General features: G+C 63.8%; 50 protein-coding genes, 2 pseudogenes and 1 riboswitch (2 of these 53 running past the window's edge). Of the genes and pseudogenes, 44 read left to right on the forward strand and 8 right to left on the reverse strand.

The genetic code is table 11. The features are described from left to right. From HAP41_RS23635 to HAP41_RS23655, 5 genes are all read left to right on the forward strand, one after another. Positions 1-236, forward strand: partial view of a pyruvate dehydrogenase complex dihydrolipoamide acetyltransferase gene (locus tag HAP41_RS23635; RefSeq protein WP_135213767.1) — the 3' end only. The gene continues 1108 nt to the left of window position 1, outside the view; the window shows 236 of its 1344 coding nt (coding positions 1109-1344); its start codon lies beyond the left edge, outside the window; its stop codon occupies positions 234-236. Positions 237-244: 8 nt separating this feature from the next. After that, on the forward strand, positions 245-478 hold the full coding sequence (locus HAP41_RS23640; RefSeq protein WP_014495017.1) for a hypothetical protein: 234 nt from the start codon (positions 245-247) through the stop codon (positions 476-478). A gap of 17 nt (positions 479-495) precedes the next feature. Next, positions 496-1917, forward strand: coding sequence for a dihydrolipoyl dehydrogenase (lpdA, locus tag HAP41_RS23645; protein ID WP_166096840.1), 1422 nt, complete (start codon positions 496-498; stop codon positions 1915-1917). A gap of 142 nt (positions 1918-2059) precedes the next feature. Beyond that, a complete protein-coding gene (locus HAP41_RS23650; RefSeq protein ID WP_166096836.1) occupies positions 2060-3301 on the forward strand; it encodes a threonine synthase in 1242 nt (413 codons plus the stop codon). A gap of 127 nt (positions 3302-3428) precedes the next feature. After that, on the forward strand, positions 3429-4400 hold the full coding sequence (locus HAP41_RS23655) for a tripartite tricarboxylate transporter substrate binding protein BugD (protein WP_166096834.1): 972 nt from the start codon (positions 3429-3431) through the stop codon (positions 4398-4400). Between the two features lie 79 nt (positions 4401-4479). Here the strand turns inward: HAP41_RS23655 and HAP41_RS23660 are convergent, their stop codons facing one another. The 3 genes and pseudogenes from HAP41_RS23660 to HAP41_RS23670 all read right to left on the reverse strand — a co-directional run bounded on the left by HAP41_RS23660 (position 4480) and on the right by HAP41_RS23670 (position 8059). Further along, entirely contained in the window at positions 4480-4866 is a 387-nt protein-coding gene (locus HAP41_RS23660) for a response regulator transcription factor (RefSeq protein ID WP_071913559.1), read from the reverse strand. An 87-nt stretch (positions 4867-4953) separates the two neighbouring features. Then, positions 4954-5636, reverse strand: a pseudogene (locus HAP41_RS23665) (response regulator transcription factor). Further along, complete coding sequence (locus HAP41_RS23670; protein ID WP_085404625.1) at positions 5633-8059, reverse strand: PAS domain S-box protein; 2427 nt, start codon at positions 8057-8059, stop codon at positions 5633-5635. The pseudogene HAP41_RS23665 and the gene HAP41_RS23670 overlap by 4 nt, the downstream one beginning before the upstream one ends. A 701-nt stretch (positions 8060-8760) precedes the next feature. On the opposite strand from HAP41_RS23670, the gene HAP41_RS23675 reads away from it, so the two are divergent. Both HAP41_RS23675 and HAP41_RS23680 read left to right on the forward strand, forming a co-directional pair. Next, positions 8761-9159: a hypothetical protein gene (locus tag HAP41_RS23675; protein ID WP_224580763.1), complete on the forward strand. Its 399-nt coding sequence runs from the start codon at positions 8761-8763 to the stop codon at positions 9157-9159. A 253-nt stretch (positions 9160-9412) separates the two neighbouring features. Continuing rightward, positions 9413-9715 carry a hypothetical protein gene (locus HAP41_RS23680; protein ID WP_175618423.1) on the forward strand — a complete coding sequence of 101 codons (303 nt, stop codon included), beginning with the start codon at positions 9413-9415 and terminating at the stop codon, positions 9713-9715. Positions 9716-9805: 90 nt separating this feature from the next. Here the strand turns inward: HAP41_RS23680 and HAP41_RS23685 are convergent, their stop codons facing one another. Further along, complete coding sequence (locus HAP41_RS23685) at positions 9806-11992, reverse strand: lytic transglycosylase domain-containing protein (protein WP_166096829.1); 2187 nt, start codon at positions 11990-11992, stop codon at positions 9806-9808. A gap of 326 nt (positions 11993-12318) precedes the next feature. Between HAP41_RS23685 and HAP41_RS23690 the strand changes: the two genes are divergently transcribed. From HAP41_RS23690 to HAP41_RS23740, 11 genes are all read left to right on the forward strand, one after another. Then, positions 12319-14055, forward strand: coding sequence for an adenylate/guanylate cyclase domain-containing protein (locus HAP41_RS23690; RefSeq protein WP_166096820.1), 1737 nt, complete (start codon positions 12319-12321; stop codon positions 14053-14055). A gap of 66 nt (positions 14056-14121) precedes the next feature. Continuing rightward, the gene (locus tag HAP41_RS23695) at positions 14122-14358 is read left to right on the forward strand and encodes a hypothetical protein (protein WP_166050005.1); all 237 of its coding nucleotides are present in this window, start codon (positions 14122-14124) and stop codon (positions 14356-14358) included. 152 nt (positions 14359-14510) lie between these two features. Next, positions 14511-14723: a hypothetical protein gene (locus tag HAP41_RS23700; protein ID WP_063983092.1), complete on the forward strand. Its 213-nt coding sequence runs from the start codon at positions 14511-14513 to the stop codon at positions 14721-14723. A gap of 161 nt (positions 14724-14884) precedes the next feature. Further along, the gene (locus tag HAP41_RS23705; protein ID WP_224580762.1) at positions 14885-15082 is read left to right on the forward strand and encodes a hypothetical protein; all 198 of its coding nucleotides are present in this window, start codon (positions 14885-14887) and stop codon (positions 15080-15082) included. Between the two features lie 128 nt (positions 15083-15210). Beyond that, positions 15211-15432, forward strand: coding sequence for a hypothetical protein (locus HAP41_RS23710; RefSeq protein ID WP_166096817.1), 222 nt, complete (start codon positions 15211-15213; stop codon positions 15430-15432). A gap of 75 nt (positions 15433-15507) precedes the next feature. Further along, positions 15508-15721, forward strand: a riboswitch (cobalamin riboswitch). A 114-nt stretch (positions 15722-15835) separates the two neighbouring features. Continuing rightward, positions 15836-17953 (forward strand): TonB-dependent receptor plug domain-containing protein, encoded by a 2118-nt coding sequence (locus tag HAP41_RS23715; RefSeq protein ID WP_166096813.1) that lies wholly within the window; start codon positions 15836-15838, stop codon positions 17951-17953. A gap of 17 nt (positions 17954-17970) precedes the next feature. After that, positions 17971-18981 (forward strand): DUF6925 family protein, encoded by a 1011-nt coding sequence (locus HAP41_RS23720; protein ID WP_166096810.1) that lies wholly within the window; start codon positions 17971-17973, stop codon positions 18979-18981. Between the two features lie 61 nt (positions 18982-19042). Next, positions 19043-19621: a hypothetical protein gene (locus HAP41_RS23725; protein WP_166096808.1), complete on the forward strand. Its 579-nt coding sequence runs from the start codon at positions 19043-19045 to the stop codon at positions 19619-19621. A 231-nt stretch (positions 19622-19852) separates the two neighbouring features. Then, positions 19853-20002, forward strand: a complete 150-nt coding sequence (locus HAP41_RS23730; protein WP_224580761.1) for a hypothetical protein — start codon at positions 19853-19855, stop codon at positions 20000-20002. Positions 20003-20414: 412 nt separating this feature from the next. Continuing rightward, the gene (ilvD, locus tag HAP41_RS23735; RefSeq protein WP_038976266.1) at positions 20415-22139 is read left to right on the forward strand and encodes a dihydroxy-acid dehydratase; all 1725 of its coding nucleotides are present in this window, start codon (positions 20415-20417) and stop codon (positions 22137-22139) included. Next, positions 22126-22956, forward strand: a complete 831-nt coding sequence (locus HAP41_RS23740) for a tetratricopeptide repeat protein (RefSeq protein ID WP_166096804.1) — start codon at positions 22126-22128, stop codon at positions 22954-22956. Before ilvD ends, HAP41_RS23740 begins: the two co-directional genes overlap by 14 nt. Positions 22957-23038: 82 nt before the next feature. On the opposite strand, the gene xth is transcribed toward HAP41_RS23740, so the two are convergent. Next, positions 23039-23836 carry an exodeoxyribonuclease III gene (gene xth / locus HAP41_RS23745; protein WP_014495040.1) on the reverse strand — a complete coding sequence of 266 codons (798 nt, stop codon included), beginning with the start codon at positions 23834-23836 and terminating at the stop codon, positions 23039-23041. Positions 23837-23969: 133 nt separating this feature from the next. Between xth and HAP41_RS23750 the strand changes: the two are divergent. After that, a pseudogene (locus HAP41_RS23750) lies at positions 23970-26293 on the forward strand (hybrid sensor histidine kinase/response regulator). A 77-nt stretch (positions 26294-26370) separates the two neighbouring features. Here HAP41_RS23750 and HAP41_RS23755 read toward each other — a convergent pair. After that, positions 26371-27273, reverse strand: coding sequence for a hypothetical protein (locus HAP41_RS23755; RefSeq protein WP_166096801.1), 903 nt, complete (start codon positions 27271-27273; stop codon positions 26371-26373). A 237-nt stretch (positions 27274-27510) separates the two neighbouring features. Between HAP41_RS23755 and HAP41_RS23760 the strand changes: the two genes are divergently transcribed. The 4 genes from HAP41_RS23760 (at position 27511) to HAP41_RS23775 (ending at position 31888) form a co-directional block, all read left to right on the forward strand. After that, positions 27511-27801: a hypothetical protein gene (locus HAP41_RS23760; protein ID WP_166096799.1), complete on the forward strand. Its 291-nt coding sequence runs from the start codon at positions 27511-27513 to the stop codon at positions 27799-27801. Between the two features lie 225 nt (positions 27802-28026). Beyond that, positions 28027-28887 carry a tyrosine-type recombinase/integrase gene (locus HAP41_RS23765; RefSeq protein WP_166079017.1) on the forward strand — a complete coding sequence of 287 codons (861 nt, stop codon included), beginning with the start codon at positions 28027-28029 and terminating at the stop codon, positions 28885-28887. 20 nt (positions 28888-28907) lie between these two features. Continuing rightward, on the forward strand, positions 28908-30134 hold the full coding sequence (locus HAP41_RS23770) for an IS91 family transposase (protein WP_166061603.1): 1227 nt from the start codon (positions 28908-28910) through the stop codon (positions 30132-30134). A 407-nt stretch (positions 30135-30541) separates the two neighbouring features. Further along, positions 30542-31888, forward strand: coding sequence for an IS5 family transposase (locus tag HAP41_RS23775; protein ID WP_166053956.1), 1347 nt, complete (start codon positions 30542-30544; stop codon positions 31886-31888). A gap of 47 nt (positions 31889-31935) precedes the next feature. Here the strand turns inward: HAP41_RS23775 and erpA are convergent, their stop codons facing one another. Further along, positions 31936-32265 (reverse strand): iron-sulfur cluster insertion protein ErpA, encoded by a 330-nt coding sequence (erpA, locus tag HAP41_RS23780; protein WP_014495044.1) that lies wholly within the window; start codon positions 32263-32265, stop codon positions 31936-31938. A gap of 324 nt (positions 32266-32589) precedes the next feature. Between erpA and HAP41_RS23785 the strand changes: the two genes are divergently transcribed. The 12 genes from HAP41_RS23785 to surE all read left to right on the forward strand — a co-directional run bounded on the left by HAP41_RS23785 (position 32590) and on the right by surE (position 44841). Next, positions 32590-33798 (forward strand): deoxyguanosinetriphosphate triphosphohydrolase, encoded by a 1209-nt coding sequence (locus HAP41_RS23785; protein WP_176400463.1) that lies wholly within the window; start codon positions 32590-32592, stop codon positions 33796-33798. Between the two features lie 9 nt (positions 33799-33807). After that, on the forward strand, positions 33808-35598 hold the full coding sequence (gene argS, locus HAP41_RS23790; protein ID WP_166096789.1) for an arginine--tRNA ligase: 1791 nt from the start codon (positions 33808-33810) through the stop codon (positions 35596-35598). Between the two features lie 141 nt (positions 35599-35739). Continuing rightward, the gene (locus HAP41_RS23795) at positions 35740-37356 is read left to right on the forward strand and encodes an SPOR domain-containing protein (protein ID WP_166105826.1); all 1617 of its coding nucleotides are present in this window, start codon (positions 35740-35742) and stop codon (positions 37354-37356) included. A 46-nt stretch (positions 37357-37402) separates the two neighbouring features. Then, complete coding sequence (gene nagZ, locus HAP41_RS23800) at positions 37403-38431, forward strand: beta-N-acetylhexosaminidase (protein ID WP_166096785.1); 1029 nt, start codon at positions 37403-37405, stop codon at positions 38429-38431. Continuing rightward, positions 38428-39267, forward strand: coding sequence for a segregation and condensation protein A (locus HAP41_RS23805; RefSeq protein WP_166096783.1), 840 nt, complete (start codon positions 38428-38430; stop codon positions 39265-39267). Before nagZ ends, HAP41_RS23805 begins: the two co-directional genes overlap by 4 nt. A gap of 21 nt (positions 39268-39288) precedes the next feature. Then, entirely contained in the window at positions 39289-40038 is a 750-nt protein-coding gene (gene scpB, locus HAP41_RS23810; protein ID WP_166096781.1) for an SMC-Scp complex subunit ScpB, read from the forward strand. A gap of 167 nt (positions 40039-40205) precedes the next feature. Then, the gene (locus HAP41_RS23815) at positions 40206-40442 is read left to right on the forward strand and encodes a twin-arginine translocase TatA/TatE family subunit (protein ID WP_028156107.1); all 237 of its coding nucleotides are present in this window, start codon (positions 40206-40208) and stop codon (positions 40440-40442) included. A gap of 87 nt (positions 40443-40529) precedes the next feature. Next, positions 40530-41075: a Sec-independent protein translocase protein TatB gene (gene tatB / locus HAP41_RS23820; RefSeq protein WP_166096779.1), complete on the forward strand. Its 546-nt coding sequence runs from the start codon at positions 40530-40532 to the stop codon at positions 41073-41075. Further along, positions 41072-41884: a twin-arginine translocase subunit TatC gene (gene tatC, locus HAP41_RS23825; protein ID WP_166096776.1), complete on the forward strand. Its 813-nt coding sequence runs from the start codon at positions 41072-41074 to the stop codon at positions 41882-41884. Before tatB ends, tatC begins: the two co-directional genes overlap by 4 nt. Positions 41885-42077: 193 nt before the next feature. Then, positions 42078-43409, forward strand: coding sequence for a serine--tRNA ligase (serS, locus tag HAP41_RS23830; RefSeq protein WP_166096774.1), 1332 nt, complete (start codon positions 42078-42080; stop codon positions 43407-43409). Between the two features lie 197 nt (positions 43410-43606). Further along, the gene (locus HAP41_RS23835) at positions 43607-43969 is read left to right on the forward strand and encodes a hypothetical protein (RefSeq protein ID WP_028152467.1); all 363 of its coding nucleotides are present in this window, start codon (positions 43607-43609) and stop codon (positions 43967-43969) included. 104 nt (positions 43970-44073) lie between these two features. After that, entirely contained in the window at positions 44074-44841 is a 768-nt protein-coding gene (gene surE, locus HAP41_RS23840; protein WP_063983116.1) for a 5'/3'-nucleotidase SurE, read from the forward strand. Between the two features lie 3 nt (positions 44842-44844). On the opposite strand, the gene HAP41_RS23845 is transcribed toward surE, so the two are convergent. After that, a complete protein-coding gene (locus HAP41_RS23845; protein ID WP_028152469.1) occupies positions 44845-45216 on the reverse strand; it encodes a response regulator in 372 nt (123 codons plus the stop codon). A 237-nt stretch (positions 45217-45453) separates the two neighbouring features. Here HAP41_RS23845 and HAP41_RS23850 point away from each other — a divergent pair, with 237 nt between their 5' ends. The 9 genes from HAP41_RS23850 to HAP41_RS23890 all read left to right on the forward strand — a co-directional run. Continuing rightward, positions 45454-46104 (forward strand): protein-L-isoaspartate(D-aspartate) O-methyltransferase, encoded by a 651-nt coding sequence (locus HAP41_RS23850; protein WP_028152470.1) that lies wholly within the window; start codon positions 45454-45456, stop codon positions 46102-46104. Between the two features lie 109 nt (positions 46105-46213). After that, positions 46214-47599, forward strand: a complete 1386-nt coding sequence (locus tag HAP41_RS23855) for a LysM peptidoglycan-binding domain-containing M23 family metallopeptidase (RefSeq protein WP_166096769.1) — start codon at positions 46214-46216, stop codon at positions 47597-47599. A gap of 396 nt (positions 47600-47995) precedes the next feature. Further along, positions 47996-48991: a formylglycine-generating enzyme family protein gene (locus HAP41_RS23860; RefSeq protein WP_166096766.1), complete on the forward strand. Its 996-nt coding sequence runs from the start codon at positions 47996-47998 to the stop codon at positions 48989-48991. A 126-nt stretch (positions 48992-49117) separates the two neighbouring features. Next, on the forward strand, positions 49118-50788 hold the full coding sequence (locus HAP41_RS23865; protein WP_166105823.1) for an arylsulfatase: 1671 nt from the start codon (positions 49118-49120) through the stop codon (positions 50786-50788). A 240-nt stretch (positions 50789-51028) separates the two neighbouring features. Further along, positions 51029-52675: an arylsulfatase gene (locus tag HAP41_RS23870; protein ID WP_166096764.1), complete on the forward strand. Its 1647-nt coding sequence runs from the start codon at positions 51029-51031 to the stop codon at positions 52673-52675. Positions 52676-52905: 230 nt separating this feature from the next. Further along, a complete protein-coding gene (locus HAP41_RS23875; protein ID WP_166105821.1) occupies positions 52906-54531 on the forward strand; it encodes an arylsulfatase in 1626 nt (541 codons plus the stop codon). Between the two features lie 130 nt (positions 54532-54661). Next, positions 54662-55642, forward strand: coding sequence for an HAD family hydrolase (locus HAP41_RS23880; RefSeq protein ID WP_414643295.1), 981 nt, complete (start codon positions 54662-54664; stop codon positions 55640-55642). Positions 55643-56267: 625 nt separating this feature from the next. Then, positions 56268-56888 (forward strand): ParB-like protein, encoded by a 621-nt coding sequence (locus HAP41_RS23885; protein WP_071913628.1) that lies wholly within the window; start codon positions 56268-56270, stop codon positions 56886-56888. A 115-nt stretch (positions 56889-57003) separates the two neighbouring features. After that, on the forward strand, positions 57004-57671 hold the 5' portion of the coding sequence (locus HAP41_RS23890; RefSeq protein WP_071917433.1) for an MIP/aquaporin family protein. 142 nt of this gene lie beyond the right edge of the window; only the first 668 of its 810 coding nucleotides appear in the window; it begins with the start codon at positions 57004-57006; its stop codon lies off the right edge, out of view.

The following is a 57671-nucleotide window of genomic DNA, read 5'->3' on the forward strand; positions in this document are numbered from 1 at the left end:
TCGGCATGTTCGGCATCAGCCACTTCACCGCCGTGATCAACCCGCCGCATGCAACCATTCTCGCGGTCGGCACCAGCGAGGAGCGGCCGGTCGTCCGCGGCGGCAAGATCGAGATCGCGCACATGATGAGCGTGACCTTGTCCTGTGATCACCGCGCCATCGACGGCGCGCTTGGCGCCGAGCTGATCGGCGCGTTCAAGCAGCTGATCGAAAATCCCGTCATGATGATGGTCTGAGATGGCGCATGACGACGCGCTGGCCCTGGATCTCGATGCTGGTCTCGCTGATCCTCACGCTCAGCCCGCTCGGCCGCGACATCGTTGACTCCGCCTTCTTCGCCGGCGAGGCGCTGTCGCGCAACATCTGGGCGCCGATCGCGCTCACCATCTTCGCCGTCATGGCGGCCGCCATTCTCTCGGAATGGCTGATCAGAACCTACATCCGCAATCGCCGCGCCCGCGGCGCAACGACCGCTTGAGTTGAACGGGAGCCGCCATGGCCGATACATCCTTCGACGTCATCATCATCGGCTCCGGCCCCGGCGGCTATGTCACCGCGATCCGCGCCGCCCAGCTCGGCCTCAAGGTCGCGATCGTCGAGAAGTCCTATCTCGGCGGCATCTGCCTGAACTGGGGCTGCATCCCGACCAAGGCGCTCTTACGCTCCGCCGAGATCTACCACTACATGCAGCACGCCAAGGATTACGGCCTGTCGGCGGAGAAGGTCTCGTTCGACCCGAAGGCGGTGGTGCAGCGTTCGCGCGGCGTCTCGAAGCGGCTGAACGACGGCGTCGGCTTCCTGATGAAGAAGAACAAGGTCAGCGTGATCTGGGGCGCGGCCTCCATCGACGCGCCCGGCAAGGTCACGGTGAAGAAGTCCGACGTCGAGGGCCCCAAGGGAGCGCTGGGCGAGGGGGCTTACCTGGCCAAGCACATCATTATTGCAACCGGTGCGCGGCCGCGCGTGCTGCCGGGGCTCGAGCCCGACAAGAAGCTGATCTGGACCTATTTCGAAGCGATGGTCCCGGAGAAGATGCCGAAGTCGCTGCTGGTCGTCGGCTCCGGCGCGATCGGCATCGAGTTCGCCTCGTTCTTCCACACCATGGGCTCCGAGGTCACCGTGGTCGAGGTGCTGCCGCAGATCCTGCCCGTCGAGGACGCCGAGATCGCAGGCCTTGCCCGCAAGCGTCTGGAAAAGCAGGGCATCAAGATCATGTCCTCGACCAAGGTCACGAAGCTGGAGAAGAAGGCCGACAGCGTCGTCGCCACCATCGACGACGGCAAGGGCAAGCCCGTCACCACCGAGTTCGAGCGGGTGATCTCGGCGGTCGGCGTCGTCGGCAATATCGAGAATCTCGGCCTGGAAAAGCTCGGTGTGAAGACCGACCGCGGCTGTATCGTCATCGACGGCTACGGCAAGACCAACGTTCCCGGCATCTACGCCATCGGCGACGTCGCCGGTCCCCCGATGCTGGCGCACAAGGCCGAGCATGAAGGCGTGATCTGCGTCGAGGCCATCAAGGGCTTGCATCCGCATCCCATGGACAAGAACCTGATCCCGGGCTGCACCTATTGCCAGCCGCAGGTCGCCTCCGTCGGCCTCACCGAAGCCAAGGCCAAGGAAAGCGGCCGAGAGATCCGCGTCGGCCGTTTCCCGTTCGTCGGCAACGGCAAGGCGATTGCGCTGGGCGAGGATCAGGGCCTGGTCAAGGTGATCTTCGACAAGAAGACCGGTCAGCTCCTCGGCGCCCATATGGTCGGTGCTGAAGTCACCGAGCTGATCCAGGGCTACGTCGTCGCGATGAACCTGGAGACGACCGAAGAAGAGCTGATGCACACGGTGTTCCCGCATCCGACCCTGTCGGAAATGATGAAGGAAGCCGTGCTGGATGCGTATGGAAGAGTGTTGAATATTTGATGGGCGCCATCGCCGCCCGCCGCCGTCATTGCGAGCGCGGCGAAGCAATCCAGACGGCCTCTGCGGAAAGAGTCTGGATTGCTTCGCTGCGCTCGCAATGACGAGCAGAGAGCCGTTTGCAAAATAAGAAGGAAACCAACCCATGCACGATAACGACAACCTGACCATCGAACGCCCGACCTTCGTCACCCATCTCGAATGCGCGATGGAGGGCGACCACTATGCCGCCGACCAGGTCCACAATCTCTCCAAGGCCGGCAAGCCGCTTTTGGTGCGCTACGACCTCGCGGGCGTGAAGAAGGCGCTGACCAAGGACGCGCTTGCCCAGCGTCCCGGCGACATGTGGCGCTACCGCGAGCTCTTGCCTGTGCGCAGATGCAAGGACATCGTCTCGCTCGGCGAGGTCACGACGCCGCTGATCCGGCTACCGAAGCTCGGCGCCAAGCTTGGCGGCGGCGAGATCATCGTCAAGGACGAGGGACGCCTGCCGACCGGCTCGTTCAAGGCGCGCGGCCTCGTGATGGCGGTGTCGATGGGCAAGGCGCTCGGCATCAAGCACATGGCGATGCCGACCAACGGCAATGCCGGCGCGGCGCTCGCGGCCTACGCGACCTCGTGCGGCATCAAGACCACGATCTTCTGCCCGGCCGACACGCCCGAGGTCAACGTGAGCGAGATCGAGCTTCAGGGCGCGACCGTCTATCGCGTCAACGGTTATATCGACGATTGCGGCAAGATCGTCGGCGAAGGCAAGGCAAAAGTCGGCTGGTTCGACACGTCTACGCTCAAAGAGCCGTACCGCATCGAGGGCAAGAAGACGATGGGCCTGGAGCTCGCCGAGCAGCTCGGCTGGGACGTGCCCGACGTGATCTTCTACCCGACCGGCGGCGGCACCGGCCTGATCGGCATGTGGAAGGCTTTCGACGAGCTGGAGAAGATCGGGTTCATCGGCTCCAAGCGCCCGCGCATGGTCGCGGTGCAGGCGTCGGGCTGCGCGCCGATGGTGCGGGCCTATGATGCCGGCACCGAGCATGCGACGCGCTGGGAGGACGCCCACACGATCGCGTCCGGCATTCGCGTGCCGCAGGCGATCGGCGACTTCCTGATCCTGCGCGCGGTGCGCGAGAGCAAGGGTTTTGCCATCGCGGTCGACGACGACAAGATCTCGGCGGCGCTGAACGAGGTCGCGCGCGAGGAGGGGCTCTTGCTGTGCCCCGAGGGGGCTGCGACCTACGCGGCCTACAAGGACAGCCTCGCCGATGGCCGCGTCAGCAAGACCGACCGCGTGATGCTGTTCAACTGCGCGACCGGCCTGAAGTACCCGCTGCCGCCGGTGACCCGCACGCTCGATCGCCACAAGCCGATCGACTACACGCAGTTCTAGGCACGACCAGACCGCCGGAGCGCGATGATCGCGCTCTGGCGCGTCATTTCGTCTCTTCACGATCGATCCCTCTTCCCGTACGCGGGAGGGCACAAAAAACAACAAAGACATCGCTGGGGAGAAGACAATGAAGAAGGCCATCTGGGCCGGGCTGCTCGGTATTCTCGCTGTGACCGGCACCGCGCGCGCCGACGACTATCCTTCGCATCCCATCACCGTCATCGTTCCCTTCGCCGCCGGTGGCCCGTCGGATGCGATGGCGCGCGTGCTCGCCGAGCGCATGCGGGTGACGCTCGGCCAGCCGCTGGTGATCGAGAATGTCACCGGCGCGGGCGGCTCGATCGGGGTCGGTCGCGCCGTGCAATCGGCGCCGGACGGCTACACTATCTCCTTCGGCCATCTCGGCACCCATGTTGCCAACGGCGCCGTCTACAAGCTCAAATACGACCTCGTCGCCGATCTCGAGCCGGTTGTGCTGCTGCCGAGCAATCCGATGATCGTGGTGAGCAAGAACGCGGTGCCTGCGACCTCGTTGAAGGAGCTCATCGAGTGGCTGAAGTCGCGGCCGTCGCCGCCGACCGCCGGCACCGCCGGCGCGGGCTCCGGCAGCCATATCGCCGGTGTCTATTTCGAGAGCGTCAGCGGCATCAAGCTGCAATATGTGCCGTATCGCGGCACGGCGCCCGCGCTGAACGATCTCATCGCCGGCCAGATCGACGTCATCATCGATCAGACCTCCAACTCCATCAACCAGGTCCGCGCCGGCACGATCCGCGCCTATGCCATTACCGACGACAAGCGGCTCTCGTCGGCGCCGGACATTCCGACGGCAGCCGAGGCGGGGCTGAAAGGCTTCAACATGACGTTGTGGTCGGGCCTTTGGGTGCCGAAGGGGACGCCGAAGGAGATCGTCACCAAGCTCAATGCGGCCGCTGTGGAAGCGCTGAACGATCCCGCCGTGAAGAAGCAGCTCGAAAGCCAGGGCCTCGAGATGACGCCCAAGGACCAGCTCACGCCCGAAGCGCTCGGCGCGCGCCAGAAGGCGGAAATCGCAAAATGGTGGCCGATTATCAAGGCCGCCGACATCAAGGTGGATTGAGGCGGATTGCCTCTTCGGATGCGGCCACAACGTCAAGTGGCCGCACCCTGTGGAGCAATCAGGTTCACGCGGCGCCGCGTTACGTCTTGGCCTCGCTGTGCTTCGACAGGGCCGCCTCCAGACAATTGATCAGAGCCGGCGTGGAAAACGGCTTCGCGAGAAAGCAGATGGCGCCAGCTTTCAGCGCGCGGTCACGCACGGCATCGTCGGGAAAGGCGGTCATGAAGATAAACGGCGTGCGGTGACCGAGGCCGCGCATATGCATCAGGAGATCAACGCCGCTCATGACCGACATCTGCACATCCGCGATCACGCAGGACGTCGTCCTCAGTTCGGCCGACTGGAGAAATTCGAGAGCGGAGCCAAAGATGTAGACGGTGTATCCCCGCGACGTCAGCAGATTGTTGGTCGCAAGGCGGACGGATGGATCATCGTCAATGACGGAAATGACCGAAGGGACTGACAAGATGATCGCTCCTGATCGGGGAGCGGCCGCGCGCGGCGCAGCCGCCCATCGGAAAATGGGCCCCCGGAGCGACCTTGGAAAGCATACTTAGGTTTGCACCTTTCCCCCCGGGCGTGGAATTCCGAGCACCTCGGTCATTCTGACGAGATCGGCCAATGACTTCGCACCCATTTTCCGCATGATCTGCCCGCGATAGATCTTGACGGTAATCTCAGCCAATCCAAGCTCGGCAGCGACTTGCTTGTTCATCAGGCCGGACGCAACCAGGGCGAGAATGTCGCGTTGACGCGGCGTCAGGCCTTCGAAGCGAGTCCGCACGCTCGACACCGACTTCTCGGCATCGCGCCGCTTGCGATCGCGTTCGATCGCAGCCTGGACCGCGTCCAGCATGTCCTGGTCGCGCACCGGCTTGGTCAGAAAATCGATGGCGCCACTCTTCATGGCCCGGACGGTCATGGGGATATCGCCATGACCGGTGATGAAGATGATAGGCGTGCGAATGTCGGCCTTCACGAGGTCCGCCTGGAGGTCGAAGCCGCTCGAGCCGGGCAGGCGGATGTCGAGCACGAGGCAACTGGGGACCACCGGCGGCTTGGCTTCCATGACCTCCGCCGCCGAGCCGAAGGCCTCCACCCTGAGGCCGACCGATTGGAAGAGATTGGTGAGCGCACGCCGCATTGCATCGACGGATCGTCATCGACGATCAGGACGATCGGATCATCGGCCCCCGCCTGTGCCTGCGCCTGCGTTGGCTTGGCGTGGTCGGTCACGACGCGGCCTCGTGTGGGAAGGGCAGGGCAATCTGGAATGTTGCACCGCTCCCCTCATTTGGGAATGCCGAAAGCCGGCCCGCGTGAGCCTCGATGATCGATCGGCAGATCGATAGTCCCATCCCCAGGCCGCTCGACTTTGTGGTGAAGAACGGCATGAACATGCGGTCTGTCACGTCGCTGTCAAGGCCGAGACCGCGATCCGTCACGGTAAGAAGCAGGTGCTCGTCGCCGTCTCGACTGGAGCGAATTGCCAGCTCGCGCGGGAGCTCGACATTGGCTTGCATGGCTTCGATCCCGTTCATGACGAGGTTGATCAGCACCTGCTGGAGCTGGATCCGATCGCCGCAAATGTTGGGCAGGCCCGACGACAACTCCATCCGCACCGACACGGCATGGGTAGCGAGCTCGCGCCGAACGAGGGCCATCACCTCCCTCACGACCTGATTGATGTCGACTGGGACCATCTCGATTTCGGTCTTTTTCGCGAGCGCCCGGATCCGGCGGATCACCTCGCTGGCCCGATTGGCGTCCTCGACGATCCATTCGACGGAACGGCGCGCAGCGTCGAGATCGGCCGGGTCGCGGCCGAGCCAACCGATACAGGCGTCGGCATTGGAAATGACGGCGGCGAGAGGCTGGTTGATTTCGTGGGCAATCGAGGCGGTGAGCTCGCCGAGCGTCGTGATGCGCGTGACATGAGCGAGCTCGGCTTGCGCTTTGCGCAGGGCATCTTCGGCCTGCTCGGTGCGGATCGCCGCCGTCACATCGCTGCTGACGCCACGATAGCCGAGGAAGTTACCATTCTCGTCATGGAAGGGCTTGCCGCTGGTACGCACGTAAATCTGAGATCCGTTGCGATCCCTGCTGCGGTAAACCAGGTCGCGGAACGGAAGGTGGGCATCGAGCGCCGCGCGATGCTGCTCCCATTTCTCGGGCTCGAACTCGGCATCGGGCGGAATGTCCCAACGGGTCAGCCCGATCAAGCCGGTCGGCACCGGACTGGCTGTATCGGCGTGTTCCGATATCCGGGTGATGCGGTGATCCGGCCCGGTCTCCCAAAACCAGTCCGATGCGGTTTCGGCATAGTCGCGGAAGCGCTGCTCGGATTGCTTGAGCTCGTCAAAGGCCTTTTGCAGTGCTTCTTTTGCGGCGAACTGCTCGGTGACGTCCACGTGCGTGCCGATGATTTCCATCACATCGCCATCGCCGCCTTTCACGGGATGTCCCTCCGTATGGACACGTCGTATCGAGCCGTCCGGACGCGCAATCCGAAAGTCGATTTCGAAGGGCTCCCCCTGGTGGATTGCGCGACGTTCCACGTCGGCAATTCGTCGAAAGTCATCGGCGAGGATCCGTTGCTGGAAAGCCCGCGCCGGGACATCGATCTGGTCCGGCTCAAATCCGAACAGGCGGTAGAGCTCAGCCGATCGGTAGGCAAACTCCTGACGACGCACGTCCCAGGCCCAGCTGCTCGTATGGCTGAGGCGCTGGGCTTCGGCCAGATAGGCCTCACTGCGGCGCAGCCTCTTCTCTGTTTCCTTTGCAATCGTGACATCGGTGACAGCGCCGGCGAACTCGATGCGCCCGGATGCACGTCTCACCGCGCGTGCCACGGAATGGAGATATTTGATGGATCCATCCGGCATCAACAGGCGATATTCATGGTCGAAATCCTCCGCCTCGCGGAAAGCTCGATCAAGGGTCTTGCGGACCGCATCGCGGTCCTCCGGATGGATGCGCTGAAACACGAAGCCCAGGTTCGGCTGCATGGCCGGGTCACATTGGAAAATGCGAAACGTTTCCCTCGACCAGAAGATCTCGTCGGTCGTGGGGCTCAAGCCGAAGCTGCCGGTGCGGCTCAGTTCCTGAGCCTGGGCGAGGTAGGCCTCGCTCTGCCGCAGCGCATCCTCCGCCTCCTTGCGCTGGGTGATGTTTTCGCAGGCGACCAGCACGACCGGCGTGCCGTCGCCGCGCAGCATCGCCTTGGCGTTTTCACGGACCCAGAGAACTGAGCCGTCCTTGCGGATCTTGCGAATCTCCCAGGTGTGCGACTGGTCCACGGTTTCCAGGCACAACCCTACGCATTGACGGACGAAGTCGCGGTCTTCCTCGAAAAAGACGTTCAGCACGGATTGGCCGGTCAACTCGGTCGCCGTGTAACCCAATTGTGCGGCGCCAAACGTGTTCACGTTGAGCACCGTCCCGGCCGGATCGACCATGAAATACATGACCGGATTATGCTCGAACACCTCGCGCCACTGCTTCACGGCGTCGCGTAGATCGACGATGTCCTGTCGCGAGTCATCACCGACCGCGGAACTGTCCTTCTCGCCGGTGCCGAAAGATCGAAGCGCCGCGAGGCCGCCGAGCAGCAATTGTGCGGCCGAATTACCAAATTTCGCGATTTGGCCAGGCATCATCGCGGGCGTCCCGGCTCGCAGGGGTCGAAGCAAGTAGAGCACTTTGCAATCAGGGGAGCAATTCCCTCCGACCAAAGTAGACTCCGCGCCGAAACTCGCGGCAGCCGTGCAGCCTGCCGGCCTTGCGCCGTCTCGTTGCGAAGGTGCGGCGAAGGCCCGGAAAACTACGGGACAAACCTACGTATAGCTCGCGCATCCCAAGTCATAGCGCACATTTACCTCCGTACAATTGAGTCGTCCGTTGCATGCGGACTAGTCTCACAACCATCGAAGGGACGCGATGTGCAAGGCCACAAGCCGGCGATTGGCTCGATGTGCTGCTGATGGCTCCGCGTCCATTGCCCGACCTGCCGCACGCTTGGCTGGTCGCGATTGAGAGGCCGCATTTCAGTAACGAGCGTGGATGGTCGGGCGTCAGCGTACGCGCGAAGCCACGACCATGAGAGCCGGGAGGAGAGCATGATGTGCGATACGCCTGAACACTCCGAGCGTGGCCCTGCCGTAAAAGCTTGCGCAGTCTGTAGCGGCAAGTTTGGCCTGATCCGATATTATTCGTGGCGAGCGCCGCTGTGCTCCAGAAAATGTCTCGATCGCTTCAGGGCGCGCCGCGAACGCGACCGCCGATGGTTGTTTCGATTTCAAGCGGCATGAGGACTAGCCCTTCGATCGGCTCCATTCGGCAATTCTGAACCGGAGGCTGCGTGCTGAACCGTGCTTGCAAGCTCCTCTTGATGATCGCGCTGCCGCTTCCGTTGGTAACGGGAGTGAAGGCCGACGAGCTCGGACAGGATGGTGCACATCGTCATCATCCGCTCCAGGATCAGCTCCTGCACGAGAGGTTCTATTCCAGCTGGCACATGCCCGATAATCCCGTGCTCAGCTGCTGCAACAGCGCGGATGGCTACCCGACCGAGGTGCGATACGTCGACGGCCGGATCTACGCGCGGCGCCGGGAAGACGGGAAGTACATCCTCATTCCATCCCAGAAGGTCGAGCGAAACAGGGACAATCCCGACGGCCGCAACCATCTTTGCGCGCCGCCGCCGTCCGCCTCTCTGGTCGACACGGTCTACTGCTTCGCGTTGGGAGGTGCCACGTGAGATTCATATTGGTGAACGGCAGGACCCCTTTCCGCAAGACGTTCTGTCTATGGTGCTGCGAGGAGATCAGCGGCGGTTATCTGCGCGACGCGAAGACGCTGCTGCCCTATTGCGGCTACGAGTGTTACGCGCTCCATCACGAAGCGGCGCCGTTGATCGAGAGGCGAGCGCAAGCGGCGTCTTGAGCTGACGGGTGGGCGAAGCGCATCGGCCGATGCGACTGCTGGCAGGGGAGGACAGGACGTTGAAATTCATGCTCGTCAACCAGGACCAACCGCGCCATGGCGTTACTTGCAGCGCGTGCGCCCGGCCGCTGGGCTCGAGCTACGTCCGGCATGTGTCCACGCAACGGCAGTACTGCGAGTATGATTGTTACCGCCGGTATCAGCAGACGAGCATGGAAGCGCTCTGGCCTTACCGCAGTTCGCTCGAGATGGTCACGGTGTTGGCGGCCATTTCGAGCTGGAGCTGGATGATGCAATTCGGCGCGCTCTCGGGCGCGCTGACGGAAGCATTTCTGCGCGCGCACGAACCTTCTGACCACGGAAGGAGGTGACGGCTAGCCTAACGATGCGGGCCGCGCAGAGTCGGCGGCCGCAGTCACTGCATCCAGCTTCGCGCCGCGTCCAGCCCCGGCGTTGCGAAGCTAGGGCGCGGCGGCTGCGGCCGCTGCCGTGGGTGCCGCGCTGACTTCGTGCGTCGTGACGCGTTGCTCGGACTTCGCCGTGGCTGTGCCGCTGCCCTCGAACCGGGCGCGGTAGACCAGCACATTCTCCATCACGCGCTGGACGTAGTTGCGCGTCTCCGACAGCGGGATGCGCTCGACCCAGTCGACCGGATCGACCTTGGGGTCGCGCGGGTCGCCGCGCGCCTGCACCCATTCGCGCACCCGGCCGCGGCCGGCATTGTAGCCCGCGAAGGTCATGATCTGGTCGCCGCGATATTCCGACAGCAGCGCGCTGAGCTCGGCCGCGCCCATCTGCGTGTTGTAGACGGGATCGGACACCATCCTGTCCCAGTCATAGGTCAGGCCAAAGCGTCTTGCGGTATCGCGGCCCGCCTCCGGGGTCACCTGCATCAGCCCGACCGCGTTGGCGGCAGACTTGTCGCGCTGGTCGAACGAGCTTTCGGTGCGTGCCACCGAATAGATCACGCTGGTCTCGATCGCTGGCGCGACCTGCTTGTGCTCGGGAATGCCGATGGTCGGGAAGGCGTAATGGTCGAGCGCAAGCCCGCGCGCCAGCGCCGACTTGCCGACCTCCAGCATCACGCGCGCATCGTTGCGCCGGCCGGCGAGTTCGCCGAGTGCTTCCAGCGCTGCGACGTCGGTGCTCTCCTTGGCAAGATCCTCGGCATAATAGAACACCATGTCGCGCTCGCCGATGCCGTAGAGCATCTCGGCGGCGCGGACGCGCTCGTCCGCGGGCTGCGTGTCGGCCGCGGCCAGCACGGGCGAGGGCGGGCGCAGCTCGATCCCGTCGACGCCGAGCCTGGCGCGTGCGAGCTGGCCGTAATAGGCGGTCGGATAGCGCGCCGCCGCCTGATAGCTCATGCGGGCATCCGCCGTCGCCCCCATCGCCTCGGCCGCGCGGCCGCGCCAGTAATGCGCACGCGACAGCGCGATCGGATTGGCCGAGCCTTCGTCGATCGCGGCGAAATGCACCATGGCCGCCTTGGGATCGTCGAGATAGCGCAGCGCGATCCAGCCGCACATGAAGTGGTAGTCGACGCGATAGACTTCCATCGCGGGCACCGCCGCCGCACGCACCACGTCGTAGGCAGTCTTGAACTTGCCCTGGTCGAGCAGCTTTCGCGCGAGCAGGCGCCGCTCGCGCCACCAGGCATCGGTGTCCTGGGCCACCATCGTGTCGGGCGCGGCGGCCAGGATCACCTCGGCGGCGTCGTCGATGCGGTCGTTCTGGAGATGCCACTGCGCGCGGCAGAGGACGTAGCCGAGATCGCGGCGTGCTTCGGTCGAGACGTCCTCGAGATAATCCTTGGCCTTGTTGGCCTTGCCGGTGACCGCCGAGCAGGCCTTGACGATCGCGAGCGCGTCTTCGCCGAGCCGCTTGGCCGCGCGCCTTGCACCGGCGTAGTCCTTGGCGCCGAGGCGCTTGTCCATGCGGGCGCGATGATCGTCAGCGGTCAGGAGATCGCGGAACGCCTCGTAGGAATCCTCCTCGCTGCGCTCGGACAATTCGTCCGTGCGCCAGGCCTCGCGCACCAGGCGCGTAGCCCTGTCATTGTCGCCTTCACTCAGGAGCACGCGGGCGAGCGCGAACTTGCCCTTGGCGCTGGTCGGCCGGTCCATCGTGAACTTGTGCACGGCCGCCGCGTCGCTCTTCTCCTGCCACAGCCGCGCTTCGGCGCGGCGGCGGAGTAGGGCGCTGCTCGGCCAGTCCGGATTGGCGGCGAGGAAGGCGGCGTAGCGCTTGAAGGGTGCCGTGCTCTCGGAATGGCGCAGCAGGAACCAGTCGGCGAGCTTCTGTCCGGCCGGATCGGCAATGCGGTCGCGCGCGGCGCTCGCATCCTCGGTCTTGCCCTTGCGCGCGAGATCGATGGCGTCCTTCAGCGCGGCGAGGTCGCCGGTGAGCGGCGGGGCTGCCTGTTTGTCCGAGGGCTCGTCGTCCTTCTTCGACTTGCGCTTGGCCTCGGCGTGCTTGCCATGGCGCGACTTGACCGCAACATGGCGCTGCTTGCCGCCGGCTTTCGTCTCATGCGTTTTCTTTGACGCCGACGATTTGTGACTGCTCTTCGCTGCCAGCTCGGCAGGAAGAAGGGCCAATGCGGCCACGGCAATGACACACGCGAGCGAGCGTAGGCACTGGTTCATTCGATGGTCCCCCTGCGAAACCACTACAAACCAAGGTCCGCGACGACATGCGGCTTGAGAATCAAAGACGACACCCAAAACGATGCCACGACATCGTTTCGCAGTCCTCACGCTCCTTCAACAATGCGGCAAAATACCGATGGGAACTCGGGAACTTCCGAAATGGCGGAAAGGGTAACGTCTTCAACCTTTGTTAACGAATGGGGCTCGCGCGACGGTTGCGCGCGGTCAGGGGCGTCGCAAGGGCCAGATTGCGCGTGTTCCCGCCGCCAAAACCGGTGTATTGAGTTCCCAACCGGTCCTTTCAGCTCTTACCCCCACCGCTCATGCCACTTTTCAACCAGTCGATCAGGCGCAAGATCGTCGGGATCGCCCTCGGATTGATCGTCCTGATGCTGGTCACCGCGATTCTTTCGATGGTGATGTCGAGCCAGGTCGGCGTCCTGCTCGACGAGCTGACCGATCGCTACATTCCGGCCTACGGCCATCTGGCGCGCGCCAACATCCGCTCGCTGGAGCGCTCGGTGGCGCTGCGGCGGATGGTCATGATGAAGATGCAGGCACCCTCGGAGGAGGAGGCCTATGCGGCGCGCCTGCGCGAATTCGAGGAGGCCGATCGGAAGATCGACGAGGAAGGCGAGGCCGCGCGCACGCACATCAACGCGATCATCGACGACAAGAGGACGCCTTCCGACAATGCCGGGCTGGCGCGGATCGAGACCCGCATCGAAACCGCTCTCACCGAGCTGCGTCACGACATGAATGAGGACCACGCAAAACTCCTCAAGCAGGTCGAAGGCAAGCAGATGACGGAGGCGCGCGGGACCCTGGAGCATCTCGACACCATACGCGACCAGTTCAACCAGAAGATCGACGCGATCCGCGCCGACATGCTGAAGCAGGTCTTCGCCAGTACGGCGACAGTGATCGGTCGCCAGCACCAGGCGATGATCATTTCGGGCATCGTCACCATCCTCGCGGCGGTGGTCGGATTTGCTTTCGCGCTCCTCGTCTCCAGTGGCATCACGCGACCGGTGCGGCTGTTGCTCGCCGGCACCCGCGAGGTCGAGGCGGGCCGCTTCGACAAGGCCATCACGGTCTCGACCCAGGACGAGATCGGCGAACTCGCCGCCGCCTTCAATCGCATGATCGAGCAGCTGCGGCACAACGAGCGGATTCGTGAGACCTTTGGCCGCTATATCGATCCCAAGGTGGCGCAGGGGCTGATCGACCGGCCCGAGGTTGCCATCGACGGCCAGCGCCGGGTGATGACCATCATGTTCTCCGACATGAGCGGCTTCACCTCGATGAGCGAGGGCATGACCCCACGTGGCCTCGTCAAGGTGATGAACCACTATTTCACGGTGATGTCCGCGCCGATCCGGAGCCATCGCGGCGTCATCGATAAATATATCGGCGATGCCATCATGGCCTATTGGGGCCCTCCCTTCATTGAGGAGGACGAGCCGGCGCTGTTCGCCTGCTACGCCGCCATCGACATGGCCGATGAGGTGCCGGCGTTGCAGAAGCAATTGCCTGACCTGCTCGGCATCCGCGCCATGCCAGGCCCTTGCGATCTGCGCATCGGGATTGCCACCGGCGAGGTCCTGACCGGCAGCATCGGCTCCGAGCTGATGATGAGCTTCACCGTGATGGGCGATGCCGTGAACCTCGCTTCGCGGCTCGAACTGGTCAACAAGATCTACGGCACGCGGATCCTGATCGCGCAGGCCACGGCGGACGCGATCGGCTCGAACCTCGAGCTGCGCGAGATCGATCGTCTGGCGGTGGCCGGCCAAAGCGCATCGCAGGCCATTTTCGAGGTGATGAGCAAGGCGCACGGGCTCAGCGTCCCGCAGGAGAGCCTGCGCGCGCGCTACGCCGAAGGCCTCGCCGCCTACCGCGCGCAGCGCTTCGACGAGGCTCGCGCCGCGTTCAATGCAGCGCTCGAAGCCGTGCCCGGCGACGGTCCCTCGCGCACGCTGCTCGGCCGCATCGCGCAGTTCGAGGCCAATCCGCCGGACGCCAATTGGGACGGCGCCTGGCGGCTGGAGCAGAAATAGCTGTTCTTGCTGGGCTTGCACCGCCCTTGCTGGAAAAAACGTTTCTACTCGATAACGATGTTCGCCGTGACCTATTTCTCAGGCTTAGGTTTGACGTCCCTTGTGGCGTTTGATGGGGACACGCCGATGACAGAACTTCATGACAGGCTGGAACGGTTCGAGACGCTCACCGCCGAATGCGAGCTGATTGCCAAGCTCGCCACCGACAGCACCAAGCGCGAGTTCTATCTGAGACTCTCGGAGCAGTATCGTCAGCTGGCGGTGGATATGCGGAAGGCGATCGCGACCAAGGCCGCGGCCTGACGCCGCCTGCAATCCGTTCTTAATGTTTGGCGCGCATCCTTTGAGGATGCGAGCGTCGCGATCATGATTGCTCGCATTGGGAATGCCGAGGTCCGTTGCGGTGCAGCGCATCTCGCTGACGTCGCTTTGCCGCTCCTCACCAGGGCAATCCCATGCGCCTTCTCGCAGTCCTCATCTTCGCGCTCATGACGGCCGCCTGCAACCAGGAGCAGGACATCACCGGCTCGACCCCGGTCTGTGCGATGCGGAACTACAGCTCCTACAATCCCCGCGACATGAACCAGTGCGTTGCCGCCTGCAAGGCGTGCGACCACGGCAACACCGTCACCTGCACCACGTCATGCACCCTCAAGGGTGCCCACTGAGCGGCGGCGCTGGCTGGAGCTAGCGCTGAGGGTGCTCGGGCACCGGAACGATTCACATGGGTTAGTCATTGAAGGGGCAGGCAGGACGCGGAGTCCTATGGAATGGGTATGCTCGATCCCGGTCGGTTCCTGGTGTCTGCTCGCATTGCGATGCATGGCCGATGGCGGCCAACGTCAAACGTTCGAGCTGGTCGGCGTCGCCGCACGAGGTCCGCTTCGTATGCCCGCGCTGTCGCCGCGAGGAGACCGCCATCATCTCGGCCTCCGGTGAGCTGACCCCGATCCGGCGCATCGACGCTCCGCTGCGCGATGTCACCGCGGCCTGGGCTCAGGCCCAGCGGCCAAGAGGTCGGGCGTAGCCCGCCCGTCACAGGACCAAGAGATCGGGCGTAGTCGGCTCTGCGCAACGCCTTGCGCGGTCCGTTTTTGGAACCCAGCCTACGCCGACGCGTTTCCGCTCCGACATCAACGCACCGAGGCCCTGCGAATGATCAGCGAGCATTTCGACACCCGCACCCGGATCAACATGAAGCTGGCGCTGGATCGGGTCTGCCGCAATCGCCCGGTCGGCGAGGACCATTGCTTTCGCAGGTCCGTTGCCGAGAACATCATCCGCTGCGCGCTCACGGGCCGCACCGGCATCGGCCAGCTCGTCGATGCCGGCGAGCTGGCGGTGATCAGGACGCGTTCGGAGCGGGAGCCGGCCTGATTGCGCCGGCTCAATCTCCGGTGCGGTGCTTGGCCCGTCATGCAACCGGCCGATTGACTCTCCGCTTGCCCGCCCCGTAGATTGGCCGGTGACGGTTCTCCTCACGGAGATCAAAAGGGAACGTCGTGCGAGGTTTTCCCGATACCGGGATATTCTCAACGCCACGGCTGCCCCCGCAACTGTAAGCGGTGAATCTTTCGTCATATGCCACTGGGAATCTCGGTCCTGGGAAGGCGACGTAAGGTAACGACCCGCGAGCCAGGAGACCTGCCGTCAGCCGTGGTCACACGCGAAGATGTCGGTCGGGGAGTACAGACATTAGCTTCACGGGAGCAATCGAACGCTCCGCCGTGAAACCTCGTTCGCTGTGACGTGCCACTGACGTCATACCGAGGTTACAAGAGTGTCCCGTATTGTCTTTGCCGCCAGGCGCTTCCGCGCCGGCGTTGTCGCGTTCGTTTCCCTGTATTCGCTCGATCTGTCCATTGCCCAGGCCCAGCAGTCGGCATCGACCGATCTGCTGCCGCCGGTCGAGGTCGCGCCGACCGAGCGTGCGGCCAAGCCGCGAGCCGCGCGGCCTGCGCCCGACCAGCCCGAGCAGCGGCGCGTCGCTCGGCTGCCGAAGCCCGAGCTGGTGCCGGCGTCGCCCCCGGTTGCCGGGGTATCCGCGGCCAACCTGTTTCCGACGGTCGTCGTCAGTCCGACGGGCGTTGTCACTCCGACCAATCTGGTTGCGAGCTCGGTGACGGTTCTGACCGCCAGAGACATGGAGCGCGATCAGCGCCGGACCGCATCCGATGCGCTGAGCGCGGTTCCTGGCCTGAACCTCGTGCAGACCGGCGGTCCGGGGGGACAGACGTCGATCTTCATGCGCGGAACGAATTCCAACCACACCAAGGTCCTGATCGACGGCATCGATGTCAGCGATCCCGGCAACCCGAACCGTTCGTTTGATTTCGGCCAGTTGCTCACCTCCGACATTCAGCAGATCGAAGTCCTGCGCGGTCCGCAGGGCGGTCTCTACGGCGCAGACGCGCTGGGTGGCGTGATCTCCATCGTGACGAAGAAGGGCGACGGTCCCGCCCGCGCCACCGGCTCGGTCGAGGGAGGCTCGTTCGGAACGTTCAATCAAACTGCAGGTCTGAGCGGTTCACAGGACCACTTCAACTATGCCTTCAACGTCGCGCATTTCCACGCGAACGACGTGCCGGTGACGCCGGTCGAATTGCTGCCGCCGGGGCAGAAGGCGATCGGCAACAACTACGACAACATGACTTATTCGACGAAGCTTGGCGCCGAACTGAGCGAAAACCTGACGCTCAATGGCGTGGCGCGGTACACCGACGCTACCCTGCGCTTTACCGGAGACACCTTCGATCCCGTCACATCCGCGAGCTTTCCCGCGGCCGCGCAAAGCACGCAGACGGTGCACCAGCTCTTCACGCGCGGGGAGGCGGTCTGGTCCGCTCTCGACGACCGGATGAAAAGCTATTTCGGCGTCAACTACACCAATCACTGGAACTACAACATCTCGCCCGGCGACGTGATGGCCACGATCACGACCGGCGACCGCGTCAAGTATGATTGGCACACCACGACCCAGCTCGCGCCCAACAACAATGTCATCATTGGTGCGGAGCATGAGACCGAAACACTGCAAACGGCGACGGTCTCGGCGCAAAACGTCAACAAGGCCGGGTATATGGAGCTGCAGTCCCAGTTCCGGGATCGAGTCTTCTTCACGGCCAACGTCCGGCAGGACGACAACGAGCGGTTTGGAGAGCATCCGACCTTTCGTCTGGCGTCTGCCGTGATCGTGCCGGTCACGGATACGAAGTTCAAGGGAAGCTACGGCACGGGGTTCAAGGCGCCCACGCTCAACCAGCTTTACGTGAGCTTTCCCGCGTTCTTCTTCTTTGCAAATCCCAACCTCAGGCCCGAGGAAAGCGTCGGATATGACGCCGGCTTCGAGCAACCCTTGTTTGGCGATCGCGTTCGCTTCGGCTCGACCTACTTCCGCAACAACATCACGGACCTGATCCAGAGCACGTTCGATCCCGTGACGTTCGCGAGCACCAACACCAATATCGGCAAGGCGATCACGGAGGGCACGGAGAGCTTCGTCGCGGCTGCGATCACGGACCGGCTTCGCGTTCGTGCCGACTACACTTTTACCCGCGCGGTGGATGCGACGGCGGGACTGGAGCTGCTGAGGCGTCCGAAGGAGAAGTGGAGCGCAAATGTCATCTGGAATCCGATCGATCCGCTGACACTTTCCGCAACCGTGTTGCACGTCGGGAGTTTCGTCGATGGTAACCGCGACTTCAGCATTCTGCGTCTGCTGGCTCCGGCCTACACTGTCGTCAACGTCGCAGCCGAATATCTGGTCACCGACCAGGTGAAGGTGTTCGGCCGGGTCGATAATCTCGCCAATGTGCACTATCAAAATCCGACCGGCTTTCTGCAGCCGGGACTGGGCGTCTATGGCGGCATTCGCCTGGCGAATTACGACGTCAGATAGCGAGAGAGAGAAGCCTCATGACGACGGCCGATCCGCTCATGGACCTGATCGCAAGCCAGCTTGCCGACGCTGAGGCCGGCTGGAGCGTCGGCACGTTCGGTGCCATTGCCGAGTTCACACGCGAGCCCGGTGAGGCCTTCGATATGGAGCAGTCTCGCAACGGGATCAGCGCCGTGACGCAGAAGGGTGGGATACGCGTTGTCTCCCACCCGGATCTGCGCCTGATCGCATCGGAATCGCCGACCACGGAGAGCTGGAGCCACCGCATCGCGCTGTGTCTTCCGCATGAAGCCAGCGCCATGAGTGGTCGTACCGTGCTGACCGAGCTCGGTCCGGATATCGAGGCGCTCCTGACGAGGGATCGCAGCGGCATCCTGTTCGACCTTGGCCTCGGAACGTTGCAGGTCGACGCCTGCATCCGTGTCAGCGATGCCGATGCCGTCGCCGCGCTCAGGAGCCGCACGGGCCAATCCGTGTTCGCGCCCGAAAGCGACGCCATGCGGATCATTCTGGCCGCCAATCCGCACCGCGTCTTCATCAGCCGCATCGGGCGCGCCGAGGTATTCCAGCCGATCCCGCCGCCGGGCGGGCAAAGCCCTGACGGCCCGCACACCCACGTCCTGCCAAAGCTGCTTGCGCATCGCCGCACCCATGCCGCCACCGAGCCGCTGCCTGAGGGGTGGATCCCCTGCGCGCATCTCTATCCGGCCCATCCGCTCCGCGATCAGCTCGGCCGCAAGCGCGCTTTTCGGCCGGATCATCACGCAGCCTTCCAGGCGCTGCTCGAACTCTATGGGCTGCCGGAGCTGACGGCGTGCAAGAGGGCCGTGGTCGAGGCGGTCGCGAAGGGGCGGGGATCTGAGACGGCGACGCTTCCGCCCGATCGCACGGCGCGCGCCACCGTTCGCGTGGCCTTGCGCCAATTGGCGGCCAAGGAGCCGCACACCGTGACACTCGCCGCCTGGCTTGCCGCCTACGACCGGCGCGATCCAGCCGAGACTGAAGATCCCATGGAGGCTCTTCACTGAGTCAGACGTGATGCCGCGTTCCAGCAAAATTGTGCTACAAATCCCACAAGGAGATCGTTCCATGACTGTCACCATCCTGCCGCCCCACGCCGACCGTTTCCGCCTTCATCCGGTCGCGTCGCGCCTCGCGCCGATGTTCTGCTTTGCACTGCTGACGGTGTCATGCGCGCTCGCGAGCTTCGCGCTTGCCTGCGCGACGCCGTTTGCGGCGTTCGCCGTCGTCGCCGCCGCGATGCTGCCGATGCGTCCGGCGCTGCTCGTCGTCACCGGCGCCTGGCTCGTGAACCAGACCATCGGCTTTGGCGTGCTGCACTATCCCATCGATGGCAGCACCATCGCCTGGGGCTTTGTCATCGGTGCTGCCGCGTTGCTGTCGACGGCAGCGGCATCGACCGTTCTCCGCCTGCTGCCGCAGGGCCGCACGCCGCTGATGCTGGCCATCGCGCTCGTCGCCGCCTACGCCGCCTATGAGCTCGCGCTGCTTGCCGCGACGCCGTTCCTTCGCGGAGAGGGCGCGTTCACTGCGGCCATCGTGACGCGCATCGGGCTGACCAGCGCCGTCTGGCTCGCCGGCCTCGTCGCCGCCTGCGAGATCGTCCGCCTGGTCGATCCGTTCGGGCGCGCGATGCGGAACGCGTAATGCTGGATGTGCGTCATCCCAAGGGTTGCGCGAGCCAGGCGGGAACTCCCGCATTCCACAGGGAATACCGCTTCCGGCCCGCAACGAATCGTTGACACCCGGCTGCATATGTCACCACATGTGGGCGTCACGGTTCCGCTGGATCGCAAGATTTAGTGGCTAAGAGGGAAGCCGGTGAACCGCGCGAGAGCGCGGAATTCCGGCGCTGCTGAGGCCCGCAGGCGGGGTTACGTGCACCTCAGCTTGGAGACAGGCACGGCAGCCCTGCACGCGCCCGCCATCTCGCTCTACCGCAGCGCCGGTTTCGTCTCCTGCGCGCCGTTCGCTGACTATGAGGCAAGCCGGCACAACCAGTTCATGCGGCTCGACCTGACGGATTGAGCTGGGCGCTTCGCGCTCATCACTCCCGCCTCAGGATGACCGGGTTGGTACTGCGGGCCGCCGCGACTCAGGTGAGGCACGCTCCGTTCCCGAGATCCGCGCTGGGGCGCGCCGGAGCGGCTTTGAAATCTCAAGTTGTGGATTGTCATAATCACGAGGGTATTGCAGTAAGCCAGCCCGTGTCTTCCCGGTAACGATTGTGCTGTCTCTGCAACACTCATCTTGGATTAAACCCTTATCTCCGTCCGTTCGCATCAGCGCCGCTTTTTAGCCACACCCGAACATGAATAAAATCGCTCTAAAGTTTGAAGGGCATCGGCGGTCTTCGAAGAACGGAAAATCCCAAGGTCGATTCAAATCTTGGCTCTGATTTTTCGGGTCTGAAAGGGTTGGCCGGGGAAACTGGTTTGCGATGGACGCAAAGACCGACATCAAGCAGAGGCTGCCGAGCCGTCACGTGACGGAAGGCCCGACGCGCGCGCCGCACCGGTCCTATTTCTACGCCATGGGTCTGACCACCGAGCAGATCCACCAGCCCTTCGTCGGCGTCGCCTCCTGCTGGAACGAGGCCGCCCCCTGCAACATCTCCCTGATGCGCCAGGCCCAGGCGGTGAAGAAGGGCGTCGCGTCGGCCGGCGGCACCCCCCGTGAATTCTGCACCATCACCGTTACCGACGGCATCGCCATGGGCCATGACGGCATGCGCTCGTCGTTGCCTTCGCGTGAGTGCATCGCCGATTCCGTCGAGCTGACCGTGCGCGGCCACGCCTATGATGCGCTCGTGGGCCTTGCCGGTTGCGACAAGTCGCTGCCGGGCATGATGATGGCGATGGTCCGTCTCAACGTGCCTTCGATCTTCATCTACGGCGGCTCGATCCTGCCCGGCAATTTCCGCGGACAGCAGGTCACCGTGCAGGACATGTTCGAGGCGGTCGGCAAGCATTCGGTCGGCGCCATGTCGGACGAGGACCTCGACGAGATCGAGCGCGTGGCCTGCCCCTCGGCGGGCGCCTGCGGCGCGCAGTTCACCGCCAACACCATGGCGACCGTCTCCGAGGCGATCGGCCTGGCGCTGCCGTACTCGGCCGGCGCCCCGGCACCGTATGAAATCCGCGACGCTTTCTGCATGACCGCGGGCGAGAAGGTCATGGACCTGATTGCCTCCAACCTCCGGCCGCGCGACATCGTGACACGGAAGGCGCTTGAGAACGCCGCCGCCGTGGTCGCGGCGTCCGGCGGCTCGACCAATGCTGCACTGCACCTGCCGGCAATCGCGCATGAGTGCGGCATTAAGTTCGACCTGTTCGACGTCGCCGAAATCTTCAAAAAGACACCATATGTCGCGGATTTGAAGCCGGGTGGCCGTTATGTCGCCAAAGACATGTTTGAAGTAGGTGGCATACCGCTTCTGATGAAGACGCTGCTCGACAACGGATTTCTCCACGGCGACTGCATTACGGTCACCGGTCGAACGATCGCCGAAAACCTCAAAAGCGTTAAATGGAATCCGCACCAGGATGTGGTGCACCCGGCAGACAAGCCGATCACCGTCACCGGTGGTGTGGTTGGTCTGAAGGGCAATCTGGCGCCAGAAGGTGCGATCGTGAAAGTCGCGGGAATGTCTAACCTGAGGTTCACCGGTCCGGCGCGATGCTTCGACCGGGAGGAGGACGCCTTTGAGGCTGTCCAGAACCGCACCTACAGGGAAGGCGAAGTCATCGTGATCCGCTACGAGGGCCCCAAGGGCGGTCCCGGCATGCGGGAAATGCTCCAGACCACCGCGGCGCTGACGGGCCAGGGCATGGGCGGCAAGATCGCGCTCATCACCGACGGCCGCTTCTCCGGCGCCACCCGCGGCTTCTGCATCGGCCATGTTGGGCCGGAAGCCGCCATCGGCGGCCCGATCGGGCTGCTCGAGGATGGCGACATCATCGAGATCGACGCGGTCGCAGGTACCCTTAACGTAAAATTGAGCGACCAAGAGCTCGCCCAGCGCAAGACCAAATGGAGCGCTCGCGCGACTAACCACACGTCGGGTGCGCTCTGGAAGTATGCTCAGCAGGTTGGACCAGCGGTCGGTGGGGCAGTGACCCATCCGGGCGGGGCGCACGAGAAACAGTGCTATGCGGACATCTAGGCGTGCCATAGTTGCGTTTGTGTTGGGGGTCGGTGCGCTGGCCGCGCCGGCGCTCGCCTTTGACGGCTCGGCCAGCAAGGATGCGGCCCTCCCGGTCGTGACCACCTTGCCGGGCGCCGCGGGTGCCGTGCGCAGCAAGGTGGCGGCACCGGCGACCACGCCCCAGGAAACCTCGCTCAGCGCCCTGCAATATGCCGCCGAAGGCGGTCATCCCGGCGCTCAGTTCAAGCTTGGCCGCATGTATGCCGATGGCGACGGCGTCGCCCAGGACGATGTGCGCGCCTTCGAATATTTCAGCCGCATCGCCAATGCGCATGCCGAGGACAGCCCGTCGGCGCCGCAGGCGCAGGTCGTGGCCAACGCCTTCGTCGCGCTCGGCCGCTACTATCTGAGCGGTATCCCGAACTCGAAGATCAAGCCGGATTCGGACCGGGCGCGGGAGATGTTCTCCTACGCGGCCTCCTATTTCGGCAATGCGGATGCGCAGTACGATCTCGCCCGGCTGTACCTGAAGACCCCGGACGCTTCGCGCGAGGATTTCCGTTATGGCGCGCGCTGGCTCGGCCTTGCCGCCCAGAAAGGCCAGCACGAGGCGCAGGCGCTGCTCGGCCAGATGCTGTTCAATGGCGACCGCCTGCCGCGGCAGGCCGCGCGCGGCCTGATGTGGCTGACGCTGGCGCGTGACAGCGCCGGTATCGAGGAAACCTGGATCAAGGAAAGCTACAATCGCGCTTTCGCCAAGGCCTCGGACGACGACCGCGCCATGTGCCTGCAAATGCTGGAACAGTGGGTGCAGGGCGTTCAGGGCCGCCGGTAGTAGGTACCCCCGCCGGGTAGGTTAGCCCGCGGCTGCGCAAAGCGCAGTCCGCTGGCGCAATCCAGCACCTCCAGGCATCGGCTCAAGCCGCCTCCAGATCCAGATCCGCCCATACCGGCACGTGGTCCGACGGCTTCTCCCAGGCCCGCACATAGCTGTCGATGCCGACATTGGCGAGCCGGTCGCTGGCCTGCGGCGACAGCAGCAGATGGTCGATCCTCAAGCCATGGTTCTTCTGCCAGGCGCCGGCCTGGTAGTCCCAGAAGGTGTAGAGCCCGGGCTCGTCGGTGACCGCGCGCAGGGCGTCGGTGAGGCCGAGGCCCAGCAGGGACTGAAAGCTCTCCCGCGTCTCGGCCTTGAACAGTGCGTCCTCGGTCCAGGCGGCGGGATTATGGACGTCGCGGGCATGCGGGATGACGTTGAAGTCGCCTGCGAGGATCAGCGGCTCCTCGGCCTTGAGGCGCTCCCTCGAATACTCAAGAAGCCGCGACATCCATTTGAGCTTGTAGGGATATTTCTCGGTCCCGACCGGATTGCCATTGGGCAGATAGAGGCAGGCGATGCGCAGCACCCCGTGCTTGAGCGTGACCACGCCCTCGAGGAAACGGGCATGGGCGTCCTCGTCGTCGCCGGCGAGGCCCGACTTGGTCTCGTCGAAGCGGAGCTTCGAAAGCAAAGCGACGCCGTTGAAGGTCTTCTGACCGTGGGTGACCACGTTGTAGCCCAGCGCCTCGATCTCCAGCCGCGGGAAGGCCTCGTCAACGCATTTGATCTCCTGCAGGCAGACGATGTCCGGCTGGCACTCCTTCAGCCAGGTCAACAGCAGGTCGATCCGCTGCCGGACCGAGTTCACGTTCCAGGTAGCAACTCTGATGGGCATTGGTGGGGCTCCGGGCAGGGGCCATGGTTAGAACAAACTGCAAACGCGCCCGTCAAGGACGCCGCAAAATCTCCCACAAAATTAACCCGGCTTAAGCCGGGCTCGGGCCATTGATACCGAAAAGGTTTTTCGAATGGGATGGCCGGACAAATCCATGAAGCAAGCTGAGCCGCGCGACGGCCTGATCGGCGCGTTCCTGTACTGGCTCGGCGGCTTCGAGATCGAGGACGGCCTGACCGCCGATCTCAGCGAGCGCGAGCTGCGCCGCATCCGCGCCAAGCAGATCGACGCGGTGATGCGCGCGATCCCGGTGACCATGGCCGTCACCATGCTCAACGTCGCCATCGTGCTGATCCTGTTTTGGGGCAGGGGCTGGAACGATTTCCTCACGATCTGGGGCATGACCCTCGCCGTCACCGCCTCGCTTGCCGTGCGCGCGTGGCGGCGGTCGCATCAAAGCCCGCCGCAGGAAGCCTCGTCGCGCGCCGCGCGGCAGATGCTGCGGCAGGCGTTCTTCCTCGCGGCGATCTGGGGCACGCTGCCGCTCGCGCTGTTCAGCCGGGTCGAGCCGACCAGTCAGCTCATCCTGGCCTGCCTGATGGTCGGCATGATGTCCGGCGGCGCCTTCACGCTGTCGACCTTCCCGCGCGCGGGCCTCGTCTATCTCGCGACCGTGACGATGGCCTGCGCCGGCGCGCTGTTCTCGTGCGGCACCGGCCCGTATCTGCTGACCGCGGTGTTCCTGCTGCTGTTCGCGTTCTTCATGGCGCGCAACATCGTCTCGCAGGGCAATCTGTTCCTCGGCAATCTCAAGGCCCGGCTCGAGCTCGAACGTCAGACCGAGATCATCTCGCTGCTGCTGAAGGACTTTCAGGAGAACGCCAGCGACTGGTTGTGGCAGACCGACGCCGAAGGGCATCTCGTCGACGTGCCCCAACGCTTCGCCGAAGTGGCGCAGCTTCCGCTTCCGCTGCTGAAGGGCTCGCATTTCGTCGACGTGCTCGACATGCTCTGTCCCGACGACAAGAGCGCAGCCTACAACGTCGTCGGCCTGATGGAGCAGAGCGAGCCGCTGCACGAGATGAACCTCAAGGTCGTCGCCGGCGGCGAGGCGCGGCTGTGGTCGCTCACCGCGAAGCCGGCCTACGACCGCGACGGCCAGTTCCTCGGCTATCGCGGCTTCGGCCGCGACGTCACCGAGCGCTGGCGTGCGGAAAAGGCGGAGGCCGAGAGCCGCGCGAAGTCCGACTTCCTCGCGGTGATGAGCCACGAGATCCGCACGCCCATGAACGGCGTGCTCGGGCTTGCCAGCATGCTGCTGGAAACCAAGCTCGATCCGGAGCAGCACGAGGCCGTCACCTCGATCCGCGAGTCCGGCGACAATCTCCAGCGCATCCTCAACGATATCCTCGATCTGTCCAAGCTCGAGGCCGGACGCTTCGCGTTCGAGGCGATCGACTTTGCGCCGCAGGCGCTGGTCGAGACGGTTGCGACCGTCGTGCGCGCAGGCGCCAAGAGCAAGGGGCTGGCCGTCAAGGTCGAGCTCGATCCGAACCTGCCGCCGACGCTGCGCGGTGATGTCGCGCGGATCCGGCAGGTGCTGCTCAACCTCGCCTCCAACGCGGTAAAGTTCACCGACGAAGGCGAGGTGACGATCAAGGCCACCTGCCAGGCGCGCCGCGATCTGCTTGCGACCGTCGAATGGACCGTGACCGACAGTGGCATCGGCATCGCGCCCGAGAAGCTCGGGGAGCTGTTCTCCGACTTCGCGCAGGCCGACGCCTCGATCAGCCGCCGCTTTGGCGGCACCGGGCTTGGGCTTGCGATCTCCCGGCGCATCATCGAGCAGATGGGCGGCACCATCGGCGTCACCTCGACGCCGGGCGAGGGCTCGACCTTCCGCTTCACGCTGGTGCTGCCCTGGAGCCAGGCGCACGCCTCCGACCAGGCGGCGGGCAGCGACGAAGCGGACGAGCTCAAGGCGCGGATCGCGACCGGCCGCTGAAGGTGCTGGTGGCCGAGGACGATGCCGTCAACCGCATGGTCGTGACCAAGATGTTGGGGGCGTTCGAGGTCGAGCTGCGCGTCGTCACCGACGGCGTCCAGGCGGTCGAGGCTGCCTCGGAGAGCGACTACGATGTCGTGCTGATGGACGTGCGCATGCCGGACATGGACGGCCTTGCCGCGACGCGGGCGATCCGCGCGCAAGGCGGGCGCTTCGAAGCCTTGCCGATCGTCGCGCTGACCGCCAACGCCTTCCCCGAGGACGTCAAGATCTGCCGCGAGGCCGGCATGTCGGATTTTTTGGCAAAGCCGCTGCGTAAGCCCGCGCTCGCCGCCGCCTTGCTGCGCGCGCTCGACGGCCACATGATGTCGGAGGGCGCGCCGCTTCAGCCGGAGCTGACGCCGCTCGACGTCGCGTGGACGGACGAGGAAAGGCAGATGACCGGCGTCTAGCCGGTCAGATCGAGAAGCTGGTCCCGCAGCCGCAGGACGGCTACAGGCGCGTGCGCCGGCAATGTAACGCGGCGCCGCTACAGTTTTCCATAGACGCGCCCGGCGACCGCCTTCAGGCGCTCGACCGAGCCGGACTCGGGATGCGGCTTGACCGGCGCGAACAGGATCGAAGCCTGCCTGCCGTTCCTCCAGACATAGATGTTCACGGCGTTGCCGTTGCCCTTGGTGCAGGAATGCTCGCCGAACGCTTCACTGCCGAGCTCGGGTATCGCCAAATGTTTGCACGGGCCCGCGCGCTTCATCATGCTGATGACCGTGTCGCGCGAGATCGCGATCACCGCGACGGTCATGGTGTTGGCCTCGCGATCGAACATCATGCAGCTGCCGGCGCCGGTCCGCTGGACCGTCAGCGTGCCCTTGTCGAGAAAGCCGTCGGCATCGGCGGCAGTGAGCCACTCGCAATTGCCGAACCGCTCGCTGCTCTTGCTCACGTTGGCGATGGCAACGCGCGCGGCTTCGGTAATCGGCCCGAGTAGCGCGTCGTCGGCACGCCGGCCGATCGGATAGACGCTGATCTGCAGAATGTAATCGCCGGACAACGCGACGACCGAGGCCTCCTGGCGTTCTGCGCCGGCGGCGCTCGCTCCGCCCTGGCCTTCTTCGCCGATCCCCGCGACTGCGTTAAGCGGCATGCGCTCGCCAAGTGTCTTGACGAAGGTCGCGTACAATTCCCTGGCGCGGTCCTTGTCGGGATTGCGGAACACGGTCAGCATCATCGTGTCGCCGCGCCCGCCCTGGTAGATGCAGCCGCGGCCGTCCTGATTTGAAATCAGTGGCCATTTGAGCACCGGCATCGCGCGGGCGAGCTCCTGGGCGCTGATGAACGGGCAGGTTTCGGCCGCGCGCGCGGGAAGCACCGGGACGGCTGCGATTGCAAGGAATAGAGCGAGGCAACAGAACAGACGATCAATAACTCGCATTGGATAATTTACTACCGCTATTGGCGCGCCACGGCAGATGAAGATGGGCACTATTGCTTGGTCGTGGCGCTATGATGCAACGTTCAATTTTGCTTGACTGCTGCCCAGGGCGGGCGTGAGCCGCCGATGCTGCTATGATGAGCAACCGGATTTTGGATGGGCCACCGCCTACTTCCGCTGAACGCGCTGACCGGACATGGCTGCATTAACATTGCGACAGGACTGGAAGGAGGTGCCATGCCGAAAACGATCGCGATATTGGGCTCCGCCCTCTTCTTTGCGGTTGCGCCCACCACAGTGGCGGGGCTCGTTCCCTGGTGGATTACGCGTTGGGAGTTTCGGCCGCCCTTCTTCGATCTCGACGCGACACGCGCCGTCGGGATCCTGTTGATCGTCGCCGGTCTACCCGGGCTTGTCGACTCGTTTGCACGCTTTGCGCTGCAAGGATTGGGCACGCCGGCGCCGATCGCACCGACGCAGAACCTCGTGGTGACGGGTCTCTATCGCTATGTGCGCAATCCTATTTAGTCGTCCGTGAACAAGGCTCTAAGCGATTGAGCGAGAGTCTGTTTTTCGGATTTGAGACGGTTTGAGATTGCAGGGATTGGGAGGTAAAGACCGCCAAAGCCTGCAAATTCGATTGTGGATTGAACGAAGCCGCTGCCGCGGCGTAGGGGGCAAGGTGGCATAGATCGCCTCCTGGCTGAGAGGATGTGGGTGTTGGAGCCCACCCCCTCAGACAGGAGTATCGAGATGGCCGATTTGAGCCCTCTTCGCCGCCGCATGATCGAAGACATGACCGTCCGCAATCTGTCGCCGGCGACGCAAAGATCCTACATCAGCGCGGTTTCGAAGTTCAGCCGCTATTTTGGCCGATCGCCTGACCGGTTAGAGCTGGAAGACGTCCGCGCCTTCCAGGTGCATTTGGTCTCGACCGGCATCTCATGGCCGGCGCTGAACCAGATCGTCTGTGCGCTACGGTTTTTCTACGGCGTCACGCTCGGCGAGGCGCTCATCCCAGAGCGCATTCCCTATGCGCGAGAACCGCGCAAGCTGCCGGTCGTTCTCAGCGCCGACGAAGTGGTTCAGTTTCTTGAAGCGGTATCGAGCCTGAAGAGCCGCGCCGCGCTCACCACCGCCTATGCGGCCGGGCTCAGGGCCTCGGAGGTTGCGGGACTGCGGATCGAAGACATCGACAGCGCCCGCGGCGTCATCCAGGTGCGCCACGGCAAGGGCGCGAAGGATCGCAACGTGATGCTGTCGCCCCAGCTGCTGGGCATCCTGCGCACCTACTGGCGGCTCGCCCGGCCGCGGCTTTATCTGTTCCCTGGTCGTGACGAAGATCATCCGATCGATCAGACCGTGCTGCATGCCGCCTGCCGGTCGGCGGTGAAGGCTGCGGGCCTGACCAAGCGCGTCACGCCGCACACGCTGCGCCACAGCTTCGCGACACATCTTCTCGAGAACGGAACCGATATCCGGATCATCCAGGTCTTGCTCGGGCACAATAATTTGTCGTCGACAGCGCGCTACACGCAGGTCGCCACCGATACGATCCGAGCGACGCAGAGCCCGCTCGATCGCCTGTCGCTGGAGGTGACGCCACCTGGATGACCCGCAGCGGGATGCGGGTCATGACCCGCTCCGACATCCGCTCCAACAGGCCCGCCATCGAGATTGCCGATATTCTGCGCCGGCATGGCGACGCCTATCGCCGTGTACATGCCGGTCATCTGGGGCGGGTCGAGCGGCGCGTGATGAGCGCGATCGTTGCGTGCCGGACCGAGGCGCTCGGCGGCCACATGCAGGCTTGCGACGACTGCGGCACGACACGCGTTGCCTATAATTCCTGCCGCAATCGGCACTGTCCGAAGTGTCAGGGGAGAGCCCGAGCCGCGTGGCTCGCCGCGCGTCAAGCCGACCTGCTTCCGGTTCCCTATTTCCACGTCGTCTTTACACTTCCCGCACCGATCGCCGCGATCGCTTTCCAGAACAAGGCCGTCGTCTATGCCATCCTGTTCAAGGCTGCCGCCGAGGCGATGACGACGCTCGCCGCCAATCCACGCCGGCTCGGCGGTGCGATCGGCGGCGTCGCCGTCCTCCACACCTGGGGACAGACGCTGATGCATCATCCCCACGTCCATTGCGTCGTTCCGGGTGGCGGCCTCTCGCCCGATGGCGCGCGCTGGACCGCTTGCCGACCGAACTTCTTCCTGGCCGTCAAACCGTTGTCCAGACTATTTCGCACACTTTTTCTCAAACGTCTGTCGGCAGCCTTCAACTCCGGTGCCTTGCGTTTCTTCGGCGATCTCGGAGCTCTGGCCGAGCCGGCTGCCTTTGCGGCCCACCTCGACGCCATGCGACGCATCAACTGGGTTGCTTACGCCAAGCGGCCCTTCGGCGGACCCGCACAGGTCCTGGCCTATCTCGGCCGCTACACCCATCGCGTCGCGATCGCCAACAGCCGGCTCGTCGCACTCGACGACGATCATGTCGCCTTCTCATGGAAGGACTATCGCCAAAACAGCGCGACAAAGATCATGAATCTCAAGCCCGATGAGTTCATTCGCCGTTTCCTGCTTCATACGCCGCCTGACGGCTTCCACCGCATCCGCCACTTCGGCTTCATGGCCAACCGCCATCGCGCTGCCAAGCTCGCCCTTTGCCGCGAACTTCTCGATCATGAGCGAACAGCCCCAAACGATGGCCAGCCGTCGCCTGTGGATTCGGAGGCTCAAACCTGGGCCGAGGTTCCTGCCTGTCCCGATTGTGGTGGCGTCATGCGCATCATTGAGCGCTTTCGACATAGCTTCAGACGCCCCAGCCCTCGAACATCACCGTTCCGATGCGACACATCGTGAGCCAAGTCATGTCGTGCACGACGATCATCATTCGTCATTTCGCTCCCAGCGTCTCGATCATCGCGGACGATGTCGAATCCGTGCTGTCACACTGCGCGACAACAACCGTCCGATGCAGCAAAAGGCCTATCGCGATCTCAGGCGAAGCGCGTCTGATCTCAACTCTTCCAGGATGCGCACTCCTGTGTCTCTGCCTCACGCGCCGAGCCAGCAGATCGGGCATGGCGATCTCGAACAATCCCCATAGCTGCAAAACCGCGAATAGCCTCCCGCGCCTTCGTTCAATCCGGCTTCAATGAGGTCGCGTCATAAGCGCCTGCCGCGCCCTCGCGTGAGCGCGACCTCACAGAACCCTCCAGATTCCCTTTCGCAGCGGACCATGATTCTGTGTTGCATCGGAGGGGACGATGCGACCGAAGAAGCACAAGACGACGGGATCGAACGACCTGTTCCGGGCGCGGCTGGACCAGATCATCAATCTGAAGCACGAGCTGGTTCTGTTGGCCGGCAAGATCGATTGGGACTGGATCGACGGCGAGATCGCGCCGCTCTACAGCGAGAACGGCCGGCCGGGGATCGAGACCCGCTTCATGATCGGGCTGCTGTTGCTCAAGCAGATTTACGGGCTGTCCGATGAGGGGATTTGCGAGCGCTGGGTCCACGACCCGTATTTCCAGTACTTCACCGGCGAAGAGTTCTTCCAGCACGCCTTCCCGCACGAGCGATCGGACCTGAGCCATTGGCGCAAGCGGCTCGGCGACAAGCTGGAACTGCTGCTGGCCGAGAGCCTGCGGGTGGCGCACGAGGCCGGCGCGTTACGCGGCCAGGACCTCAAGCGGGTCACGGTCGATACCACGGTGCAGCCAAAGGCCATCACCTTTCCGACCGACGCCAAGCTGCTGCATGCGGCCATCAAGGGGCTCAATCGCCTGGCGAGAAGGCACGGCGTCAGGCTGCGGCAGTCCTATTCTCGGATCGCCAAGGCCGCCGCGATGATGGCGGGCCGCTACGCCCATGCCAAACAATTCAGGCGGCATCAGCGGCAGTTGCGTATCCTGCGCTCAAGGCTCGGCCGGATCATCCGCGATATCCGCCGCAAGATCGACGGCCAGCCAGCCCTGGAGGAGGCGTTCGCCCTTCCGCTTGGCCGGGCCAGCCAGATCCGCTCGCAGCAGCAGCGCCAACGCGGCTGGAAGCTTTATTCTTTCCATGCCCCGGAGGTGGAGTGCATCGGCAAGGGCAAGGCCTCCGCGCCGTACGAGTTCGGCGTCAAGGCTTCCATCGTCACCAACAACCGCCGAGCTCCCGGCGGTCTGTTCGTGCTACACGTCAGGGCGCTGCCCGATAATCCGTATGACGGTCACACCCTGCGCGACGTCATCGACCGCACCGAGGCACTCACCGGCTGTCCGATCGAGCGGGCCTATGTCGACAAGGGGTATCGCGGCCACGACGCTCAAAATCCACGTCGCGTCTTCATCTCCGGCCAGAAGCGCGGCGTCTTCGGGATCATCAAGCGCGAGTTGCGCCGCCGATCCGCCATCGAGCCCATCATCGGACACCTGAAGGCCGAAGGTCACCTCGGGCGCTGCTACCTCAAAGGCCGCGCAGGAGACGCCGCCAACGTCGTCCTCTCCGCCGTAGGCCACAACTTCCGCCGCATCCTCGCCTGGCTGAGAGATTTCTTGGACCTGTTCCTGATCCGGATATGGCGCACGTTCACATGTCCCATCCCGCTCAATTCGGATTCTTAACGGACGACTACTTTGCATGGGGTTGTTTTTCAGATTTTTAAGTCGGGCTAGATCGAGAAGCTGGTCCCGCAGCCGCAGGACGCCGTCGCATTGGGATTGTTGACGCGGAACGAGGCGCCGATCAGATCGTCGACGAAATCGACCTGCGAGCCCGCCAGGAACGGCTGGGAGGCGGAATCGACCAGCACGACCGCATTCTCCTGCTCGATCACAAGATCGTCGTCGGTGCGGTCGCGGTCGATGTCGAACTTGTACTGGAAGCCCGAGCAGCCGCCGCCCTCGACGGAGATGCGCAGCATTGCGCCAGAACCTTCGCCCTTGAGGATCTCCCCAATCCGGCGTGCGGCGCGGTCACTGATGGTCACGTCAGTCGTCATAGCTCGTCTCCGATAGTCCCGCGGTCATACCAACTTCACTTGCCCAATTCATTTGGTATCCCGCGTCCGGCATAGTTAAGTGCAAGCATACGCAGAATCAAATGGCCTGCTCAAAAATCAACCGGATCATAGGCTTCCCACTGGTTTTTCCCAATCCTCGATGAAATTTCCCAATCTTTTGATTATCAGAATAATTCTGAAAAACAAAATCGATCAAGAAAACACAGAGTGAACAACTATGGAACAAGATTGGGAAAAAACCTATGGGAAGCCATTGAGAACAAAGAATAAAGCCCTGACAAATGGATAGGGACTAAATTCGTCGTGTCCGTCGGAATGGCAGCCCCTCATGCGCCCTATGCCTGCGACCCCGACCGCAGCCGCGGCCGGCTGGTCGTGGAGCCGCCGAGCCGGACCCGCAGCCCGTTCCGGCGGGATTGCGACCGGGTGATTCACTCCACCGCGTTCCGCCGCCTGAAGTACAAGACCCAGGTCTTCGTGTTCCATGAGGGCGACCACTACCGCACCCGGCTGACCCATTCGCTGGAAGTGGCGCAGATCGCTCGCGCCCTGGCCCGGCAGCTCGGGCTGGACGAGGACCTCACGGAAACGTTGGCGCTGGCTCATGATCTCGGCCATCCGCCGTTCGGGCACGCCGGCGAGCGGGCGCTGGATGCCTGCCTGAAGGATTTCGGCGGCTTCGACCACAACGCCCAGACCTTGCGCGTCGTCGCGTCGCTCGAGCACCGCTACCCGGAGTTCGACGGTCTCAACCTGACCTGGGAGTCGCTGGAGGGCATCGTCAAGCACAACGGCCCGCTGACGGATCGCAGAGGCGCGCCGGTCGGGCCCTATCGCGAGCATGGCATTCCGGTCGGCATCGCCGACTACATCAAGACCTACGATCTCGAATTGTGGAGCTTCGCCTCGCTGGAGGCGCAGGTCGCCGCGATCGCCGACGACATCGCCTATGACGCCCACGACATCGATGACGGCCTGCGCGCCGGCCTGTTCCATCTCGATGATCTCAAGGTGATGCCGCTGACTGCGGAGATCATCGCCGAGACCTCAGCGCATTACCCCGATCTCGAAGACGTCCGGCGCGGCGCCGAGCTGGTGCGCGAGCTGATCTCGCACCTGATCGGTGCGGTGTATTCGGAGGCGCAGAAGAACCTCGCCGCCGTAAACCCGCAATCGGCCCAGGATGTGCGCCGGCAGAGCCGGGCGCTGGTCGCGTTCCCGGCGGCGGTTGCCGAGGAGGAGGCCGCCATCAAGCGCTTTCTCTATCAGCACATGTACCGTCACAAGCGGGTGATGCGGGTGATGGGGGAGGCGGAACAGATTCTGTTCGACCTGTTCGCAAAATACCTGACATCGCCCGGTGAGCTGCCACCGGAATGGCTGCTGGGGGCAGAGGCGGACAATGAGGGCGACCGGGCCCGCCGGATCGGCAATTTCATTGCCGGAATGACCGACCGTTTCGCCCTGACCGAGCACCAGCGGCTCTTTGACTCGACCCCGGATTTACGTTAGGCGGCGGCCATGCCCGACACATCCTCAGCACCGCACCTGTTCGCCGACGTGCTCGCACGCGTGCACGCCGCCTGCCGCGCGCTCGCAGCGGACGCCAACTGGCCCGAGGGTATCGATTTCTCCCGCGTGGTGGTCGAGCCGCCGCGCGACGCCTCCCATGGCGACATGGCGACCAACGCCGCCATGGTGCTTGCGAAAGAGGCAAAGGCAAAGCCCCGCGACCTCGCCGAGCGGATCGCCGAGCGGCTCCGTTCCGACGCGCTGATCGCCAAGGTCGACGTCGCCGGTCCCGGCTTCATCAATCTGACGCTGAAGCCGGCCGCCTGGGCCGAGGCGCTGCGCACGGTGCTGCGCGAGGGGGCTGACTACGGCCGAGTCCGCGGTGGCTCCAAGGTCAATGTCGAATACGTGTCGGCGAACCCGACCGGGCCGATGCATGTTGGCCATTGCCGCGGCGCCGTGTTCGGCGACGCGCTCGCGAGCCTGCTCCAGTTCGGTGGCCACGACGTCACCCGCGAATACTACATCAACGATGCCGGCGCCCAGGTCGACGTGCTCGCGCGTTCTGCCTTCCTGCGGTACCGCGAGGCACTTGGCGAAAACATCGGCGCGATACCGGAAGGCCTTTACCCCGGCGACTATCTGAAGCCGGTGGGCGCGGCGCTGGCGAAGGAGCACGGCGACAAGCTGCTCGCGATGAGCGAGGCCGAGTGGCTGCCGACGGTGCGCGCCAAGGCAATCGCGATGATGATGGACGAGATCAAGGACGATCTCGCCGCCCTCAACATCCGCCACGACGTGTTCTTCTCGGAGCGCTCGCTGATCGAGACCGGCAACAACAAGGTCGCCGAGACCATCGATTTCCTGAAGGCCAAGGGCGACATCTATGAAGGCCGCCTGCCGCCGCCGAAGGGCGCGCCGGTCGAGGACTGGGAAGACCGCGAGCAGCTGCTGTTCAAGGCGACCGCTTACGGCGACGATGTCGATCGTCCGCTGATCAAGTCGGACAATTCCTACACCTACTTCGCCTCGGATATCGCCTACCACAAGAACAAGTTCGATCGCGGCTTCGCCGAGATGATCGACGTCTGGGGCGCCGACCATGGTGGCTACATCAAGCGGATGCAGGCGGCGGTGAAGGCGACGACATCAGGCAAGGGCGCGCTCGACGTCAAGATCGTCCAGCTCGTGAAGTTGCTGCGCAACGGCGAGCCGGTGAAAATGTCGAAGCGGAGCGGGGATTTCGTCACCTTGCGTGAGGTGGTGGATGAGGTCGGCCAGGACGCCGTCCGCTTCATGATGCTCTACCGCAAGAACGACGCGGTGCTCGACTTCGACCTCGCCAAGGTCATGGAACAGTCGCGCGACAACCCGGTATTCTACGTCCAGTACGGCCACGCCCGCGGCCACTCGATCTTCCGCAACGCCCGGGCCGAGGTGTTCCCGGAACTGCCTGAGGATAGCGGCAAGCGCATCGCGTGGCTCGGCGAGTCGGCGGTGGAACGGCTATCGGACCCGGTCGAGCTCGAGCTGCTCAAGCGCCTCGCAATTTTTCCGCGCATGCTGGAGGCCGCCGCCGCGGCCCATGAGCCGCACCGAATTGCCTTCTATCTCTATGACTTAGCGAGCGAATTTCACGCACTTTGGACGAAGGGGCGCGATTTGCCCTATTTACGCTTCATTATCAATAATGATGCAGATCTTACAAAGGCGCGACTGGCCATGGTCCAGGGCGTCGTCTCTGTCCTGGCATCGGGCCTCGCCATCCTCGGCGTCCATGCTCCGGACGAGATGCGGTAGTTTGGGGCGAACTACTTAAGGGGAATTTTGGGGGGAACCGGCAGAAGCCGGACCGCTTAGACTTGGTTGAATGCCTTGTGGGTCGAAAGCCGCGCCTTGGTCGAGGGGCGCGCGGCTTTCCCGAAGGGACGCATCATCACGATGGCCGAACGATATCAGGACAGAACGTTTCCTTCCGATGGCTATGGTCGCGGTGGCGATCAGCATGGGAAGGCGGAAAACGATCCCTTGGCCGAACTCGCCCGCCTGATCGGACAGACCGATCCATTCGCAGCGCAGGGACGGCCGAGCGCGCAGCCGCCGGCACCGCCAACGCAGAGCTATCAAGACCACGACTATCCGCAGGACGACTATCCGCAGGACGACTATCGGCAGGATTATGCCGAGCAGGCGCTGCCGGCTCCGCCCGGGCCGCCCTCATGGATGCGGCGCGCCAACGTGCAGCCGCAGCCCGCGCCCGAGCAGCCCGACTATCCCGTTTCTGTGAACCCGGTTCATCCATTGCACCGCTATTCAGCCCAGCCGACCGCGCCCGAGCCCGATTTCCATAAGCCGCAGGCCTATCAGGACCACGCTTACCAGGATCAGGCCCATCAAGCGCAGGCCTATCAGGATCAGGCCCATCAGGGCCGCGCTCACCAGCAGCATGATCAGGCTTACCAGGAGCAAGCCTATCAGGAGCCGCATCAGCCGCCCGATCCGGCACGCTACGACGATGCGCTCTATGGACGGCTGGAGGGTGGCGAGCAGGATTATCAGCGCGATCCCGCCTATCCGGACGATCCTTACGCGTTCCAGCGCGACTATCCCGAGGCCGATCTCGACGAACCGAAGAAGCCGCGCGGCGGCATGATGACGGTCGCGGCGATCCTCGCGCTTGCCGTGGTCGGCACTGGCGCGGCCTTCGCCTACAAGACCTATGTCGGTTCGCCCCGCAGCGGCGAGCCGCCGATCATCAAGGCCGACAACACGCCGACCAAGATCGTGCCGGCGCCGACCGACTCCTCGGCGAAGGTGCCGGATCGCATGGCGAGCGGCGATGGCTCCGAGAAGATCGTGCCGCGCGAAGAGGCGCCTGTCGACGTCGCTGCCAAGGCGGGCGGTCCGCGCGTGGTGTTCCCGCCACTAAACCAGAACGCGAACCCGCCGTCGGTGGCGAGCGTCGCGCCGTCCACGATCCCGCCGCCAAGCGCGGGTCCAATCCCGAGCAACGGCACGCTGCCGGCCAACACGCCGCGCGCGATCAGGACTGTGGCCGTGAGGGCCGATCAGACCGATAGCACCGCGCCGCAATCCACGGCCGCCAAGCCGACGGCAGCCGCGCCGAAGCCCGTTGCGGTGCCCGCCGCACCGGCTGCGCCGCGCAATCCGCCGACGTCGGCCAATGCCAGCGCCAACCAGCCGCTCTCGCTTGCGCCGCAATCGACGCCGGCTGCGGAGGTGCCGCAGCGGATGGCTGCGACCAACCCGACGCAACTCACGCCCGCCAGCAATGGTGGTGGCGGCTATGTCGTGCAGGTCTCCTCGCAGCAGAGCGAGGACAGCGCGGCCGCGTCCTACCGGGTGCTTCAGAGCAAATATGGCAGCGTGCTCGGATCGCGCTCGCCGGTGATCAAGCGGGTCGATCTGACCGACAAGGGCAAGGGGGTCGTCTATCGCGCTTTCGCCGGACCCTATGGTTCGGCCGAGGAAGCGACGCAGGCTTGCAACAGCCTGAAGTCCGCTGGCCTGTCCGCCTGCTTCGTCCAGAGGAATTAACGGCCGTTTCCTTGACCCCCTCGCGGGGCAGGGTTAATCGGCCGTTATGAGCACGCGGGCCTTCATTACCGGTGTATCCGGAACGGAACTAACCGCCGCCGAGCGGGAGTTTATCCGTGCCGAACGCCCATGGGGCTTCATCCTCTTCAAGCGCAATGTCGAGGCGCCGGCTCAAGTTGCTGCGCTGGTTGAGGAATTGCGGGCGGCTGCGGGCGCAGCTGACGCGCCTGTCTTGATCGACCAGGAGGGTGGCCGGGTGCAGCGGCTGGGCCCGCCGCACTGGCCGGTCTATCCGCCGGGCGCGATTTTCTCGACCTTGTACGACGCTGATTCGGTACTTGGATTGACGGCTGCGCGCCTCAGCGCCCGGCTGATTGCGTCGGATCTCGCCGATCTCGGCATTACCGTGGATTGCCTGCCGCTGGCTGACGTGCCGGTGCCGGGTGCCGATGCCGTCATTGGGAACAGGGCCTACGGCACCGAGCCGGGCAAGGTCGCCGCGATCGCGCGCGCGGTCACCGAGGGCCTGGAGCAGGGCGGCGTGCTGCCGGTTCTGAAGCACATTCCCGGACATGGACGCGCCACCGCCGACACCCATTTCAAGCTGCCGACGGTCGATGCTCCGTGGGACGAGCTCGACCGGACCGACTTTGCGGCATTCAAGCCGCTGGCCGACCTGCCGATGGCCATGACTGCACATGTTGTGTTTAGCGCGGTCGACCCCGCCCATCCGGCGACGACTTCTGCGACAATGATCACTCAGGTGATTCGCGGCGTGATCGGGTACCAGGGTTTGTTAATGAGTGATGACGTGTCGATGAACGCGCTGTCGGGGAATATCGCCGAACGGACCCGCGCCATCTTCGCGGCCGGCTGCGACATGGCCCTGCATTGCAACGGCAACATTGAAGAGATGCGCGAGGTCGCCGGCCAGACACCTGAGCTGTCCGGCACGGCGCTGGCGCGGGCGAAAGCCGCACTTGCGTCGCGCAAGGCACCGCAGCCGTTCGACCGGGCGGCCGCACGCGCCGAACTGGACGCATTGATCGCACGGGCAAATACGGCATCCGCATGACCGCAGAAATCCTATCGTTTGAAACCGGGCGGCCTGCAGAGCTCGCCGAGGGTGAGCCGGCGTTGGTGGTGGACGTCGAGGGCTATGAGGGCCCGCTCGACCTGCTGCTCGCGCTGGCGCGGCAGCAGAAGGTCGATCTCGCCAAGATCTCGATCCTGGCGCTGGCCGACCAGTACCTCCACTTCATCGAAGCCGCGCGAAAGATCCGGCTGGAGCTTGCTGCCGATTATCTCGTGATGGCGGCCTGGCTTGCCTTCCTGAAGTCGCGCCTGCTGCTGCCGGAGCCGCCCAGTGCGGAAGGCCCGAGCGCAGAAGAGATGGCGACCGCGCTCGCCAACCGCCTGCGCCGGCTGGAAGCCATTCGCGAAGCCGCCAACCGGCTGATGAACAGGCAGCAATTGCTGCGCGACATCTTCCCGCGCGGCGAGCCCGAGCAGATCGCGGAGATCAAGCACCCGAAATACACTGCGACGCTGTACGACCTGCTCACCGCCTATGCCGCGCAGCGCCAGTCGCGCGTGCTGGCGAGCGTGCATCTGGCCAAGCGCACGGTGTGGTCGCTCGCCGAAGCGCGCGCCACGCTGGAGCGGCTTGTCGGCAGCATCAGCGAACAGGACGACTGGGGCGTTCTCGACGACTTTCTGCTCCGGCACGTTGCCGATCAAACGCAGCGCGCGACGGTGCTCGCCTCGAGCTTTGCGGCTGCGCTCGAACTGGTGCGTGAAGGTCAGCTCGAGTTGAACCAGAAAGAGGCGTTCGCGCCCATCTATTTCCGGAAGGGGCGCCCGAAACCGGTCGTGGACGCAGCTCCTGCGCCTGATGCGCCGGTCGGTTAAGTGCAAGAAGGAGAAGCTACCATGGCAAGCCTGGCTGAAGTGCGGGTAGAAGAGGCCGAGCCGATGGAGAACGAGTCCCAGGCACGTCCTGAAGAGCTGCGGCTGCTGGAAGCGCTGCTGTTTGCTTCGAATGAACCGCTGGACACCGCGACGCTGGCCAAGCGCATGCCTGATGGGGTCGATGTCAAGGCTGCGCTCGAACAGCTCCAGGCCGATTATGCCTTGCGCGGCGTCAATCTCGTGCGCGTCGCCAACAAATGGACCTTCCGCACGGCCGGCGATCTCGCTTGGCTGATGACGCGGGAGAGCACCGAGACCCGCCGCCTGTCGCGTGCCGCGATCGAGGTGCTGGCGATCATCGCCTATCACCAGCCGGTGACGCGCGCCGAGATCGAAGAGATCCGCGGCGTCGTCACCTCGAAGGGTACGCTCGACGTGCTGCTGGAGACCGGCTGGATCAAGCCGCGCGGTCGTCGCAAGACGCCCGGCCGCCCCCTTACATTCGGAACCACCGAGGACTTCCTGTCGCAGTTCACCCTGGAACAGCTTGGCGATCTGCCGGGCCTGGAAGAGCTGAAGGGCACGGGCCTGCTGGATTCGCGCCTGCCGACGGGATTCAGCGTGCCGACCCCGTCGGATGACCCGCAGCTGCGCGAGGACGAGGATCCGTTGGAACCGGGCGAGGACCTGGATCTGGCGCTGGCGCCTGCGGTCGAGCCCGAGACGCCGGACGGCGGCAATGAGGGCGGCGAGGGTGGCAGCGAGGACTGACGTCCTGGCCGTTTAGAGGCTCCCTGCGACCAGTTAACACTGGCAAGATTACGTAGCGCCAACAGCGAATTGGCGCTGCCTTGGTCCTTGTTTTTGAGGCCTGCCGAGCCTAGGTTTCCGGGAAGATCGGCCGGGTCCCCGGCCAGGTGTGTTTGGAGGGTTGCAGGATGGGTTCGCTTAGCATTTGGCACTGGATCCTGGTGATCGCAGTCGTCCTGCTGCTGTTCGGCCGCGGCAAGATTTCGGATCTGATGGGCGACGTGGCCCAGGGCATCAAGGCCTTCAAGAAGGGCATGCAGGACGACGACAAGGTCGCCGACAAGCCCGAGCCGGCCAAGTCGATCGAGCACGCCGCCGCGCCGCCAACCGCGGCCCGGTCCGACGTCGGCAGCAAGGCCGTCTGAGTAGGCGTACGCGAGACGCGGGTGACGGCGCCGATCCTAAGCGCGAAGGATTGGGCCGGTCGCGGCTGGCGTGAACGGAAAGACCTCATGTTCGACATCGGGTGGAGTGAACTGGTCCTGATCGGGGTCGTGGCCTTGGTCGCCATCGGCCCGAAAGAGCTGCCGGGCGTGCTGCGCATGGTCGGGCAGTGGATGGGCAAGGCCCGCAAGATGGCTGCCGAATTCCAGGGCCAGTTCCAGGAAGCGATGCGCGAGGCCGAAATGGCCGACCTCAAGAAGAGCTTTGACGAGGTCAAGGAAGCCGCTTCCGGCTTTGCCGGCAACAATCTGATGACCTCGCTCCAGAAGGATGTCAGCGACGCGCTCCGCGTCGATGCGCTGGACAAGCCGGCCGAGACCTCCACGACCACCGCCGTCGAAGCGCCGGCGACTTCAAGCGAAGCGCTGGCGATTTCAACCGAAACGCCGGCGACACCGACCACGCCGGAAGCGCCGACGCCCGAGACCTTCGTGGAAGCCGAGGCGCATGCGGCCGTGAACGAGCCGCTCGCGATCACCCGCGAGGTCGAGCAGGCCCAGGTCATTCAAGACACTGCGCCACCTGAGGCGATCAAGGACGTTAAAGCGTCATGAGCGACGCCGATATCGAGGCCAGCAAAGCCCCTCTGATGGACCACCTGATCGAGCTGCGGTCGCGGCTGATCAAGGCGCTGCTTGGCTTTGGCGTGGCCTTCATCTTCTGCTTCTTCTTCGCCAAGCAGATCTACAACGTGCTGGTCTGGCCGTTCGTGTGGGTCGCGGGTCCCGAGAATTCGAAGTTCATCTACACGGCGCTGCTGGAATATTTCATCACCCAGCTCAAGCTCGCGCTGTTCGGCGCCGGCTTCATCTCGTTCCCGATCATCGCGACGCAGATCTACAAGTTCGTCGCGCCCGGGCTCTACAAGCACGAGAAGCAGGCCTTCCTGCCGTATCTGGTCGCGACCCCGTTCTTCTTCGTGCTGGGCGCGGCGCTGGTCTATTTCGTGGTGCTGCCGATGCTGGTCCGCTTCTCGCTCGGCATGCAGCAGGCCGGCAGCGACGAGACCGCGCAGATCCAGCTGCTGCCCAAGGTCGGCGAATATCTGTCGCTGATGATGTCGCTGATCTTCGCCTTCGGCATCGCCTTCCAGCTTCCGGTGATCCTGACGCTGCTCGGGCGCATTGGGATCGTGACCTCGAAGATGCTGCGCGAGAAGCGCCGCTACTTCATCGTCATCGCCTTCGTCATCGCGGCCGTTCTGACGCCGCCCGACGTGCTGAGCCAGTGCTCGCTGGCGATCCCCCTGCTCCTGCTCTACGAGGGCTCGATCATCGCGGTCGGGATGGTGGAGAAGAAGGCGGCGGCGTCGAAGGCCGCCACCGGGACCGACGTGTCGACGCCGGCCAATCCTGCAGAGTAGGGCGCCACGTCCACCGGTGTCATTCCCCGCGAAGGCGGGGAATCCAGTACGCCGCAGCCTCTCGGGGAATCACGGGCGCCTCTGGAATACTGGATCGCCCGCTTTCGCGGGCGATGACAGCTGTGCTAGGGGGAACGCGCTGACGTACAACGTTCGCCGTTGTAGGTTTATGCGCTGATCCAGGACCACCGCCATGCACGACATCAAATCGATCCGCGACAATCCGCAAGCCTTCGACGCCGGCCTCGCCAGGCGTGGCATGAAGCCGTTGTCGGCGTCGCTGCTCGCGATCGACGAGAAGCGGCGGGCGGCGATCCTGGCCTCGGAGCAGGCGCAGGCGCGGCGCAATGCGGCCTCCAAGGAGATCGGCGACGCCAAGAAGGCGAAGGATGACGCGCGCGCCGCCAAGCTCATGGCGGAGGTCGCCGAGCTCAAGACCACGATGCCGCAGCTCGAAGCCGTTGCGAAAGCCGCCGACGAAGAGCTTGCCACGGCGCTGTCGGCGATCCCCAATCTGCCGCTCAGCGAAGTGCCCGACGGCGTCGACGAGCACGGCAATGTGCAACGCCATGTCTTCGGCAACCGGCGCAACTACGCGTTTGCGCCCAAGCCCCATGATGATCTCGGCGGCGCGCTCGGTGACATGGATTTCGAGACGGCGGCAAAGCTCTCCGGCGCGCGCTTCGTCGTGCTGAAGAAGGGGCTGGCGCGGCTCGAACGCGCGCTCGGCCAGTTCATGCTGAATCTGCACATCGACGAGCACGGCTATACCGAGATCAATCCGCCGCTGCTGGTCCGCAACGAGATCATGTTCGGCACGGGACAATTGCCGAAATTCGAGGACGACCAGTTCTGGGCGATCAAGGGCGAATTGCTCGCCGCACCCGATCTGGAGCGGCTGCGGACCGAGCGTCTCGGCATCATTCCGACAGCGGAGGTGGCGCTCACCAACCTCGTTCGTGAATCCATCCTCGATGAGAAGCAGCTGCCGATGCGCTTGACTGCGCTGACGCCGTGCTTTCGCGCGGAGGCGGGCGCCGCAGGACGTGATACCCGAGGCATGATCCGCCAGCACCAGTTCACCAAGGTCGAGCTGGTGTCGATCACGACGCCGGAGACCAGCAAGGACGAGCATGAGCGGATGCTGGCATGTGCCGAGGAAGTGCTGCGCCGGCTCGATCTGCATTACCGCGTGATGACGCTTTGCACCGGAGATATGGGCTTTTCGTCGCAAAAAACCTATGATATCGAGGTCTGGATGCCCGGGCAGGGCGAGGGCGGCGCGTTCCGCGAGATCTCGAGCTGCTCGGTCTGCGGTGACTTCCAGGCCCGCCGCATGGACGCCCGCTCGCGCGGTCCGGACGGCAAGCCGCGATTCGTGCACACGCTGAACGGCTCCGGCACCGCGCTCGGCCGCGCGCTGATCGCCGTGATGGAGACTTATCAACAGGAGGACGGCTCGATCGCAGTCCCCAGTGTGCTCCAGCCCTATATGGGCGGACTGAAGGTGGTCGCGCGCGAGTAGGGCGTTTTCGAGCGAAGTGGATACCGGTTCGCGTCGAGAAAGTGCGTCAAACAAGATAAAAATCTGGACTCCCGTTCCGATTCTATCAGAACGGGAGTCCGGGGCGCGTTGCCCGGCTGTCACGCAGAAACGTTTGGTTGCGAAGATCGGTCGGCTGGTTATTCTGCCGGCCACCCGACAATGCGAACTCACTGTTCATGGCCTTGCACCGCGACATCTTCTGGGTCGGCAGACAATGGGCGGTGACAGGTGCCGGTATCCAGGCCGTCGATCAGCGTCTGCGTGGTGTGCTCGACATCGCGATCGCGCGGCTCTGGGATGACGATCTCGTGTGCAGCCGGCGGGCCAAGCCCGGCGTGAATGCTGCGGATTTCGACAAGGCGCTGACCGTGGCGCGCGAACGCTTTCCGCAGACGCCGGAGCCGGACCCGATCCTCGCGCAATTGGAGGCGCTCGGGGTGATCGAGGCTCCGGTCGTGAGCCTGGTGGTGCCGGCGATGAAGCTGCGCGCGGAAGGCAGGCTCGCACGCTTCCTGCCGCAATGGCGCATCCGCAGGTAGCAGGACCAGGCTGGGAACCCGCCGCCGGAGCCAGTCGGCCGGTTTGCCTGATCGGCCCCGGCCGGATAAGACGGCTCAGACCCGCTTCAGGAACGATTTTTAATATGCGCATTCTCTGCACCAATGACGACGGCATTCACGCCCCCGGCCTCAAGGTCGTGGAGGAGATCGCACGCGCATTGTCCGACGACGTCTGGGTCGTTGCGCCCGAGCTCGACCAGTCCGGCGTGTCGCATTCACTCTCGCTGAACGATCCGCTGCGCCTGCGCGAGGTCGGACCAAAGCACTTCGCGGTGCGCGGCACGCCGACCGACTGCGTCATCATGGGCGCGCGCCATATCCTCGGCACCAAGCCACCGGACCTCGTCCTGTCCGGCGTCAACAAGGGCCGCAACGTCGCCGAGGACGTGGTCTATTCCGGCACCATCGCCGGCGCGCTGGAGGGCACCATCCTGGGGCTGCCGTCTTTCGCCCTGTCGCAGGAGTTCAGCGTCGAGACGCGCGAGCGCCCGCTTTGGGACACCGCGCTCAAATTCGGACCCGACATCCTGCGCAAGGTGATCGCCGCCGGCATCCCGAAGGACACCGTCATCAACGTCAATTTCCCGGCCTGTACGCCGGAAGAGGTGCTCGGCATTCGCGTCACGCGCCAGGGCAAACGCAATCTCGGCTTCCTCAGGATCGACGAGCGCAGGGACGGCCGCAACAATCCCTATTTCTGGATCGGCTTCGAGCGCGCCGCGATGATGGATACGCCTGCCGAAGGCACCGATCTGGCGGCGCTGCGCGAGCGCTATGTCTCCGTCACGCCGCTCCGTCTCGACCGCACCAATGAGGCGTTTTCCGAAGCGCTGAGCGCGACGCTGAAGTAATCGCTAGCCGCCGCGAAGGGCGGCTTCGATGGTCTTGCCGAGCGCGTCGAGTTGGAACGGCTTCTGCAAGGCCGGCCGGTCGCGGTACTGCTCGGGCAGGCCGGAGGAGCCGTAGCCGGTGGCGAAGATGAACGGGCAGCCCTTCGCCCTGATGACATCGGCGACCGGAGAGATGACCTTGCCGTTGACGTTGACGTCGAGGATGGCGATGTCGAACTCGGTCGCCTGGGCGAGCCGCAGGGCCTCGGTGATATCGCCGGCCTCGGCAGCCACCTTGTAGCCGAGCTCTTCGAGCATATCCGCGACCATCATCCTGATCATCACCTCGTCCTCGACGAGGAATACAGAGCGGCCCGAAGGTCCGGTCGCGGTCATAGTCGTTGAGTCCTTGCCCATTTGCGGAAAACGTTCGCAGATAACGCGAATCGACGCAATGCGCGTTTCGGCGAGCGGGCACCCGAAAATGGTCTTTGCAGCCAACCCGTTGCAAGCCGATTTATGGTCCAATACCGCGCCCGAACGGCTATCATGGGTTCCTGGGTAGGAACAGGATTCCTGCCCCGGGTCTTAACGAGACACGTGGCCCCGGACCCGACGAGACGATAAGCAGCGATGACCTCCGATCAGCACCCGCCGGAAAAGATGATGTTTCAGCTCTCGCTGAGGCGCCGGGGCATCAGCGATCAGGCGGTGCTGCGGACCATGGAGGAGGTGCCGCGCGATCTGTTCGTCGAGGAGACCGATCGCGACGCCGCCTATCGTGACAGCGCGCTGCCGATCGCCTGCGGGCAGACCATCAGCCAGCCCTTCGTCGTCGCCTACATGACCGAGCAACTCCAGCTCCAGAAGAAGCACCGCGTGCTCGAGATCGGCGCAGGCTCAGGCTATCAGGCCGCCGTGCTGTCGCGGCTCGCAGGCCAGGTGCTGACCGTCGAGCGCTACCGCAAGCTCGCGGAGGCGGCACGCGCCCGGCTCGAAAAGCTAAACTGTCACAATGTCGAGGTGATGCTCGGCGACGGCCTCAACCTGCCGGCCAATATCGGCCCGTTCGACCGCATCATCGTGACCGCCGCGATGGAGCAGCTTCCGGAGAACCTGGTCGAGCGGCTGGAGGTCGGCGGCATCCTGATCGCACCCATCGGCCCGCACCATGGTGTGCAGACGCTGGTCCGCTTCAGCCGGACCGAAGCCGGGATCGAACGCAAGGAACTCGTCGAGGTCCGCTTCGTGCCGGCGCTGCCCGGGGTGGCGCGGGAGCTGTAGATTTCCGGATCGGCTGTGCCGCCAACATCTTATTGGGAGGGTTAAGCCGTTATTTACTCGCGACGTGTTTACTTAAAAGACCAGTTCTGTTGCGTACGAGTGAGTAACCATGTCTGTAGTCGCCGAGTTGCTTTACTCGCGCCGCGTGCCGCAGGTTGCGGTCTTGGCGCTGATCTCGTTCAGCTTCGCAGGGTGCAGCGCCGACATGCAGTCGCGGCTGTCCCAGTCGAATTTCTCCAATCCTTTCGCGTCTGAGCAGACCGGCTCGGTGCAGCAGGCACCGCCGCCGCAGCGTGAGCTGCCGCAATATTCGCGGCCGCAGACGCAGCCCGGTTATTATCAGTCGCAGCCCTTGCCGCCGCCGGCGGTCTCCGCGCCGCAATCCTATCCGGTTGCGGCGGGTGGCGGGGTGTCCGGCGGCGGTCGCGGCGTCAGCTCCTACGCGCCCCCGGCACAGCCGCATCTTGAGACCACGGCCACCGTGCCGCCGCGCTCGGTCGCGGCCGCCCAGCCGCCCGGCGGCACCAAGATCATCGTCGGCACCAGCGACACGCTCGACGTGCTCGCCAAGCGCTATCGCGTCACGCCGCAGGCGATCCTCGCCGCCAACGGCTACAAGGGCCCGCGCGCGCTCTCGCCCGGCCAGCAACTGATCATCCCGCATCCGGCCACCACAGCCGCTGCGCCGGCACCGGCGATGGTTCCTGTCGCGGCGGCTCCCGCGATGGCGCCTGCTGCGAAGCCTGTTGCAGCCGTCGCCGCGCCGCCGAGCACGCACTTCGTCAACCACGGCGACACGCTCGCCAGCATTGCCCGCAAGAACCACATCTCGTCGGCTGAGCTTGCCCGTGCCAACGGTCTCGCTCCGTCGGCCAAGCTCAAGCTCGGCACCAGGCTGACCGTGCCGGGCGCCAAGACCGCCGCCGTCGCGGCGCCGGTTGCTGCGGCTCCTGTCGCGGGGACGCTGCAGCCCGTTGCGGTTGCTCCCGCACCCGCCACCAAGATGGCCGCTGTCGCCGCACCCGTGCAAAGCGCGCGTCTGGCCCAGGCCACGGCCAATGTCGAAGAGAAGGCCGCGGAGGCTCCGGCGAAAGCTGCGGAGACCACGAGCGCGCTGCCGACCTTCCGCTGGCCGGTGCGCGGCAAGGTGGTCACGAGCTACGGCGCCAAGACCAATGGCAAGTCCAATGACGGCATCAATCTCGCGGTGCCCGAGGGTACGCCGGTCAAGGCGGCAGAAGACGGCGTCGTCGCCTATTCGGGCAACGAGCTCAAAGGTTACGGCAATCTGGTCCTGGTTCGGCACTCCAACGGCTACGTCACCGCATATGCCCATGCGAGTGAGCTGATGGTGAAGCGCGGCGATACCATCAAGCGCGGTCAGGTCATTGCCAAGTCGGGTCAATCCGGGGAGGTGGCGTCGCCGCAGCTCCACTTCGAGATCCGTAAGGGATCGAGTCCGGTTGACCCGCTTCAATTCCTGAACGGGGCGTGAGGCGCGGGCCCGCAGAGTAGGGCACGCAATCACCACGAGTATGCTGTCATCGCCCGCCTTGTGCGCATTGCGCACTGGTGCGGGCGATCCAGTATTCCAGAGGCGGCGGTTGCCAAGCCGAGAAGCTGCCTCGAACCGTGGCGTACTGAGGCCTTTGTGTCCGGACAATCAATTTTCGAAAAACAACCCCATGCAAAGTAGCCGATGGCTGCCGGTGAAATGTCCTAATGTCCTGAAGCTGCTTCGGTTTCGATGGCGCAGCGGACATGGCAGGCCGGACCCGGCAACATCGCGAATAACCCGACCGGGACACCCTTTGATTTAGATCAACCTGGAAGCCTCGCGTTCCGTGTCCGTAGCAGCGCAGGCCAATGACGCACGGGTCCGGAGTTCGGCATGAAGCTGGCTGATACGAAATCGCCGCCTGATTCCGGACAATCGTACCAGCATCCAACAGGTGAGGGGATGCTGTTCGTGCCGGGTGGCACGTTTCGCATGGGTTCGGATCGGCACTATCCGGAAGAAGCGCCGGTCCACCGTGTCACCGTGGATGCGTTCTGGATGGATTGCCATCCAGTGACCAACCGGCAATTCAAGGCGTTCGCGAAGGCTACCGGCCACGTCACCGTTGCCGAGATCGCGCCCGATCCAAAGGACTATCCGGGAATACTCCCGCACATGGTCTATGCGGGCTCGCTGATGTTCTCTCCGCCCGCGCATCCGGTCAGTCTCCGGGACTTCAGCCAGTGGTGGACCTTCGCCAAAGGTGCGAACTGGCGGCATCCCTACGGGCCGGGCAGCGACATCCGTGGGCTGGACGATCATCCCGTCGTGCATGTGGCCTTCAGCGATGCGCTCGCCTACGCGAAATGGGCCGGCAAGGATTTGCCAACCGAAGCGGAATGGGAGTTCGGGGCGCGCGGCGGACTGGACGGCGCCGAGTTCGCATGGGGAGATGAATTTGCGCCCGGGGGCCGTCACATGGCCAACACCTGGCAGGGCGAATTTCCACGCCAGAACACCAGGGACGACGGATACGAACGGACATCGCCGGTCACCGCATTTCCGCCGAACGGTTACGGGCTGCACGATATGATCGGCAACGTCTGGGAATGGACATCCGACTGGTACTCGCCTCGGCATGAGGCTGACGCTGCAAAAGCCTGCTGCATTCCAGAGAACCCGCGCGGCGGCCGCGAGGCCGATAGCTACGACTCCAGAACGACCAACGTCAAGATTCCACGCAAGGTCATCAAAGGCGGCTCGCATTTGTGCGCGCCGAACTACTGCCGACGCTACCGGCCGGCTGCGCGGCATGCGGAGCCGATCGACACATCCACGAGCCACCTTGGATTTCGGTGCATCAGGCGAGGTGTCTCTATCGCATCATAATGGGAGAGCGAGGCCATGTTGAATTGCATATTCAATGACAAGCCACCCTTTGCCGCAATTCCACCGTTCAAGACGTCCAGTTGCCACAAGAGGTCCTGCGCCTCGCTGCTTGGCGCGACGATATTGATGTCGCTGTCCGGCGTAGCCAGCACGCCGGCGACCGCACAGCCGGCACAGAAACCCAATATCCTCTTCATCATGGGTGACGACATCGGCCTCTACCAACCGAGCATCTACCATCGCGGCCTGATGGTCGGCGAGACGCCCAACATCGATCGCATCGGCAACGAAGGCGCGATTTTCACGCATTACTATGCCGAGCAGAGCTGCACCGCCGGTCGCAACGCCTTCTTCACCGGCATGCATCCGCTGCGCACCGGCATGATTCCTCCGCAACTTCCAGGCAGCCCGTCCTATCTGCGGCCCGGCACCCCGGCGCTCGCCAAGTTCCTGCTCGATCTCGGCTACAACACCGGCGAATTCGGCAAGAACCATCTCGGCGATCACACCGACGCACTGCCGACCGCGCACGGCTTCCAGGAATTCTGGGGCTACCTGTATCACCTCGATGCGATGCAGGGCGTGAGCTTCCCGGACATCAACAAGTCCCCCACCCAGCAGACGGTTGCCCCGCCATGCAAGAATACGCCGATCCCCGGCATCCCGGAGGTACCGGGCGCGGTCGATCCGAAAACGTCGGTTTGCCTGACGCCTCCGCGCAACGTCCTGTCGTGCAAGTCCGATGGTACATCCAGGACTCAGCAGTGCATCGACCAGGGCCCGCTAACGCTCGAGCGGTCGAAGGGTGTCGACGAGGAAATCTCGGCCAAGGTCATCGACTTCATCGATCGCAACGATCCGAAGACGACGGGCAAGCCTTTCTTCGTCTGGTACAACCCTGCGCGCATGCACATCACAACCGTGCTGAATGACAAGTACGCGGCCATGGTCGGCGAGCCCGGCGGCAAGGACTGGGGCCTCAACGAGGCCGGCATGAAGCAGATGGACGACAACATCGGCTATGTGCTCAAGAAGCTCCAGGACATGGGGCAGCTCGACAACACGATCGTCGTGTTCACCACCGACAACGGCGCCGAGACCATCACCTTTCCGGACGGCGGCACCACTCCGTTCAAGGGCGGCAAGCTGAGCACCTGGGAAGGCGGCATGCGCGCTCCGGCGCTCGTTCGCTGGCCGGGGGTCATCAAGCCCGGCACCATCAAGAACGACATCTTCGCGTCACTCGACTGGCTGCCCACATTTGTCAACATCGCCGGTGGTGCAAAGGGAGACGCGCTGAAGAAGCGCATCGAGGCCGGCCAATATCCCGGCATCGTGAAGACGACGCTCGATGGCGTCGATCAGGCCGAATACCTTTCCGGGCGTTCGGAAACGTCGGCGCGGGATACCTTCTTCTACTATTCGGGCAAGGATCCGTCGGCGGTGCGCTACAAGAACTGGAAGATCTACTTCACGATGGTGTCCGACAACCCGGCGGGCTTTATTGCCGGAGCGCTTCCCTATCACTGGGCCCAGGTCGTCAACATCAAGCGAGACCCGTTCGAGACTTCGATCGGTTCACAATACAAGACGCTCATGGGCCAGGGCGGCACAATCGGCTCCCCTTCGACAGCCTACATCTACGATTGGAACATGCTGCCCATCGGCCAGGCGCTCTGGCTGAAGGAACTCGAGAGCTATATTGCGTACCCGCCGCTGCAGGACCCGGCGAGCTACAATCTCGATCAGGTGATGCAACAGATCAAGCAGGCCAAGACTGCCGGTCGCAGCGACTAGCTGCGAGCCACGAGCGTGATCCGACGAAGCGGGCGCCTCACGACGGGGCGCCCGCCAACGGAATAGCAAGCAAGTGATCGAGGAGGCCGCGCCCGACCGGTCGGCACCTCCAGAAGCCATGTCCGCTTCCGATGCATCAAGCGAACAGAGCCAATTGCATAACAACAGGAGGAGCACGTCATGAGTAGCAAGCTTCCGCCAGAAGAATCGCACGACGTTGCGCCGCAATCGGGCGGCGGAATGAAACGCCGCGATCTGCTGCTGAGCGGCAGTTCGCTTGTGGCCGCTTCGGCGCTCTCGGCCGTCGGGCTGACAACGCCGGCACAAGCGCAGCAGCCGGCAGCAGCGCCCGCAGCGGCCGGCCAGCGGCCGAACATCGTCTTTATCATGGGTGACGACATCGGCTGGTTCAATATCGGCGCCTACCACCAGGGCATCATGGCAAGCCGGACACCGAACCTCGACAAGCTCGCCGCAGAAGGCATGCGCTTCACCGACTATTACGCCGAGGCGAGTTGCACGGCGGGCCGCGCCAATTTCATCACAGGCGAACTGCCAATCCGCACCGGGCTAACCACGGTCGGCCAGGCTGGCTCCCCGATCGGAATGCCGGCGCAGGCACCGACGATCGCGACCGCACTAAAATCCATGGGCTACACCACGGGGCAGTTCGGCAAGAACCACCTCGGCGACCTCAACGAATTCCTGCCGACCATGCACGGCTTCGACGAGTTCTTCGGCTATCTGTACCACCTCGACGCGATGGAAGACCCGGCCCACCGCAACTACCCGCAAGCGCTACTGGCCACCGTCGGTCCGCGCAACATGGTTCATTCCTGGGCGACCGACGTCGACGATCCGACGGTGCAGACGCGCTGGGGCAAGATCGGCAAGCAAAAGATCGAGGACTCCGGACCGCTTTATCCAAAGCGGATGGAGACGGTGGATGACGAAATCCTGAAGATCACGTTCGACTTCATCGACAAGGCCAAGCGGGACAACAAGCCGTTCTTCGTCTGGCTCAACCCGACGCGCATGCACGTCGTCACGCACCTTTCGGAAAAATACGAGAACATGCGCAACTCCGAAAACGGCTGGTCGGTTTCCGAGGGCGGATTCGCCCAACTGGACGATATCGTCGGCGCCGTCATGAAGAAGCTCAAGGACGAGGGCTTCGACGACAACACGATCGTCGCGTTCACAACCGACAATGGCGCGGAGAACTTCACCTGGCCTGATGGCGGACAGACGCCATTTGCAGGCGGCAAGGGAACGGCCATGGAAGGCGGTTTCCGCGTGCCCTGCATGATCCGCTGGCCGGGCAAGGTGCCGGCGGGAAAGGTCGAGAACGGCATTATCTCCGGACTCGACTGGTTCCCGACCTTCGTCGCCGCAGCGGGCAATCCGAATATTGCCGACGAGTTGAGGAAAGGAAAGCAACTCGCCGGCAAGACCTACAAGGTCTTCCTCGACGGATACAACCAGATGGATCTGATTACCGGAAAGGGCCCGTCTGCCCGCCACTCGGTCTTCTATTTCACCGAGGGCACACTGAGCGCGGTGCGTATCGACGACTTCAAGTATCGCTTCACCGATCAGCCAAGCGGCTGGTTGGGCGCCACGGTCAAGGTTGATTGGCCGATCCTCACCAATATCCGCCTTGATCCCTTCGAACGCACGAACATGCCCAACGGCGCGCAGGGGTCGTTGGCATTCTATAACTGGTTTGTTTACGAGTTCTGGCGGTTCCAGTTCGTGCAGCAGGAGGTCGGCAAGCTCGCCCAGACGGCGATCGAGTTCCCGCCGATGCAGAAGGGGGCGAGCTTCAATCTGGAAGCGGTCAAGGAGCAGATCGAAAAGGCCATGCAGTCGCAGGCTGGCAAGTAGCAGATAAATATGAGGTGAGCGGGCGCTCCGCGTCGGAGCGCCCGCCAACGGAATAGCGAGCAAGTGATCCAAGAGGCCGCGTCGGGCCGGTCACCACCTCCACAAGCCACGCCGGCTTCCGATGCGTCAAGCGAACAGAGCCAATTGCGTAACAACGGGAGGAGTACGTCATGAGCAATAAGCTTCCACCTGGAGATTCCCACGACGCTACTCCACAATCGGGCGGCGGAATGAAACGCCGCGATCTTTTGCTGAGCGGGAGTTCTCTTGTCGCCGCTTCGGCGCTCTCGGCTGTCGGGCTGACAACCGCGGTACAGGCGCAGCAGCCGGCACCCGCGCCAGCCGGGCAGCGGCCGAACATCGTCGTCATCATGGGGGACGACATCGGCATGTGGAATATCGGCGCATATCACCGCGGCCTGATGGCCGGCCGGACGCCCAATCTCGACAAGCTCGCCGCCGAAGGCATGCTGTTCACCGATTACTATGCCGAGGCGAGCTGCACGGCAGGTCGCGCCAACTTCATCACCGGTGAATTGCCAATCCGCACCGGCATGACCACTGTCGGCCAGGCCGGCGCTGCCATCGGCATACCCGCGCAGGCCGTGACCATCGCCACGGCGTTGAAAGGAATGGGTTACGCCACCGGCCAGTTTGGCAAGAATCACCTTGGCGACAAGAATGAATTCTTGCCGACAGTGCACGGCTTCGACGAGTTCTTCGGTTACCTCTATCACCTCGACGCAATGGAAGACCCCGCGCACCCAAACTACCCGCAGGATCTGCTGAACGTCGTCGGTCCACGCAACATGCTTCATACCTATGCGACCAACGACCCGCGTTGGGGCAAGGTTGGCAAGCAGAAGATCGAGGATGCTGGAACGCTCTATCCCAAGCGAATGGAGACCGTGGACGACGAAATCCGCGACCTGGCGATCAAGTTCATCGAGAAGGCCAAGGCCGACAACAAGCCGTTCTTCCTGTGGCTCAATCCAACCCGGATGCACATCGTCACGCATCTTTCACCAAAGTACGAGGCGACGCGCAACTCCAAGAACGGCTGGTCGATACATGAAGCCGGCATGGCGCAGCTCGATGACGACGTCGGCATGGTGATGCAGAAGCTCAAGGATATGGGCGTGGACGACAACACCATCGTGGTCTTCACCACCGACAACGGCACCGAGGTCTTCACCTGGCCCGATGGCGGGCAGACGCCTTTCGCGCAGAGCAAAGGCACCGTCATGGAAGGTGGCTTCCGCGTGCCCTGCATGATCCGTTGGCCGGGCAAGGTGCCGGCCGGCAAGGTCGAGAACGGCATCATTTCCGGTCTGGACTGGTTTCCGACCTTGCTGGCGGCCGCCGGCAACCCGAACATTGCAGAGGAGCTGCAGAAGGGCAAACAGATCGGTGACACGACCTATAAGTGCTATCTGGACGGCTATAACCAGATGGACATGATTACCGGCAAGGGGCCGTCGAACCGGCACGAAATCTTTTACTTCGGAGAGAGCGAACTCGGTGCCGTGCGCATCGACGACTTCAAGTATCGCTTCATCGACCAGCCAAAAGGCTGGCTCGGCGAAAAAACCAAGGTTGACGTGCCCTATTTGACCAATCTTCGCCTCGATCCATTCGAGCGCACGGGCTGGCCCGATAACGGGAGTAAAGAAGGCGCGCAGCAATACTTCGACTGGTTCAAATACGAATTCTGGCGCTTTGTATTTGTTCAGCAGCAGGTGGAAAAGCTGGCGATGACGGCGATCGAGTTTCCGCCGATGCAAAAGGGCGCGAGTTTCAACCTCGATGCCGTGAAGGCGAAAATCGAGGCGGCCCGGGCGGCGGTGGGCAAGTAGCGCCTGGCATCGACTGGTTTCATGGCGGGCGCACCGAACTCCTGTGCGCCCGCTTGGCAACGGAAAGGAGTCGACCTTGAAACCGATCATCCGTTTTCCTGCTATCGATCGCCGCATCCTGCTCTCGTCACTGGCCGTCCTTCCCTTGCTCTCCGCCTCACTCCGCTCCACCTCCGCGCTGGCACAGGCACGCGATCCACTCCCGTCCTTGAACGAGGGGGCGACCAAGGCTTCGATCCTCGATTTCGTCGCGCGGGTCACGACGCAAGGCGGGCCTTTCTTCGTGCCGGTCGAGCAGCGCATCGCGACCTTCGACAATGACGGCACACTATGGGTCGAGCAGCCGATGTATGTGCAACTGGCCTTCGCCCTCGACCGCGTGAAGGCCATGGCGCCAATGCATCCGGAATGGAAGACCAAGCAGCCGTTCGCGGCGGTGCTCGACAACGATCTGAAGGCGCTGGCGGCTTCCGGCGAAAAGGGATTGGTCGAGATCATCGCGGTAACTCATGCCGGCATGACGACGGCAGAGTTCGAGAAAATCGTGACCGACTGGCTCGCGACCGCGCGCGACCGTCGCTTCAAGCGCCCTTATACTGAGCTCGTCTATCAGCCGATGCTGGAACTGCTTGCCTACCTCAGGGCCAACGGCTTCAAGACCTTCATCGTGTCGGGTGGCGGCATCGAGTTCATGCGGCCCTGGACCGAGCGGATCTACGGGGTGCCGTCGGAACAGGTGGTCGGATCGTCGATCAAAACCCGATTTGAGATCAAGGACGGTGCGCCAACGCTCTTCCGGCTGCCCGACATCAATTTCATCGACGACAAGGCGGGCAAGCCGATCGGCATCAACGAGCACATTGGCCGGCGTCCGATCGCCGCCTTCGGCAACTCCGACGGCGATCTCGAAATGCTGCAATGGACGACGCTCGGCGCCAGTGGCGCGCGGTTCGGCCTGATCGTCCACCATACCGATGCGGAACGCGAATATGCCTATGACCGCGACTCGCATTTCGGGAAACTCGACGTCGCGCTCGACGCCGCGGCCGTCAACAAGTGGGCGGTCGTCGACATGAAAAAGGACTGGAAGCGCATCTTTGCCTTCGACTGACATCCTCTAAGGACCCATACGTGCCATCTGGACGGCAATAGCCAGTGGACATGGTTACCGGCAAGAGGGACCCAACGCATTCCGGACTTGCACACCGACCATCTTTGTCGCCTGCGGCACCGCGTTCGAGGCGCGGACGTCCGCTGTTAACGCAAGGAGGACATCAGCCGGCGTTCCCGAGATCTGCTGGGCGAAGGTCGGACCAATTGTGAGAGCCAGAACGGAGGTCGACCATACCAATGCGCGCATGGTGGGAGTGATGTTCATGGTCAGACTCCCTCGAATTGACTATTCGAAGCTAAACCTGCGAACAGCATGCGCCACACGCTTCAGGATGGCCGCATCGCCATCGACCACAATCACGAAGCGCCATCATGTCCGTGTAGCCCCGGTACGGGCGTGCGCCAAGAGTCTTGGCCGACCGTTGATCCAGATCAATGGAATAGTCCACCGTGAGCACAACGAAGGGTCGTTGTTATAAAGGCGGGCTTTGCCGACGGGCGCTGAGAATGTCCGGTGATCGGGACGGACCGGACGCGGCTGGCCTCGGGGTCGGTTGCTGACGAGGCGACGACGTCTTCTAAAAGCGAACATTTCCGGACTAGTGATCAAAGAAGTCTGCACGATGTCGGACCGTGAACCCATTCTCAAGCCCGTTGCGATCGCAGACCTGCGCCCGACCCAGATGACGGTCGGCATTCGGGAGGTCAAGGAGAAGCGCAAGCGCTGGCGCGACGAGAGCAAAGAGAAAGGAGCCGAGTTCTTGGGCAAGCACATGATCCCGGTCGTGCTTGGCCCGAAGGACCGCCACTACGTCATCGATCATCACCACCTGGCGCGTGCGCTCCATGAAGAAGGGGTCGAAGAGGTATTGGTTACCGTGGTGAAAAACCTCAGGACGCTGGAGCCCGATTCGTTCTGGTTCGTCTTGGACAATCAAAGCTGGATGCATTCGTACGACGACGAGGGCCGTCTGCGCCCTTACAAGGATTTGCCGAAGACCGTGGCCGGGCTTGTTGACGATCCGTTCCGCTCGTTGGCGGGCGAACTGCGGCGCGCCGGCGGGTACGCCAAGGACACGACGCCGTTCAGCGAGTTCTTGTGGGCGGATTTTTTGCGTCGCCGGGTCAAGCGCAAAACCGTAGAGACCCACTTCGAGGCCGCTCTCGAGCAAGCCCTGGAATTGTCTAAAAACGAGGAGGCGAGCTACCTGCCCGGCTGGTGTGGTCCCGTCTTGGAGGATTGAAGGCATGCCTATCCCGCTCGAAAAATCCGCAAGCGCGCCGAAGACCTGAGGAGCCGTGCTGGCCCGGTGCGAGAGGCTAACGGACAGCGGCATCGACTAGAGGAAAGAGCAGCTCATGGCGCAAACAGAGGCCGACAGAACGCTGAGCCATCTGGATCACGAGCTTGTCGCGTCGCTAAACGACTTCCACGATCCGAACCAAGAGTGGCGCCGCCTCTTCTCGGAGCTGCTCGGAACGTTCTTCCTCGTCCTCGTGGCCGCCGGTGGCGGCATGATGGGGCAGGCCTTTCCCGGCACGATCAGCCGTGCCGCTGCGGTCGTCGCACCCGGTCTGATGGTGATGGCGATCATCCTCTTCATGGGCAAAGTGTCCGGCGCTCATCTCAATCCCGCGGTCAGTATCGCGTTCTCGGTGCGTGGCGACTTCCCGTGGCGTCGCGTACCGGGATATATCGTCGTGCAGTTGATCGGGGCGACGCTCGCGGCACTGTTCCTGCACGCCGTGATCAACGTGTCGGCCAGCTACGGGTCGAACTATCCCGCGTCGGGATACTCCGCGTCCGATGCGTTCCTGATGGAGGCCGTGCTGACCCTCGGTCTCGTCAGCGTCATTCTCGGCACGGCGTCAGGCGCTCAGAACATCGGGATCATCGGCGCGATCGGCGTCGGCGCGTACATTGCGCTCGCCGGGCTGTGGGGGAGCCCTATCTCGGGAGCGTCGATGAACCCAGCGCGCACGTTCGGCCCGAACTTGATCGCGACCGACTTCACGAGCTACTGGGT

The sequence above is a fragment of the Bradyrhizobium barranii subsp. apii genome (assembly GCF_011516635.5).
GTDB lineage: Bacteria > Pseudomonadota > Alphaproteobacteria > Rhizobiales > Xanthobacteraceae > Bradyrhizobium > Bradyrhizobium barranii.

What these genes read in the sequence shown, in the direction of transcription:
- nagZ (WP_166096785.1), top strand. Translation starts at nt 37,403, where the DNA reads ATGAGCACGCGGGCCTTCATTACCGGTGTATCCGGAACGGAACTAACC.
- HAP41_RS23855 (WP_166096769.1), top strand. Translation starts at nt 46,214, where the DNA reads ATGTCTGTAGTCGCCGAGTTGCTTTACTCGCGCCGCGTGCCGCAGGTT.
- HAP41_RS23760 (WP_166096799.1), top strand. Translation starts at nt 27,511, where the DNA reads ATGCCGAAAACGATCGCGATATTGGGCTCCGCCCTCTTCTTTGCGGTT.
- HAP41_RS23640 (WP_014495017.1), top strand. Translation starts at nt 245, where the DNA reads ATGACGACGCGCTGGCCCTGGATCTCGATGCTGGTCTCGCTGATCCTC.
- HAP41_RS23705 (WP_224580762.1), top strand. Translation starts at nt 14,885, where the DNA reads ATGGCGGCCAACGTCAAACGTTCGAGCTGGTCGGCGTCGCCGCACGAG.
- HAP41_RS23815 (WP_028156107.1), top strand. Translation starts at nt 40,206, where the DNA reads ATGGGTTCGCTTAGCATTTGGCACTGGATCCTGGTGATCGCAGTCGTC.
- HAP41_RS23655 (WP_166096834.1), top strand. Translation starts at nt 3,429, where the DNA reads ATGAAGAAGGCCATCTGGGCCGGGCTGCTCGGTATTCTCGCTGTGACC.
- serS (WP_166096774.1), top strand. Translation starts at nt 42,078, where the DNA reads ATGCACGACATCAAATCGATCCGCGACAATCCGCAAGCCTTCGACGCC.
- HAP41_RS23690 (WP_166096820.1), top strand. Translation starts at nt 12,319, where the DNA reads ATGCCACTTTTCAACCAGTCGATCAGGCGCAAGATCGTCGGGATCGCC.
- tatC (WP_166096776.1), top strand. Translation starts at nt 41,072, where the DNA reads ATGAGCGACGCCGATATCGAGGCCAGCAAAGCCCCTCTGATGGACCAC.
- HAP41_RS23870 (WP_166096764.1), top strand. Translation starts at nt 51,029, where the DNA reads ATGAAACGCCGCGATCTGCTGCTGAGCGGCAGTTCGCTTGTGGCCGCT.
- HAP41_RS23885 (WP_071913628.1), top strand. Translation starts at nt 56,268, where the DNA reads ATGTCGGACCGTGAACCCATTCTCAAGCCCGTTGCGATCGCAGACCTG.
- HAP41_RS23805 (WP_166096783.1), top strand. Translation starts at nt 38,428, where the DNA reads ATGACCGCAGAAATCCTATCGTTTGAAACCGGGCGGCCTGCAGAGCTC.
- xth (WP_014495040.1), bottom strand. Translation starts at nt 23,836, where the DNA reads ATGCCCATCAGAGTTGCTACCTGGAACGTGAACTCGGTCCGGCAGCGG.
- HAP41_RS23670 (WP_085404625.1), bottom strand. Translation starts at nt 8,059, where the DNA reads ATGATGCCTGGCCAAATCGCGAAATTTGGTAATTCGGCCGCACAATTG.
- HAP41_RS23650 (WP_166096836.1), top strand. Translation starts at nt 2,060, where the DNA reads ATGCACGATAACGACAACCTGACCATCGAACGCCCGACCTTCGTCACC.
- HAP41_RS23685 (WP_166096829.1), bottom strand. Translation starts at nt 11,992, where the DNA reads ATGAACCAGTGCCTACGCTCGCTCGCGTGTGTCATTGCCGTGGCCGCA.
- HAP41_RS23775 (WP_166053956.1), top strand. Translation starts at nt 30,542, where the DNA reads ATGCGACCGAAGAAGCACAAGACGACGGGATCGAACGACCTGTTCCGG.
- HAP41_RS23740 (WP_166096804.1), top strand. Translation starts at nt 22,126, where the DNA reads ATGCGGACATCTAGGCGTGCCATAGTTGCGTTTGTGTTGGGGGTCGGT.
- HAP41_RS23865 (WP_166105823.1), top strand. Translation starts at nt 49,118, where the DNA reads ATGTCGCTGTCCGGCGTAGCCAGCACGCCGGCGACCGCACAGCCGGCA.
- HAP41_RS23795 (WP_166105826.1), top strand. Translation starts at nt 35,740, where the DNA reads ATGGCCGAACGATATCAGGACAGAACGTTTCCTTCCGATGGCTATGGT.
- ilvD (WP_038976266.1), top strand. Translation starts at nt 20,415, where the DNA reads ATGGACGCAAAGACCGACATCAAGCAGAGGCTGCCGAGCCGTCACGTG.
- HAP41_RS23850 (WP_028152470.1), top strand. Translation starts at nt 45,454, where the DNA reads ATGACCTCCGATCAGCACCCGCCGGAAAAGATGATGTTTCAGCTCTCG.
- HAP41_RS23845 (WP_028152469.1), bottom strand. Translation starts at nt 45,216, where the DNA reads ATGACCGCGACCGGACCTTCGGGCCGCTCTGTATTCCTCGTCGAGGAC.
- surE (WP_063983116.1), top strand. Translation starts at nt 44,074, where the DNA reads ATGCGCATTCTCTGCACCAATGACGACGGCATTCACGCCCCCGGCCTC.
- HAP41_RS23755 (WP_166096801.1), bottom strand. Translation starts at nt 27,273, where the DNA reads ATGCGAGTTATTGATCGTCTGTTCTGTTGCCTCGCTCTATTCCTTGCA.
- HAP41_RS23765 (WP_166079017.1), top strand. Translation starts at nt 28,027, where the DNA reads ATGGCCGATTTGAGCCCTCTTCGCCGCCGCATGATCGAAGACATGACC.
- scpB (WP_166096781.1), top strand. Translation starts at nt 39,289, where the DNA reads ATGGCAAGCCTGGCTGAAGTGCGGGTAGAAGAGGCCGAGCCGATGGAG.
- HAP41_RS23875 (WP_166105821.1), top strand. Translation starts at nt 52,906, where the DNA reads ATGAAACGCCGCGATCTTTTGCTGAGCGGGAGTTCTCTTGTCGCCGCT.
- HAP41_RS23710 (WP_166096817.1), top strand. Translation starts at nt 15,211, where the DNA reads ATGATCAGCGAGCATTTCGACACCCGCACCCGGATCAACATGAAGCTG.
- HAP41_RS23725 (WP_166096808.1), top strand. Translation starts at nt 19,043, where the DNA reads ATGACTGTCACCATCCTGCCGCCCCACGCCGACCGTTTCCGCCTTCAT.
- argS (WP_166096789.1), top strand. Translation starts at nt 33,808, where the DNA reads ATGCCCGACACATCCTCAGCACCGCACCTGTTCGCCGACGTGCTCGCA.
- HAP41_RS23770 (WP_166061603.1), top strand. Translation starts at nt 28,908, where the DNA reads ATGACCCGCTCCGACATCCGCTCCAACAGGCCCGCCATCGAGATTGCC.
- HAP41_RS23835 (WP_028152467.1), top strand. Translation starts at nt 43,607, where the DNA reads ATGGCCTTGCACCGCGACATCTTCTGGGTCGGCAGACAATGGGCGGTG.
- erpA (WP_014495044.1), bottom strand. Translation starts at nt 32,265, where the DNA reads ATGACGACTGACGTGACCATCAGTGACCGCGCCGCACGCCGGATTGGG.
- lpdA (WP_166096840.1), top strand. Translation starts at nt 496, where the DNA reads ATGGCCGATACATCCTTCGACGTCATCATCATCGGCTCCGGCCCCGGC.
- HAP41_RS23720 (WP_166096810.1), top strand. Translation starts at nt 17,971, where the DNA reads ATGACGACGGCCGATCCGCTCATGGACCTGATCGCAAGCCAGCTTGCC.
- HAP41_RS23860 (WP_166096766.1), top strand. Translation starts at nt 47,996, where the DNA reads ATGAAGCTGGCTGATACGAAATCGCCGCCTGATTCCGGACAATCGTAC.
- HAP41_RS23700 (WP_063983092.1), top strand. Translation starts at nt 14,511, where the DNA reads ATGCGCCTTCTCGCAGTCCTCATCTTCGCGCTCATGACGGCCGCCTGC.
- tatB (WP_166096779.1), top strand. Translation starts at nt 40,530, where the DNA reads ATGTTCGACATCGGGTGGAGTGAACTGGTCCTGATCGGGGTCGTGGCC.
- HAP41_RS23680 (WP_175618423.1), top strand. Translation starts at nt 9,413, where the DNA reads ATGCTCGTCAACCAGGACCAACCGCGCCATGGCGTTACTTGCAGCGCG.